At 68.0% G+C, this 54,943-nt stretch carries 57 protein-coding genes (1 of these 57 cut by a window edge); 27 read left to right on the top strand and 30 right to left on the bottom strand.

Annotated elements, in window-relative coordinates; translation table 11 throughout:
- Positions 1-121: 121 nt before the first annotated feature.
- Positions 122-1,168: a homoserine O-succinyltransferase gene (locus RMO01_RS15010; protein WP_309629870.1), complete on the top strand. Its 1,047-nt coding sequence runs from the start codon at positions 122-124 to the stop codon at positions 1,166-1,168.
- Positions 1,165-2,355 (top strand): cystathionine gamma-synthase, encoded by a 1,191-nt coding sequence (metB, locus tag RMO01_RS15015; protein WP_309629871.1) that lies wholly within the window; start codon positions 1,165-1,167, stop codon positions 2,353-2,355. The genes RMO01_RS15010 and metB overlap by 4 nt, the downstream gene beginning before the upstream one ends.
- A 246-nt stretch (positions 2,356-2,601) precedes the next feature.
- Here metB and RMO01_RS15020 read toward each other — a convergent pair whose 3' ends face one another.
- The 6 genes from RMO01_RS15020 to RMO01_RS15045 all read right to left on the bottom strand — a co-directional run bounded on the left by RMO01_RS15020 (position 2,602) and on the right by RMO01_RS15045 (position 8,845).
- Complete coding sequence (locus tag RMO01_RS15020) at positions 2,602-2,820, bottom strand: DUF5961 family protein (protein WP_309629872.1); 219 nt, start codon at positions 2,818-2,820, stop codon at positions 2,602-2,604.
- Positions 2,821-2,908: 88 nt separating this feature from the next.
- Positions 2,909-3,436 carry an SMI1/KNR4 family protein gene (locus RMO01_RS15025; RefSeq protein ID WP_309629873.1) on the bottom strand — a complete coding sequence of 176 codons (528 nt, stop codon included), beginning with the start codon at positions 3,434-3,436 and terminating at the stop codon, positions 2,909-2,911.
- 4 nt (positions 3,437-3,440) lie between these two features.
- Positions 3,441-4,442: a protein-L-isoaspartate O-methyltransferase gene (locus RMO01_RS15030; RefSeq protein WP_309629874.1), complete on the bottom strand. Its 1,002-nt coding sequence runs from the start codon at positions 4,440-4,442 to the stop codon at positions 3,441-3,443.
- Positions 4,439-7,027 (bottom strand): hypothetical protein, encoded by a 2,589-nt coding sequence (locus tag RMO01_RS15035; protein WP_309629875.1) that lies wholly within the window; start codon positions 7,025-7,027, stop codon positions 4,439-4,441. The genes RMO01_RS15030 and RMO01_RS15035 overlap by 4 nt, the downstream gene beginning before the upstream one ends.
- Positions 7,024-7,956, bottom strand: coding sequence for an alpha/beta hydrolase (locus tag RMO01_RS15040; RefSeq protein WP_309629876.1), 933 nt, complete (start codon positions 7,954-7,956; stop codon positions 7,024-7,026). The genes RMO01_RS15035 and RMO01_RS15040 overlap by 4 nt, the downstream gene beginning before the upstream one ends.
- Before the next feature lie 67 nt (positions 7,957-8,023).
- Complete coding sequence (locus tag RMO01_RS15045; protein ID WP_309629877.1) at positions 8,024-8,845, bottom strand: LD-carboxypeptidase; 822 nt, start codon at positions 8,843-8,845, stop codon at positions 8,024-8,026.
- Positions 8,846-8,888: 43 nt separating this feature from the next.
- Here RMO01_RS15045 and murC point away from each other — a divergent pair, with 43 nt between their 5' ends.
- Both murC and RMO01_RS15055 read left to right on the top strand, forming a co-directional pair.
- Complete coding sequence (murC, locus tag RMO01_RS15050; RefSeq protein WP_309629878.1) at positions 8,889-10,292, top strand: glutamate ligase domain-containing protein; 1,404 nt, start codon at positions 8,889-8,891, stop codon at positions 10,290-10,292.
- Positions 10,293-10,466: 174 nt separating this feature from the next.
- Complete coding sequence (locus RMO01_RS15055) at positions 10,467-12,500, top strand: TonB-dependent receptor domain-containing protein (protein ID WP_309629879.1); 2,034 nt, start codon at positions 10,467-10,469, stop codon at positions 12,498-12,500.
- A gap of 4 nt (positions 12,501-12,504) precedes the next feature.
- Here RMO01_RS15055 and RMO01_RS15060 read toward each other — a convergent pair whose 3' ends face one another.
- The 6 genes from RMO01_RS15060 to RMO01_RS15085 all read right to left on the bottom strand — a co-directional run bounded on the left by RMO01_RS15060 (position 12,505) and on the right by RMO01_RS15085 (position 19,840).
- Entirely contained in the window at positions 12,505-13,185 is a 681-nt protein-coding gene (locus RMO01_RS15060; RefSeq protein ID WP_309629880.1) for a Fe2+-dependent dioxygenase, read from the bottom strand.
- Between the two features lie 23 nt (positions 13,186-13,208).
- On the bottom strand, positions 13,209-15,539 hold the full coding sequence (locus tag RMO01_RS15065; protein ID WP_409013092.1) for a TonB-dependent receptor: 2,331 nt from the start codon (positions 15,537-15,539) through the stop codon (positions 13,209-13,211).
- A gap of 242 nt (positions 15,540-15,781) precedes the next feature.
- Entirely contained in the window at positions 15,782-16,558 is a 777-nt protein-coding gene (locus RMO01_RS15070) for a peptidase (protein ID WP_309629882.1), read from the bottom strand.
- An 88-nt stretch (positions 16,559-16,646) separates the two neighbouring features.
- Positions 16,647-17,489, bottom strand: a complete 843-nt coding sequence (locus tag RMO01_RS15075; protein ID WP_309629883.1) for a transglutaminase family protein — start codon at positions 17,487-17,489, stop codon at positions 16,647-16,649.
- On the bottom strand, positions 17,489-18,427 hold the full coding sequence (locus tag RMO01_RS15080) for an alpha-E domain-containing protein (protein ID WP_309629884.1): 939 nt from the start codon (positions 18,425-18,427) through the stop codon (positions 17,489-17,491). The genes RMO01_RS15075 and RMO01_RS15080 overlap by 1 nt, the downstream gene beginning before the upstream one ends.
- A gap of 6 nt (positions 18,428-18,433) precedes the next feature.
- The gene (locus RMO01_RS15085; protein WP_309629885.1) at positions 18,434-19,840 is read right to left on the bottom strand and encodes a circularly permuted type 2 ATP-grasp protein; all 1,407 of its coding nucleotides are present in this window, start codon (positions 19,838-19,840) and stop codon (positions 18,434-18,436) included.
- Positions 19,841-20,110: 270 nt separating this feature from the next.
- On the opposite strand from RMO01_RS15085, the gene RMO01_RS15090 reads away from it, so the two are divergent.
- The 13 genes from RMO01_RS15090 (at position 20,111) to RMO01_RS15150 (ending at position 32,474) form a co-directional block, all read left to right on the top strand.
- Positions 20,111-20,443, top strand: coding sequence for a YerC/YecD family TrpR-related protein (locus RMO01_RS15090; RefSeq protein ID WP_409013089.1), 333 nt, complete (start codon positions 20,111-20,113; stop codon positions 20,441-20,443).
- A gap of 7 nt (positions 20,444-20,450) precedes the next feature.
- Complete coding sequence (gene hisG / locus RMO01_RS15095) at positions 20,451-21,332, top strand: ATP phosphoribosyltransferase (protein WP_309629886.1); 882 nt, start codon at positions 20,451-20,453, stop codon at positions 21,330-21,332.
- The gene (hisD, locus tag RMO01_RS15100; protein ID WP_309629887.1) at positions 21,332-22,639 is read left to right on the top strand and encodes a histidinol dehydrogenase; all 1,308 of its coding nucleotides are present in this window, start codon (positions 21,332-21,334) and stop codon (positions 22,637-22,639) included. Before hisG ends, hisD begins: the two co-directional genes overlap by 1 nt.
- Entirely contained in the window at positions 22,636-24,063 is a 1,428-nt protein-coding gene (gene hisB / locus RMO01_RS15105) for an imidazoleglycerol-phosphate dehydratase HisB (protein ID WP_309629888.1), read from the top strand. Before hisD ends, hisB begins: the two co-directional genes overlap by 4 nt.
- Positions 24,060-24,659 carry an imidazole glycerol phosphate synthase subunit HisH gene (hisH, locus tag RMO01_RS15110; protein ID WP_309629889.1) on the top strand — a complete coding sequence of 200 codons (600 nt, stop codon included), beginning with the start codon at positions 24,060-24,062 and terminating at the stop codon, positions 24,657-24,659. Before hisB ends, hisH begins: the two co-directional genes overlap by 4 nt.
- Complete coding sequence (gene hisA, locus RMO01_RS15115; RefSeq protein ID WP_309629890.1) at positions 24,656-25,420, top strand: 1-(5-phosphoribosyl)-5-[(5-phosphoribosylamino)methylideneamino]imidazole-4-carboxamide isomerase; 765 nt, start codon at positions 24,656-24,658, stop codon at positions 25,418-25,420. The genes hisH and hisA overlap by 4 nt, the downstream gene beginning before the upstream one ends.
- On the top strand, positions 25,417-26,184 hold the full coding sequence (gene hisF / locus RMO01_RS15120; protein ID WP_309629891.1) for an imidazole glycerol phosphate synthase subunit HisF: 768 nt from the start codon (positions 25,417-25,419) through the stop codon (positions 26,182-26,184). Before hisA ends, hisF begins: the two co-directional genes overlap by 4 nt.
- Positions 26,181-26,807 carry a bifunctional phosphoribosyl-AMP cyclohydrolase/phosphoribosyl-ATP diphosphatase HisIE gene (gene hisIE / locus RMO01_RS15125; protein ID WP_309629892.1) on the top strand — a complete coding sequence of 209 codons (627 nt, stop codon included), beginning with the start codon at positions 26,181-26,183 and terminating at the stop codon, positions 26,805-26,807. The genes hisF and hisIE overlap by 4 nt, the downstream gene beginning before the upstream one ends.
- A gap of 38 nt (positions 26,808-26,845) precedes the next feature.
- Positions 26,846-28,303 (top strand): glucose-6-phosphate dehydrogenase, encoded by a 1,458-nt coding sequence (gene zwf, locus RMO01_RS15130; RefSeq protein WP_309629893.1) that lies wholly within the window; start codon positions 26,846-26,848, stop codon positions 28,301-28,303.
- 232 nt (positions 28,304-28,535) lie between these two features.
- A complete protein-coding gene (pgl, locus tag RMO01_RS15135) occupies positions 28,536-29,246 on the top strand; it encodes a 6-phosphogluconolactonase (protein WP_309629894.1) in 711 nt (236 codons plus the stop codon).
- Entirely contained in the window at positions 29,246-31,135 is a 1,890-nt protein-coding gene (edd, locus tag RMO01_RS15140; protein WP_309629895.1) for a phosphogluconate dehydratase, read from the top strand. Before pgl ends, edd begins: the two co-directional genes overlap by 1 nt.
- Positions 31,132-32,100: a glucokinase gene (gene glk / locus RMO01_RS15145; protein ID WP_309629896.1), complete on the top strand. Its 969-nt coding sequence runs from the start codon at positions 31,132-31,134 to the stop codon at positions 32,098-32,100. Before edd ends, glk begins: the two co-directional genes overlap by 4 nt.
- 83 nt (positions 32,101-32,183) lie before the next feature.
- Positions 32,184-32,474, top strand: coding sequence for a hypothetical protein (locus RMO01_RS15150; protein ID WP_309629897.1), 291 nt, complete (start codon positions 32,184-32,186; stop codon positions 32,472-32,474).
- Positions 32,475-32,590: 116 nt separating this feature from the next.
- Here RMO01_RS15150 and RMO01_RS15155 read toward each other — a convergent pair whose 3' ends face one another.
- The 4 genes from RMO01_RS15155 to hmgA all read right to left on the bottom strand — a co-directional run bounded on the left by RMO01_RS15155 (position 32,591) and on the right by hmgA (position 37,939).
- The gene (locus tag RMO01_RS15155) at positions 32,591-35,104 is read right to left on the bottom strand and encodes a TonB-dependent receptor domain-containing protein (RefSeq protein ID WP_309629898.1); all 2,514 of its coding nucleotides are present in this window, start codon (positions 35,102-35,104) and stop codon (positions 32,591-32,593) included.
- A gap of 313 nt (positions 35,105-35,417) precedes the next feature.
- Entirely contained in the window at positions 35,418-36,221 is an 804-nt protein-coding gene (locus RMO01_RS15160) for a DUF1295 domain-containing protein (protein WP_309629899.1), read from the bottom strand.
- A gap of 41 nt (positions 36,222-36,262) precedes the next feature.
- Positions 36,263-36,634, bottom strand: coding sequence for a hypothetical protein (locus tag RMO01_RS15165; RefSeq protein WP_309629900.1), 372 nt, complete (start codon positions 36,632-36,634; stop codon positions 36,263-36,265).
- A gap of 3 nt (positions 36,635-36,637) precedes the next feature.
- Positions 36,638-37,939 carry a homogentisate 1,2-dioxygenase gene (gene hmgA / locus RMO01_RS15170; RefSeq protein WP_309629901.1) on the bottom strand — a complete coding sequence of 434 codons (1,302 nt, stop codon included), beginning with the start codon at positions 37,937-37,939 and terminating at the stop codon, positions 36,638-36,640.
- Positions 37,940-38,128: 189 nt separating this feature from the next.
- Here hmgA and RMO01_RS15175 point away from each other — a divergent pair, with 189 nt between their 5' ends.
- Positions 38,129-38,443, top strand: a complete 315-nt coding sequence (locus RMO01_RS15175) for a hypothetical protein (protein ID WP_309629902.1) — start codon at positions 38,129-38,131, stop codon at positions 38,441-38,443.
- A gap of 55 nt (positions 38,444-38,498) precedes the next feature.
- Here the strand turns inward: RMO01_RS15175 and RMO01_RS15180 are convergent, their stop codons facing one another.
- From RMO01_RS15180 to RMO01_RS15195, 4 genes are all read right to left on the bottom strand, one after another.
- Positions 38,499-39,620: an acyl-CoA dehydrogenase family protein gene (locus tag RMO01_RS15180; RefSeq protein WP_309629903.1), complete on the bottom strand. Its 1,122-nt coding sequence runs from the start codon at positions 39,618-39,620 to the stop codon at positions 38,499-38,501.
- Complete coding sequence (locus RMO01_RS15185) at positions 39,620-39,907, bottom strand: hypothetical protein (RefSeq protein ID WP_309629904.1); 288 nt, start codon at positions 39,905-39,907, stop codon at positions 39,620-39,622. Before RMO01_RS15185 ends, RMO01_RS15180 begins: the two co-directional genes overlap by 1 nt.
- The gene (locus RMO01_RS15190) at positions 39,907-41,085 is read right to left on the bottom strand and encodes an acyl-CoA dehydrogenase family protein (RefSeq protein WP_309629905.1); all 1,179 of its coding nucleotides are present in this window, start codon (positions 41,083-41,085) and stop codon (positions 39,907-39,909) included. Before RMO01_RS15190 ends, RMO01_RS15185 begins: the two co-directional genes overlap by 1 nt.
- Before the next feature lie 95 nt (positions 41,086-41,180).
- Positions 41,181-41,435: an Lrp/AsnC family transcriptional regulator gene (locus tag RMO01_RS15195; protein ID WP_309629906.1), complete on the bottom strand. Its 255-nt coding sequence runs from the start codon at positions 41,433-41,435 to the stop codon at positions 41,181-41,183.
- A gap of 45 nt (positions 41,436-41,480) precedes the next feature.
- Between RMO01_RS15195 and RMO01_RS15200 the strand changes: the two genes are divergently transcribed.
- From RMO01_RS15200 to RMO01_RS15215, 4 genes are all read left to right on the top strand, one after another.
- Positions 41,481-42,302, top strand: coding sequence for an alpha/beta hydrolase (locus tag RMO01_RS15200; RefSeq protein WP_309629907.1), 822 nt, complete (start codon positions 41,481-41,483; stop codon positions 42,300-42,302).
- 4 nt (positions 42,303-42,306) lie between these two features.
- The gene (xth, locus tag RMO01_RS15205; RefSeq protein WP_309629908.1) at positions 42,307-43,080 is read left to right on the top strand and encodes an exodeoxyribonuclease III; all 774 of its coding nucleotides are present in this window, start codon (positions 42,307-42,309) and stop codon (positions 43,078-43,080) included.
- A gap of 67 nt (positions 43,081-43,147) precedes the next feature.
- Entirely contained in the window at positions 43,148-45,010 is a 1,863-nt protein-coding gene (locus RMO01_RS15210) for a monovalent cation:proton antiporter-2 (CPA2) family protein (RefSeq protein WP_309629909.1), read from the top strand.
- Between the two features lie 115 nt (positions 45,011-45,125).
- Positions 45,126-45,440, top strand: coding sequence for a hypothetical protein (locus RMO01_RS15215; protein WP_309629910.1), 315 nt, complete (start codon positions 45,126-45,128; stop codon positions 45,438-45,440).
- On the opposite strand, the gene RMO01_RS15220 is transcribed toward RMO01_RS15215, so the two are convergent.
- Entirely contained in the window at positions 45,412-46,077 is a 666-nt protein-coding gene (locus tag RMO01_RS15220; RefSeq protein ID WP_309629911.1) for a DUF4126 domain-containing protein, read from the bottom strand. The two genes, RMO01_RS15215 and RMO01_RS15220, sit on opposite strands and share 29 nt — an antisense overlap.
- Before the next feature lie 99 nt (positions 46,078-46,176).
- Between RMO01_RS15220 and RMO01_RS15225 the strand changes: the two genes are divergently transcribed.
- Positions 46,177-47,175: an SDR family oxidoreductase gene (locus RMO01_RS15225; protein WP_309629912.1), complete on the top strand. Its 999-nt coding sequence runs from the start codon at positions 46,177-46,179 to the stop codon at positions 47,173-47,175.
- Here the strand turns inward: RMO01_RS15225 and RMO01_RS15230 are convergent.
- The 9 genes from RMO01_RS15230 to RMO01_RS15270 form a co-directional block, all read right to left on the bottom strand.
- Complete coding sequence (locus RMO01_RS15230; RefSeq protein ID WP_309629913.1) at positions 47,172-47,459, bottom strand: GNAT family N-acetyltransferase; 288 nt, start codon at positions 47,457-47,459, stop codon at positions 47,172-47,174. The two genes, RMO01_RS15225 and RMO01_RS15230, sit on opposite strands and share 4 nt — an antisense overlap.
- 68 nt (positions 47,460-47,527) lie before the next feature.
- Positions 47,528-47,917 (bottom strand): hypothetical protein, encoded by a 390-nt coding sequence (locus RMO01_RS15235; RefSeq protein WP_309629914.1) that lies wholly within the window; start codon positions 47,915-47,917, stop codon positions 47,528-47,530.
- Positions 47,918-47,927: 10 nt separating this feature from the next.
- On the bottom strand, positions 47,928-48,611 hold the full coding sequence (locus RMO01_RS15240) for a hypothetical protein (RefSeq protein WP_309629915.1): 684 nt from the start codon (positions 48,609-48,611) through the stop codon (positions 47,928-47,930).
- 54 nt (positions 48,612-48,665) lie between these two features.
- A complete protein-coding gene (locus RMO01_RS15245) occupies positions 48,666-49,190 on the bottom strand; it encodes a 6-carboxytetrahydropterin synthase (protein WP_309629916.1) in 525 nt (174 codons plus the stop codon).
- A gap of 85 nt (positions 49,191-49,275) precedes the next feature.
- The gene (gene folB, locus RMO01_RS15250) at positions 49,276-49,650 is read right to left on the bottom strand and encodes a dihydroneopterin aldolase (RefSeq protein ID WP_309629917.1); all 375 of its coding nucleotides are present in this window, start codon (positions 49,648-49,650) and stop codon (positions 49,276-49,278) included.
- Positions 49,651-49,658: 8 nt separating this feature from the next.
- Entirely contained in the window at positions 49,659-50,411 is a 753-nt protein-coding gene (locus RMO01_RS15255) for an SDR family oxidoreductase (RefSeq protein ID WP_309629918.1), read from the bottom strand.
- A 149-nt stretch (positions 50,412-50,560) separates the two neighbouring features.
- Positions 50,561-51,667, bottom strand: coding sequence for an ACR3 family arsenite efflux transporter (gene arsB, locus RMO01_RS15260; RefSeq protein ID WP_309629919.1), 1,107 nt, complete (start codon positions 51,665-51,667; stop codon positions 50,561-50,563).
- A complete protein-coding gene (gene arsC, locus RMO01_RS15265) occupies positions 51,667-52,089 on the bottom strand; it encodes an arsenate reductase (glutaredoxin) (protein WP_309629920.1) in 423 nt (140 codons plus the stop codon). The genes arsB and arsC overlap by 1 nt, the downstream gene beginning before the upstream one ends.
- Before the next feature lie 6 nt (positions 52,090-52,095).
- Positions 52,096-52,431, bottom strand: coding sequence for a metalloregulator ArsR/SmtB family transcription factor (locus tag RMO01_RS15270; protein WP_309629921.1), 336 nt, complete (start codon positions 52,429-52,431; stop codon positions 52,096-52,098).
- 70 nt (positions 52,432-52,501) lie between these two features.
- On the opposite strand from RMO01_RS15270, the gene RMO01_RS15275 reads away from it, so the two are divergent.
- The 4 genes in view from RMO01_RS15275 to RMO01_RS15290 are tightly spaced (at most 13 nt apart) and all read left to right on the top strand, a layout consistent with a single transcriptional unit that may run on beyond the window.
- Positions 52,502-52,972 (top strand): NUDIX domain-containing protein, encoded by a 471-nt coding sequence (locus RMO01_RS15275; RefSeq protein ID WP_309629922.1) that lies wholly within the window; start codon positions 52,502-52,504, stop codon positions 52,970-52,972.
- A gap of 11 nt (positions 52,973-52,983) precedes the next feature.
- On the top strand, positions 52,984-53,445 hold the full coding sequence (locus RMO01_RS15280) for a DMT family transporter (protein ID WP_309629923.1): 462 nt from the start codon (positions 52,984-52,986) through the stop codon (positions 53,443-53,445).
- Position 53,446: 1 nt separating this feature from the next.
- Entirely contained in the window at positions 53,447-54,439 is a 993-nt protein-coding gene (locus RMO01_RS15285) for a UbiA family prenyltransferase (RefSeq protein ID WP_309629924.1), read from the top strand.
- A 13-nt stretch (positions 54,440-54,452) separates the two neighbouring features.
- Positions 54,453-54,943 carry the 5' portion of a DUF3298 domain-containing protein gene (locus tag RMO01_RS15290; protein WP_309629925.1) on the top strand. Its footprint extends 346 nt past the window's final position, so the window shows 491 of its 837 coding nt (coding positions 1-491); the start codon lies at positions 54,453-54,455; its stop codon lies beyond the right edge, outside the window.

Consider the following 54,943-nt stretch of genomic DNA (forward strand, 5'->3'; position numbering starts at 1 on the left):
CTCCTGCGAGGACGGTTTTCGGACCTTCCGCGAGAGATGAGTGGAGCGTCGACGAGGCGACGTCTCCACGATCTGTCATCGCATCCGGAGCCTTGCTGGGCGGGACGATGCAGACGACGCCATGGCCTTCGACACCCAGACCCTTTCAGCAGAACCTCTCTGTCCTCCGACGGCGCGTTCGGCTGCGATCCTCGCCCGCAAGGGCGGCGGCGCGGTCGATATCGCCGTCGATATCCCGGCCGACTTCCGCCTCCAGTCCGGCGAGCGGCTGGGCCAACGGAAGATCGTCGGGCGGCTGCACGGCCGGGCCGGGGCGCCGCTGGTAGTCGTGGCCGGCGGTATCTCTGCCGGGCGGTTCGTGCACCGGACCGAGACCAATGGCTTGGGCTGGTGGTCCGGCGCGGTGTCGATCCGGGGTCCGATCGACCTGAGCCGCTTCCAGGTCCTGGCCTTCGACTATGCCCCGGAGGCCGCCGACGGTTCGAAGCCGGTCACCATCACCACCCATGATCAGGCCCGGCTGCTGGGGCTGATCCTCGACGAGATCGGCGCTTCCGTAGTCTCGGCCTTCGTCGGCTGCTCCTATGGCGGGATGATCGCCCTGGCGTTCGGCGAGCTGTTCCCCGAGCGGGTCGAGCAGTTGATCGTCGTCTCCGCCGCCCATCGCGCCCATCCGCAGGCGACCGCCTGGCGCGGCATCCAGCGCCGCATCCTGCAATTGGCCGAGGCCGCAGGACGGCCCGAGGACGGCGTCGCCCTGGCCCGCGAACTGGCCATGACCACCTATCGGACGGCTGAGGAGTTCGCCGAGCGGTTCGAGACCGAGGCCCCCGCATCGGCGGGCCAGGCCTATCCCGTCTGCGAATACCTGACCGCGCGGGGCAAGGCCTACCGGACCCACACCACCCCGGCGCGGTGGCTGTCGTTGTCGGACTCGATCGACCGCCACGACGTCACGCCAGAGGCCATCAAGACGCCCGTGACCCTGGTCGGATTCACCTCCGACCGGCTGGTCCCGATCGACGACATCCGCGAACTGGCCGCCCGGCTGCCGACCCTGTGGCGGCTGGTCGAGGCTCCGTCCCTGTTCGGCCACGACGCCTTTCTGAAGGAGGACGAGGCGGTCGCCGGCATCCTCCGTTCCGCGCTCAAGGAGATCGACCAATGACTGGCTCGACCAAACGCCCGCACGACGTCCGCACCACCTGCGCCCGCTCCGGTGTCGATACGGACACGGCCCACGGTTCAGTCATGCCGCCGCTGTATCTGTCCTCGAACTATTCGTTCGCGGGTTTCGAGCAGAAGCGGAAATACGACTACTCCCGCTCGGGCAATCCGACGCGTGACGTCCTGGCCGAGACCCTGGCGGAGCTGGAAGGCGGCGCCGGCTGCGTGGTCACGGCGACGGGGATGGCGGCGGTCGATCTGCCGCTGTCTCTGCTGGAGCCCGGCGACCTGCTGATCGCGCCGCACGACTGTTACGGCGGGACCCACCGCCTGCTGTGCGCCCGGGCGAGGAAGGGGCATTTCGAGGTGCTGTGGGTGGACCAGGGCGATCCGGTCGCACTGGACGCCGCCCTGGCCCTGAACCCGAAACTGGTCCTGGTCGAGACGCCGTCGAACCCCCTGCTGCGCGTCGTCGACATCGCCGACATCTGCACTCGCGCCCACCGGGTCGGGGCCAAGGTGGTGGCGGACAACACCTTCCTGTCGCCCGCCCTGCAGCGGCCGATCGAGCTGGGCGCCGATATCGTCGTCCATTCGACGACGAAATACATCAACGGCCACTCCGACGTGGTCGGCGGGGCGGTGATCGCGGCCGATCCGGCGGATCATGCGGAGCTGGCCTGGTGGGCCAACTGTCTGGGCGTCACCGGCTCGCCATTCGACGCCTATCTGACCCTGCGCGGGGTTCGGACCCTCTTTGCGCGGATCGAGCGGCAACAGACGACGGCGGGCAAGCTCGCGGAGCTGCTGGAAGCCCACCCGGCGGTGTCCGTCGTCCACTATCCGGGTCTGAAGTCGCATCCGAACCACGCCCTGGCCGCGCGTCAGCAGCAGGGGCCGGGCGCCATGCTCAGCTTCGAACTGGCCGGCGGGGTCGAGGCCGTACGTCAGCTGGTCGAGACGCTGGAGACCTTCACCCTGGCCGAGTCGCTGGGCGGGGTCGAAAGCCTGATCGCCCACCCGGCGACCATGACCCACGCCGCCATGACGCCCGAGGCTCGCGTCGTCGCCGGCATCACCGACGGACTGCTGCGGCTGTCGGTCGGGCTGGAGCACGAGGACGACCTGACCGCGGATCTGGTGCAGGCGCTGGATGCGCTGGCGGAGGTGCGGGCGGAGGCGGCCTGAGCGGGTCTGGGCGCGACTCGAAAATAGAGTCTACAGAGTCGACAGAGTCGGGATCGACCTGAACGAAATCAGCGGGTTGGCAATTCGATCCGCGCCACTCTACCGGCTCCAAACAGGGTGGGGCGGCGCGATCTGACGGTTTCAAAGACCCGATCGGGACTTGGTGGCAGCATCGAGCCGACGCAAGACCGGTGTGGAGAATAAATTCTTCTCGGCCTAATCCCCTGCGCCCGGGCGAATGAGAGCCTAGGCGCAGGCCTCGACCGCCTCGGCATGGAGGTGGACGACGAAGCAGTGCTCGGGGCCGCCGTCCTCGGCCTGGACCATGACGCGAAGTTCGTCGTCCTCGGCCCACGGGGCATGGGCCTCCGCAAAATGGAGAGCCGCGTCCTCGAAGCTGCGGGCCTCAAGGATGTGGCAATGGCCGGAATCGGTGTGTGCGACGTAACGGGCGGCTTGGGGCATTTCGCGCTCCTGGCGTTGCTGTCCGACTCCTGAACGCCTCAACCGCGAAATGGATTCAATCGGCGTTACGCGGGCTGTGGACGACTCATCAGATCTGCACCGGTCGATCCTCGTTGCGCCGGACGAGTTCCGACCAGAAATCGATCTCGCGAACCGTTTCAGGCCACGGCCTGTCAGCCCAGCCATTCTCTTCCCGGTCAATGTAGTCATCGAGGTCCGCGCCGTAGTGGATCACGTCTGACTGGTAGACAGAGAAGACGGGATTTCCGGCCTCGCTTGGGGTGGCGGGCAAGCAGCGGTGGCGGAAGATTGGTATGAGGCGCGGCGCGCGGCCGACAACGCCTCTCAGAACTTCGGCGCGCTCTTCCGCCCGGTCAGGGCGCCCTCCCCACTCAAGCCACCAAAGCCCGTTCTCTTCGACGCCGAAGAGTAGGCCCTCGAATGGCCAGGCCAGCAGAGAGCGTATCGTGTTCTCGTCATTCCAATCCGGACCATCGACCGGACGACGATCACGCAAGAGGTCGATCAGGTCGGGAGGGAAGGTCAGCCCAAACAGTGCCTGCGCTCTCTCGAGCTCGGCCAGTGAGTAACCGCGCGTCCAAGTCAGCCCAGTCATGCAGTTACGCAGGCCGAGCCTGCGTCTGCATCGCGCCCGTCATGGGGATGAAGAAGACCCCCACGTCGCGGCGGCTGCGGACCCGGCCGTCGGCGTCCTTGGTGTAGACATAGAGGACCTGGCCGCGGCGGAAGGGTTGGCCGATCGGGATGATCAGCTTGCCGCCCGGCTTGAGCTGGCGGAACAGCTCGGGCGGGGCGTACTGGGCGACGCAGGTCAGCATGATGGTGTCGAAACCCTCGGTCACCTCGGGCCAGCCGAAATAGCCGTCGCCGACCCGGCCGTGGACGTTGTCGTAGCCGAGCGGGGCCCAGATCTTGCCGACCGCCTCGCCGATCGGCTGGATGATCTCGATCGTGTAGCTGTCGCGGACGACGCGGCTGAGGAGGGATGACTGGAAGCCCGATCCGGTGCCGATCTCCAGCGTCACATCGGTCGGTTTCGGGGCCGCCAGCTGGGTCATATAGGCCTGACCCAGATAGTCGGACAGGACCGAACCGTGGCCGATGGCCCAGGGCTTGGGGTTCTCTTCATAGGCCTGGTAGGCGGTCGAGGCGTCCGAAGCGTAGGCGTAGTGGAAATACTCGCGCGGCAGGCTTTCGAAGGCCTGGATCACGTTCGGATCGTGGGCCCCGAAACGGCCGTCGAGATAGGTCCTGATGCGTTCGATGGCGGCGGGCTTGCGGGCCTGGATCTCCGCGAACTGGGCCTCTGTGATCGCGTGGGGACGTCCGGACGCCGACATCGCGGCGTTGAAGCGGGCGAAGGTCCAGGGCTCCGTCGGCATACGGACGGTCGCGGAAACGGCCGAGGCTTCACCCGCGGCGGCCGCGGTCGGGGCCGCGGGCGCCGCGCCCCCTGCCCCGCCCGCCGCCTGGGTCGGATTGAGGCGGGCCTGGACGGACTTCATCGTGTTTTCGTCGCAGGCGGCGAGCCCGGTCAGGGTCGCGGCGCCGGCGGCGGTCAGCAGGGTGCGGCGGTCCAACATCATGCGATCAGGGGTCATGCGGGGCTCGTCTGGCTCTGGACAGGCTGGCCCGGGCCAGTCTGCTCCGGGAAGGGGTCAAGGCGGGCGGGCTCGGGTTCGGGCAGGTCGGCGAAGGGATTGGTCGGGACGGCGGGCTCGAACACCGGAACGGGCTTTCGCACCGCCGCCGCGACCGGCAGGACGAGGAAGGCCAGCGCATAGAGGCCGGCCGCGACGATCAGCAGGGACGAGAAGCCGACATCGCGGCTCATCAGATTGGCCAGCGGCGTGGCGACGACGGAGAATGCGCCGTTCAGCCCCCAGGCCCAGGGCAATGCCCGGCCGTCGCCGACCTGGATGAGGCCGAGCGGGAAGGGCAGGCCCAGCGCCAGCGACACGGGCGCCGCGGCGAGGACCACCAGTCCGGCCTTCACGGCCCAGGGCTGGTCGAGGGTGCGCATCATGAAGTCCTCGGCGCCGACCAGCATGGCGCCGATCCAGCCGAGGACCAGGATCAGACCGATCAGGGAGGCGACCTTGGGCAGGCGGGCGCACTGGCCGGCGATCATACTGCCGAGGCCCGAGAAGATCAGCATGGCCGTCAGGACCAGGGCGAAGGCCGACGAATAGTCGTTCAGATAGAAGGCCGCCTTGTCGATCAGGAAGATCTCGACCAGCAGGAAGCCGAGGCCCAGGGCCGGGAAATAGAGGGCGGGCCAGAGCTTCGTCTTCTCCTTCGCCCCGCCCGCGCGGCGGCGGAACAGGGCGGGGGCGGCCAGCACCAGAAGGGCGATGACAATGGCCTGGCCCAGGACGGCGATGTTCACCAGGGCGCCGATCTCGGCCTGGGGCAGGACCTCGAGGCGCTTGATCAAGGTGTCGAGGTGTTCGAGGCGCAGGGACGAATAGAAGGCGGGGCGATCCAGCGTCGCGGGGCGGACGTGGAAGGCTGTCGACGACGGGCTCGGACGGCCGGCGAGGACGGCGGCGACCTCGTTGGCGATGGCGTCGTCGGGACCGTTCGAGGTCATCTGGCCCGTCTCGAACGAGACGCTGGGCAGGTCGTTGAACAGGGTGGCGCGGGCGGCGACGACATCCATGCCCGGACGCCAGGAGACGTCGAACGACCGGGCGGCGCACCATGCCTGGAGCGCGGCCACGTCTGCGGCCGACCAGGCCGTCGGGCTGATCAGGATGCGGGCGTTCCAGGCGGAACGGTAGATCAGGACGTGGGCGGACGGATCGCCGATCCCCTGGGCCAACAGGGCCTCGCGAGCGGTCGAGAGGACGCGCAGGGCATAGACGGGGAAGTCGCGAATGGAGACGGAGATCGACACGGCGCCGCCGGGCTTGAGCGCGGCGAGATAGGCGGCCAGGGCCTCTTCGGTGACGCCCGTGACATTGGCGGGGGCGGCATCCACGAAGTCGGCGGAGACGTCGATGATGTCATAGGCGTTCGGACCCGCACGCCAGGCGGCGGCGATGGGGCCGCCGTCCAGCAGGGTCACCCGGGCGTCGTCGGCGAGTGCCGGCGACGGGCCCAGACCGGCGGCGAGGGCGTGTCGCAGGACAGGCTCGCCCTCGACACCATCGACCCGGGCGGCGCCGAGCGTCAGGGCCTCCGCCACCCGGTAGCCGCCGGACAGGCCGACGAGCAGGACGGTGGGCGACTGACGCAGCGCATAAGGACCCGCGCTGAGGGCGCTGGGGGCGTAGGCGGCGTCGAGGGGCCCGGCCTTCGGCAGGGAGGCGATGCGGTTGCCGTCGCGATACAGGCCATAGGTCGAGGGCGGACCGGCGATCCCCATCAGGCCGGCGTTGTTGGAGACGTCGGCGTCGACCCGCTCGGTGAAATTCTCGAGCAGAAGATAGTGGCCGCGCGGCTGGCGGATCTCGGCGACGACGGCGGAGCCCGGGGTGTTGAGCGGGGCGTAGATGGCCTTGAACTCGGAGAAGGCCGGAGGCGCGCCGAGGAACAGGATGGCCTCGCCCCCGATCAGCGCGGCCCCGGCGAGCCCGATGCCCAGCCCGCGGAAACGGCCCGGCTGGAACACCGGGGCAAGCGCCAGCGGGATCAGCAGGACGGGGGCCAGCAGGAAGGGGTGGACGACGAACATCAGCCCCAGGGCCAGGGCCGCGCCGAGCCCTGCGCCGATCAGGTCGTAGCCGTAGACCCGGCCGATCTCCCGGTGGTTCAGGACGAAGATCAGGCTGATGTAGAGGCCGGCGAGGAAGAAGAACGGCAGGAGGGCTGCGTAGTAGAGGCCGATGTTCTTCACCTGGTCGGGCCAGGTGGTCGGGTTCTGGAGCTGCAGCGGGTTGAACGGATTGGCCGTGACCTGCTGGTATCCGACCGCCGCGGCGATCACCATCGCCGCGGGCAGGATGGTCCGCAGGATGACCCCGTGCCGGGCGACACTGTCGCGGAACAGGGCCACCACGACGCCCGAGAGCGCGAACCCGGCCATGACGATGGAGATGATCCAGTAGCCGTACTCCGACCATTTCGCGACGGCGAAATAGCGGGTCAGGGCGTTCTCGATCCCGACCACCCCCATGGCGATCAGGAACAGCGGGATCAGGGCCGCGCGGGTCTTGCCCGCGAGATCGGGGGCGGCGGTCAATGGACCGTCCTCGCCACCCGGGTGTCGAGGAAGTCCAGCAACAGGGCGTTGAACCGCTCCGGCTCATCGACGAACAGGGCGTGGCCTGCGTCCTCGAAGACGGTCATGGAGGCGTCCGGATGGGTGCGGACGAGGTTTTCGCCCTGCTCGCGCCAGCGCGGCCGGACGACATAGAGGACCGGACGGTGGGTCGAGTGGACGGCGGCCCGCCAGTCTTCACGCGGCACGTCATAGGCCAGCAGGCGACGCTCGTCTTCGACGCTCATGCGCAGGGCCTGATCGGTCAGGCGCGTGCGATAGTCCGTGCCCGGATCATGGGCGAACATGGAGGCGACGAAGGCGGCCCGGCGCTCGCGGCGTTCCTGCGGCGTGGGCTCGGGCGGCGGGGCGGCCGAACGCGGTGGAGTCGATGCCGGACGGGGCGCCGGCGCCTCGCCGATGGAGTTGTCGATCAGGACCAGACCGGCAATCCGGTCGGCGCCGCCGTCGGCGACCCAGGCCAGGCTGTCGAGCACGCCGAGGGACCAGCCGACCAGCACGACCGGGCCCTCTGCGGCATGGTCGACGAGTTCGCCGATGTCGCGGCCGCGACGCTCGTGGGTATAGCCGAAACGGGTGACCTCGCTCTCGCCCTGGCCGCGCGGGTCGAGGGCGAGGACGTGATAGCGGTCGTCCAGGGCCTCGATCTGGGCCTCGAAGATCCAGGCGGGCATGGTCCAGCCGGGCACGAAGACCACGGTCCGGGCCCCGCTAGGACCCGCCTCCAGATAGTGGAGGCGGGCCCCGTCGGAAGTGATGAAGCTGCGGCTTTCCGCCTCGACCGTACCCCCCGATACGGTCGTCGCACTCGCGATAACGGCTCCGCCCAGCACGCCGACCATGGCCGCCCGTGTCCATGCCGGCAGGGTCAGAAGTCCGTTACGCCCCATCGGGCGGCATGTGACGCACACCAGAGTTCGTTGTCGACAGGGTTCGCCGGCAACGGGAGCGATAGGGTTAAGAGCGTGGCCCGAACGGCACGACCTTGTTGTCGCGGTCGTGGGCGATGTCGGCGGGGCCGAGATACGGAATGCCCGACCGCTCGCACCAGAACTGGACGATCTGTTCGCCGGTCAGGCCGAAGTCGGGCTCGTTGACCGTGACGTCGGTGAAACGGCCGGCGCGGATGCCGGCGACGCGGCGGATCGAGGGCTGGCTGGTCAGGTGGAACATCATCCGGTCGATCCGGTAGGCGGCCTCGGACACGTCTTCCAGCATCAGGACGTGGCCGGTCAGGTCGGGCTCCAGCGGCGTGCCAAGCAACTGGTCGAGGACGGTCAGGTTGAAGGCGACGGCCGGGCGGGGGTCGGTCGCCAGCGACGGCTCCAGCCCCTCGGTCTCGCCCTTGCGCAGCCAGTTCAGGGAGCGGAAGCCGGTCGGGTCGTTGCGCACGCCGTCGGAGGCCATCGGTCCGTGAGCGACCTGAAAGCCGTTCTTGTAGAGGATGGCCAGCAGTGAGCCGGCGTCGGAATAGCCGAGGTATCGCTTGGTCCGGGCCACGTCGGTCAGGCGGGGCACGACGGCCTCGGCGATACGGCAGGAGCCATAGCCGCCGCGGGCGAACCAGATGTGGTCGAGACGCGGGTCGTTGGCGAACTCCACGAAGGCGTCGGCGCGGGCGGCGTCGTCGCCGGCGAAATGGCCGGACTTGTCGAAGCTGTTGGGGTGGAAGGCGACGGTGACCTCGCCGCTCGGGAACTGCAGGTCGAACCAGGCCTGGATGGCTTCGCCGCGTTCGCGGGCGAAGCGTGACGAGACGGCGACGACCCCGATCTTCATTCTTGTGTTCCCTCCCCGGCTTCTCCTCTTTAGTCACCGGACCATGAGCGAACCATCCTATTTCTTCTGCGGCATCGGCGGGTCGGGCATGCTGCCCCTGGCCATGATCGTTCAGGCGCAGGGCGCGGCGATCGAGGGCTCGGACCGGGCGCTGGACCAGGGCCGGACGCCGGAGAAATTCGAATGGCTCACGCGCCACGGCGTCGTGCTGCATCCGCAGGATGGATCGGGCGTGCGGGCGGACCAGACGGTCGTCGCGACCGGCGCGGTCGAGGACACGGTGCCGGACATCGGGGCGGCCAGGCGCGTGGGTGCGGAGATCGTGACCCGGCCGCAGTTGCTGTCGCAGATCTTCAATGCGGCGCCGAAGTCGGTGGGCGTGGCGGGGACCAGCGGCAAGTCGACGATCACGGGCATGATCGCCTGGGTTCTGCATCAGGCGAAGCAGGAGCCGACCGTGATGAATGGGGCGGTGATGCGGAACTTCGCTGACGCGGATCATCCGTTCGCCAGCGCCCTCGTCGGGGGCGCGGACCTGTTCGTGGCGGAGGTGGACGAGTCGGACGGCTCCATCGCGCGGTACGATCCGACGGTGGCGGTGGTGTCGAACATCTCGCTGGACCACAAGTCGATGGAGGAACTGCGCGACCTGTTCGGCGGCTTTACGGGCCGGGCGCGGACGGCGGTGCTGAACCTCGACAACGTCGAGACGGCGGCGCTGGCGCAGACGATGGTGGACGACGGACGGGCGGATGCGGTCCTGACCTTCGCCCTGGGCAATGAGGCGGCGGACTATGCCGCACATGACCTCAAGTCCCTGCCCGCCGGCATGACCTTCGACCTGACGGAGCGGTCCAGCGGTACGCGGATCGCCGCGACCCTGAACGTGCCCGGCGCACACAATGTCGCCAACGCCCTGGCGGCCCTGGGCGCGGTGCGGGCGCTGGGCGTGCCGCTGGAGCAGGCGGTCAGGTCGCTCGAGACCTTCGCCGGGATCAAGAGGCGGATGGAAGTCGTGGGCGCGGCGAACGGGATCACGGTCCTGGATGACTTCGCCCACAACCCGGACAAGATCGCAGCCACGATGAAGACGCTGCACGCCTTCGACGGGCGTCTGTTGATCCTGTTCCAGCCGCACGGGTTCGGACCGTTGAAGCTGATGAAGCGCGAGTTCATCGAGACCTTCGCCGGATTGCTGAAACCCGACGACGTCCTGCTGATGCCGGAGCCCGTCTATTACGGCGGCACGACGGATCGCAGCGTGGGGTCGGAGGACATCGCTTCGGGCGTCCGGGCAGAGGGTCGGAACGCCGAGGCCCTGCACGACCGCGCGGCCTGCGGCGACCGGATCGTGGAACTGGCCAGGCCGGGCGACCGGATCATCGTCATGGGGGCGCGGGACGACACGCTTTCGAGCTTCGCAGTGGAATTGCTGGAACGGCTTTAGTCCTCCCCCATCGGGGAGGGGGACCGCGTCTTCGCGGTGGAGGGGGCTGACCTCAGACACCGTGCGCGCGGCTGCCCCCCTCCGTCATGTCGCGAAGCCGCGCCGCGCCACCTTCCCCGACGGGGGAGGATTTGACGCGGGTGAACCTCGGGCGAAGTGGAGTATTCGGTCAGCATGCTTCAAGACCTCCCCGCCGACCTTCCCGACATCGTCGTCACCGCCGCGCGGCTGCCGCCCGCCGCCGGGGACGCCGCCTTTTCCGTGATCCGGCTGGACGAGCGGGTGCTGGGCCGGGCGAGCCGGATCGACGAAGCCTTGCAGACCGTTCCGGCGGTCAGTCTGTTCCGGCGCACGTCAAGCCTGGCGGCTAATCCGACGACACAGGGAATCTCGCTGAGGGCCATTGCGCCGTCGGGGGCCGGGCGGACGCTGGTGACGCTGGACGGGGCGCCGCTGAACGATCCGTTCGGCGGCTGGGTGCTATGGTCCCAGGTGGCGCCGGAAAGCCTGTCGGGTCTGGATATCGTTCGGGGCGCCGGGGCCGGTCCCTATGGGGCGGGGGCCCTGACAGGGGTGATCCAGCTGCGCGAGCGGGACACGGACGGCGGGGCGCTGGACGTGTCGGGCGGGGAGTATGGCGGACGCAGGCTGGCCGCCGCGAGGACGCTGGGCGCCGGGCGGTTCGCGTTGACGGGGGCGGTGCAGCGGGAGCTGAGCGACGGATACGTGCCGGTGCGGGGCGCGGCGGCCGGGGCGGCCGATACGCCGCTGGATCTGGCGACGTTGAGCGGATCGGTGCGGGCCGATGTGGCGCTGGCCGATGCGACGGCCCTGTCGCTGCGGGCCTCTGCCTATGAGGAGGATCGCGGGTCGGGTCTGGCCGGGGCGCGATCTTCGGCGACGGGCCAGAGCTATGCGGCGACCCTGTCCCGCACGCCTTCGGCCGATCGGCCGGGCTGGCGGGCGCAGGTGTGGCGGCGGATGAGCGACTTCACCAACACCTCCGTGGCGGTGGCGGCGGGACGCGGATCGACGACGCCGGCCAACAACCAGTTCGCGACCCCGGCCGAGGGCTGGGGCGCCAATGTCGCCTTGCGACGGGTTGCGGTCGATCTGGGCGGCGGGCTGCTGGAGTGGGAGCTGGGCGCCGACGCGCGCTTCAACGAGGGCGAGACCCGCGAGCTGTTCCGCTACATGTCCGTCGCCGGGGCCGGCGCCTTCACCCGGGACCGGGTGGCGGGCGGCGAAACCTCGGTCATGGGCGCCTATGGCGAGGCGTCGTGGGCGGCCGGGCCGTGGCTGGTCGCGGGCGGTTTGCGGCTCGACGGCTGGGAGAATGCCAACGGGCGGCGGATCGAGCGCGATCTGGCGACCGGATTGCCGACGCTGGACGAGAGCGATCCGGATCGGTCGGGCGAGGTGGTCAGTGCGAGGCTGGCGGCACGACGCGATCTCGGCGGCGGTCTGGCGGCGCGCGCGGCGGCCTATTCGGGGTTCCGGCCGGCGACGCTGAACGAGTTGCACCGGCCGTTCCGGGTCGGCAACGACCTGACCGAGGCGAACGCCGCGCTCGTGCCCGAAGAGCTGCAGGGCGTCGAGGCGGGGCTGAACTGGGAAACCGATACAACGTCCGTGGGCGGAACGGTCTTCTGGAACCGGATCCAGGACGCCATCGTCAATGTCACCATCGGCTTCGGTCCGGGGACCTTCCCGAGGGCGGGTTTCGTCCCGGCGGGCGGGGTGTTGAGGCAGCGCCAGAACGCGGGGACGATCGCGGCGACCGGTGTCGAGCTGACGGCCAGACATCAGGTCGGGGAGCGGCTGACCTTTGATGGCGCCCTGTCCTGGACCGATGCGGAGGTCGACGGCGGGGCGTCGGCGCCGCAGCTGACAGGCCTGCGGCCGGCCCAGGCGCCGGAGTGGAGCGTGTCGGCGGGGGTGGACTGGCGAGCCGCGGATCGGCTGACACTGGTCGGACGGGTCCGGTACGAGGGCGCGCGGTTCGAGGACGACCTGAACAGCCGCGTTCTGGAGGCGGCGACGACGATGGATGCACGGGCCGAGTTCGAGGTGCGGACCGGGATGATCGCCTGGCTCGCTGCGGACAACCTGTTCGACGCCGAAGTCGAGGTCTCCGAGACCGGTGACGGGGTGGCGGGCTACGGGCCGCCCCGGACCGTGCGGGCGGGTCTGACGCTGAGCTGGTAGGCCGTCAGACCTCGGACCAGCGACGCAGAAGGTTGTGATAGACGCCGGTCAGTTCGAGGACGGCCTGGTCGGTCGGCCCCTTGTCAACCGCGACGCGCTGGGTCGCGATATCGAGCTGGAACAGGGTCTCGCGCGCGGCGTCGTCGCGGACCAGGCTCTGGAGCCAGAAGAAGGACGAGACGCGGGCGCCGCGGGTGACGGGCGTGACCCGGTGCAGGCTCTTCGACGGATAGAGGACCATGTCTCCGGCCGGCAGTTTGACTGTCTGAGGGCCGTAGGCGTCGTCGATGGTCAGTTCGCCGCCGTCATAGTCGGAGGGCTCCGACAGAAAGAGGGTCGCCGACAGGTCGGAGCGGATGCGCAGGCCCGACGGGTGGACGCGGATCGCATTGTCGACATGGGCCGCGAAGGCCTGGCCGCCCTCGTAGCGGTTGAACAACGGGGGGAAGACCGTGTGCGGAAGGGCCGCCGAAACGAACATCGGATTGGCGTTCAGCGCCTGTGCAATCAAGGCGCCGACCTCCCGCGCCTGGGGTGAATCCTCTGGCAGCTGGGCGTTGTTCTTGGCCCGGGCCGACTGGTGGCCCGAGGTGACGTTGCCGTCGGTCCAGGGACCGGCGTCGAGGATCGCACGCAGACGGGCGACCTCGTCCTTGCTGAAGACTTCAGGGATGTGCAGCAGCAAGGACGGGGTCTCCTGAGCGTCGTCTAGAAGCGGATGTTCAGCGCCAGGGTGGCCGAGCGGGCCGGCGCCGGGTCGGCGTGGTGAACTCCGTTGGTGCGGATGATATAGGCCTCATCGCCCGCATTCTGCACGTTCAGTTGCAGGGTCGCCCGATCGGTCAGGTCGTAGGAGGCGAACAGGTCCACGCGGGTGTAGGCCGGGGCGTAGATGCGGTTGGCGCCGCCGCCGGCGCCGCCCTGGTTGCCGCCCAGGCTGTCGGACACGTAGTAGACCCCGCCGCCGACGCTGAGCGGGGGCATGACCCGATAGGTGGTGAACAGGCTGGCGCTATGCTTCGGCGTATTGGCCAGTTCGTCACCTTCGAAAAGGCTGGGCACGGCCGGGCCGCCCGCGACGGGGAAGGTCACAGCCCCCTTCACCAGTTCGGAGTCCATGTAGGTATAGCCGCCGAACACCTGCCAGGCCCGGGTGATGTTGCCGGAGATGCCCAGTTCGACGCCCTGGACCTCGATCTCGCCGACCTGGGCGAAATCGGTAGGTCCGGGCCCGGCGAGGAGGGCGGCGTTCTTGCGGGTCAGGTGGAAGGCGGCGGCGCTCAGCGCCAGCCGATCGTCGAACAGATTGGCCTTGGCGCCGATCTCAAGGCTCTCGGTATCCTCGGGATCGAGGACGGTGGTCGACAGGCTGCCCGTGCCGGTGCCGCCCGCGCCGTTCTGGTCGCCGCTCGAAATGGTCGGCGGCGTCGAGGAGGTCGACCAGGAGGCGTAGATGCTGGTGTCTTCGGTCGGCTTGAACACGCCGCCGATCTGATAGTTGACGAAGTCCCAGGTCTGTTCCCGGAGAACCACGACGCCGGGAAGCACGGTGCTGCCGGGGGCGGGAAACTGCGGGTTGATCGTCCACACGCCCCGCGCCTGGGTCGCGTTCACCGTGACGCCCTCGGTCGTATGGCTGTCCCAGCGGACGCCCAGGTTGATGATGAACCGGTCGCTCAGGGCGATGCTGTCGAACGCGGAGACGGCGGCGGTCCGCGTCTCGGTCCGCGAGGTCGGGCTGCGGTTGATCACGCCGCTCCAGGGATCGCCCGGGTTCGGGTTGAACGTCGGGGTGCAGTCCCCCGCGCCGACCGAGGCGAGTGTCGCCGCTGAGATCACGAAGCCCGCCGGGCAGGCCGAGGTCGTCGTTCCGTAGACCGAATAGCTGGCGTTGCGGTTGATCTCCTGGGTGAACTCGGCGCCCAGGTTGAAGCTGTGCTTGACGCCTCCGGTCAGGAAGCTGCCGCTCAGGTCCGTCACGTTGGCCAGGGTGTCGGCCGGGTTCCAGCGCGACTTCGTGCCCCGCTTCATATAGGAGACGCCACCGATGGTCTGGGCCGCGCCGCCGTCACCCGGGTTGGTGACGATGTAGTCGTTCAGCGTCATGGCGTAGCGGGTCACGTTACGCAGCGACAGGGTGTCGCTGAACCGGTGTTCGAACGCCAGGGTGAAGCTGTCGACCTCGTTGGTCAGGTAATCCCGCGCCTCAAGGCCGTAGAAGGCGTCGAACGGAACATCCAGCACGCCGCTTTCGGTCGTGCGAACCCCGGTCTTGGTGAAGAGAGGAATCCCGTAGTCGGGCATCTGGTTCGACGTCAGATGGTAGTAGCTGGCGGTGGCGGTGGTGTTCGTACCGATCCCCGCGACCAGCGAGAGGCCCAGCCCCCATTTGTCGTAGTCGACCGCATCGCGCCCGGCCACGTCGCCCGATGCGCCCATCAGGTTGATGCGGAAGCCGGTGGTGTCGTCGATCCGCCAGTTCTGGTCGATCGTGCCGCGCAGATAGGCGTCGGTTCCGCCGCCCAGCGAGACATTGGTGAAATCGGTCAGCTTGGCCGACTTGGAGCCCAGGTTGATCGAACCGCCGCCCGAGCCGCGGCCGGAATAGACCGAGTCCGGCCCCCTGATGACCTCGACCTGCTCAAGGTTGAAGACCTCGCGCTGCTGGCCTCCGGTGTCCCGGATGCCGTCGACGAAGATGTTGTTGCCCGACGACTGACCGCGGATGAAGGGACGGTCGGCCAGGGGCTGGCCGCCCTCGCCCGCGCCGAAGGTGATGCCGGGCGAGGTGCGCAGGATGTCCTGGAGCGAGGTCGCGCCGGTCTGTTCAATGATCTGGCGGGGGATGATCGTGACGGCGCGCGGGGTATCGACCAGGGGGGCGACGAATTCCGTCGAAGCCGGTTCACGGCGGACGCGGCGGCCCTCGACGTCGACGGTTTCCAGTGTGGAGGTCTGGGCCTGCTGGGCGTCGGTCGCCGGATCAGCGGTGACGACGACCTCAGGCTCGGCGGCGAAGGCGGGCGCGGCGCACAGCATTCCGGCTGCGGTCGAGGCGCTGAGGAGGGCGCGGAGAGCGTTGGCGTTGGGGAGAGACAATGCGGCGATCCGGTGTTGAAACTGCGATGCGGTCGCAATAGCAGCTCAGCCGGAGCGAGCAAGCCAATTTGCGAATTGCTCGCAGTTTCATTCGCAAGCCACGCCCCTCACCCTTTCGGCCAAGACGCATCGCTATCGCTCCGCGGGCCTCAAGCCCTCTTCCTCCATGAAAGGGAAGTCGCTTACCCCACCACCGAGATACTGGGACGCGCGGCGGAAACCGGCTCCATCCACGGCGGATCCGGCATGTTGCGGTGAGCCTGGGCGAGGGCTTCGGACCAGCGGCGGCCGAGATCCCTGAAATAGGGGTCGTCGGCCTCGATGCGGCGCTGGTCGCCGTGCAGGGCGTTGCGCGGGATGACGATCATGTCGAACGGCGGGCCGACGGCGATGTTGGAGCGGATGGTCGAATCGAAGCTGATCAGCCCCAGCTTGACCGCCTCGGACATCGGGGTCTCGGGGCGGAGCGCCCGGTCCAGGATGGGCTTACCGTACTTCAGCTCGCCGATCTGGAGATAGGGGGTGTCGGTCCCGCACTCAATGAAATTGCCCTGGGCGTAGATCAAATAGAGACCCATCTTGCCGCCCTTGACCTGGCCGCCCAGCAGCATGGAAGCCGTGACCTTCAGGGCGTCGGCGGCCACCGTCGGCTGCAGGTCCTGGCGCACCTGGTTGAGGCAGTAGCCGACCAGCTGGGCCGCACGGAACAGGGTCGGCGCCGTTTCCAGGGTTTCCGGCACGTCGTGACCGGGCATGCGCACACCCTCGGCCAGCATGGCCAAGGCCGTCTGGGTCACCGACAGGTTGCCGGCGGTAGCGATGGAGATGACGCGGTCGCCGCTGATCTCGGTGACGTGCAGTTTCTTGTACGAGGAAATGTTGTCCACACCGGCGTTCGTGCGGGTGTCGGCGATCATCGCCAGACCCTCATCCACCATCATGCCGACGCAGTAAGTCATAGAGAAAGACCGGCCCCGCGCGGGGGCCTCCATCCGACTGGAACAGTCACGTTAACAGATTCAGCAATCAAGACGAGGTTAACAGCGTTCATGACCAGCCCTGCGACTGCTGTTGCTGCTGGGTCTGTTGCATCTGGCGCACACGCAGGGCCACCGTCATGGTCTCGCGCCCGCCGCCGTAGCTTGTGCCCCGGATCGGTGAGGCGCCCAGGGCGTCGAGACCGCAGGCGACACGGACATAGTGTTCGGTGGGGCTGATGCCGTTGGCGGCGTCGAAGCCGACCCAGCCCAGATCCTCGACCCAGGCCTCGGCCCAGGCGTGGGCGGCGTCCTGGTTCTCGATCCCGTCGGTGCGGTGGAGGTGGCCGGAAATGTAGCGGGCCGGGATGCCCATGCGGCGGGCCGCCGAGATGAAGATCTGGGCATGGTCCTGACAGACGCCCTGGCGCTGGGCCCAGGCGTCGGCGGCCGTATGGTCGGCGGTCGTCGAGCCGACCATGAAGGCGACCTGCTCATGGATCGCGGCCATCAGCCGATGCAGGCGGGCGAGCGTATCGCCCTCCTCCCCCACCTCGCCGGCGAGCTGGCGCAAGGCTCCGTCGGCATGGGTCAGGGTCGTGTCGCGCAGGAAGACCAGGGGCGACAGCCGCTCGGGCGAGCCGCGCAGGACGCCGCCAGTGTTGACCGTAGCCACCTCGCCCGTCACCCGCACCATCAGGCTCTCGGTCGGGCGCTCGGTATAGAGGGTGTGGACGATGTTGCCGAAGGCGTCCTCGGAGCGACGCAGGTGGGCGTCGACATCGGTCTCGATCCGCCAGTCGCGGACCTGCTGGCCCTCGGTCGATCGCGGCGTCAGGCGCAGGACCTGGACGATGAACCGGGCGGCGCGGTCATAGGCGTAGCGGGTTTCGTGATCGATCCGGATACGCATCAGACGAGGTACTGGTCTTGGATGGCGGCGGCCAGGGCGTTGTTCTCGCTCAGGAACGACAGGATGTATTCGTGCAGGCCCGACTGGAAAATCTCTTCGATATTGGTCTCGTTGAAGCGGGTCAGACGAGCCGAGGCGATGCGCTGGGCCGGACCACGACGGCCGTAGTCGGTGGCCAGCCGGTCGAGGTAGGAGACGATCATCCCCTGACAGCTGGCCAGGGACCGCGGCATCTGGCGGTTCAGGACCATCAGGTCGGCGACCAGCCACGGGCGCACAGACTCCCGATAGACCCAGCGGTAGGCGGTCAGGGCGGACACTTCGCGCAGCAGGGTGGTCCACTGGAAATAGTCGAGCTGGCCGCCGACGCGTTCGCCGGCCGGGAGCAGCAGGTGGTATTTGACGTCCAGCAGGCGGGCGGTGTTGTCGGCCCGCTCGATCGCCATGCCGAGCCGCAGGAACCAGTACGCATCATTACGCAACATGGTCCGCGACGAGGCGCCCTCGACGGCCAGGCTGACGTTCTTCACCCACTCCAGATAGCGGACGAAGTCGTCGCGCTTGCTGGGTTCGCCGAACTCGTTGAGCCCGTTCCAGGCGCCGTTGATGGCTTCCCAGAGCTCGATGGTCAGGGCGGTGCGCACCGAGCGGGCGTTGGTGCGGGCGGCCGTGATGCAGGCTCGGATGGAACTGGGGTTGTCGGGCGCGAAGGCGAGATATTCGCGGACCGACTTCTCGGACGGGGTGCGGGCGCTGGCCGCGAACTGGCGCGACACGCCGGCCGAGGCGATGGCGCTGGCCCAGGCGGTGGCGGCGGCGCCGTCGCGCGCGGGGAGCGCGGCCAGTCGCACGGCGGCCTCAAGGATGCGCGCGAGGAAGTCGGCGCGCTCCATATAGCGGCCGGTCCAGTACAGGCTTTCTGCGGTGCGGCTCAGCATGGGCGATCAGTCATCCAGCACCCAGGTGTCTTTCGTGCCGCCGCCCTGGCTGGAATTCACGACCAGCGAGCCCTGTTTCAGCGCGACGCGCGTCAGGCCGCCGGGTGCGACGCGGATGCCGGCCGGGCTGGACAGAACGAAGGGGCGCAGATCGACGTGGCGGGGCGACAGGCCGCCGCCGCTGTCCAGTGTCGGAGCGGTCGACAGGGCCAGGGTCGGCTGGGCGATGAAGTCGTCGGGGTCGGCGATCAGTTTCGCGCGAAAGGCCTCGATCTCGGCCTTTGTCGAGGCCGGGCCGACGAGCATGCCGTAGCCGCCGGAACCGCCGACTTCCTTGACGACCAGCTCGGGCAGCTTGTCGAGCACCTCCCTTAGCGCGTCCGGCTCCCGGCAGCGCCAGGTCGGGACATTGCCGAGGATCGGGTCGCCGCCGGAGAAGAACCGGATGATCTCGGGCATGTAGGTGTAGACGGCCTTGTCGTCCGCGACGCCGGTGCCCACCGCATTCGACAGGGTGACATTGCCGGCGGTGTAGGCCGCCATGAGGCCGGGCACGCCGACGGTCGAGTCCGGGCGGAAGGTCAGCGGATCAATCCAGTCGTCGTCGACGCGGCGATAGATGACGTCGACGCGCTTGGGGCCTTCGGTCGTGCGCATGAAGACGATGTCGTCGTTGACGAACAGGTCCCCGCCCTCGACCAGCTCGACCCCCAGCTTGTCGGCCAGGAAGCTGTGTTCGTAGTATGCCGAATTGAACGGGCCGGGCGTCAGGACGACGATGTTCGGATCGGCCCCGGCGCTCTCCGGGGCGCTGGCGCGCAGCGAGGCCAGCAGCATGTCCGTATAGGTCTCGACCGGGCGGATGCGGTGCTCGGCGAACAGGTCGGGGAACAACCGCATCATCATCTCGCGGTTCTCCAGCATGTAGGAGACTCCCGAGGGCGTGCGGCAGTTGTCCTCCAGCACCACGAACCCGTCCTCGCCCGTGCGGACGAGGTCGACGCCGCAGATGTGGGTCCAGATGTCGCCCGGTGGCCGGCGACCCTGCATCTCGGGACGGTAGTGGGGGTTGGTGAAGATCAGTTCGGCCGGGACGATGCCGGCCTTGATGCAGTCCTGGGGGCCGTAGATGTCCTTCAGGAAGGCGTTGATGGCGCTGACGCGCTGCTTCAGCCCCTTTTCGAGCTCGTCCCACTCGGACTTGCCGATGATCCGCGGCACGACGTCGAAGGGGATCAGGCGCTCGTTCGATTCCAGATCGCCGTAGACGGCGAAGGTCACGCCCATGCGGCGGAAGAACAGCTCCGCCTGACGCGACCGGGCCTGAAGCAGATCGGCCGGCGCGCTTTCGAGCCACCGGGCGAGCGTCCGGTAGCTTTTTCGGACCTCTGTCGATCCGGCGTGGCCTGACATTTCGTCGAACGTGACGGTCGCTCCCGCGCTTGTGGCCACTTTAGTGAATGGGCAGCGTGGACCGGGCGACAACCGATACGCAACAGTTTTGTTGCGGTGCAGAACAGGTTTTCTGGCTTTGCACCCCGTCGAGTCACGACATCCCGAATCATCTGGGCAAGTTTTGCCAGCAAGGCCTGGTCGAGATCGCACAGACGCGGGGATGCAGGGTGGCTATGGCCGAACACGCGCCTTGACCGTTCCACTGTTACAGCATAGTGGAACGCGCACATGTCCGAGATCGTCCCCATGAACCCCGCGCCGCTCGCGCCCGAACGCCAGGCGGCGGACCGGGTCGCGCTCTACGACGCCCTGCTGTCGCTGACGTCACGGGACGAGCTGGACGCGTTTCTGAACGACCTCTGCACGCCTGCGGAACTGCGGGCCTTCGCCGAGCGCTGGGCCGTGGCGCGGCTGCTGGACCAGAAGACCAAATCCTATCGTGAGATCGCCCACGAGGCCGGCGCCAGCCCGACCACCGTCGTGCGCGTCGCGCGGTTCCTGAAAGAAATGCCGCATCAGGGCTACCGCCTGGTGCTGGACCGAACGAACAAGAAAGCCTGACCCCAAGATGAGTACCGTACAGGGGCGACTTCGCATCGCCGTGCAAAAATCCGGCCGCCTGGCCGACCGCAGCCTCGACCTCGTGCGCGACGCAGGCCTGCGCGTCGTGAAGGGCGCCAACGACCTGCTCTACAGGGTCGAGAACTATCCGATCGACCTCTTGCGGGTGCGCGACGACGACATCCCGACCTTCGTGGCGGACGGGGTCTGCGACCTCGGCATTGTCGGCGAGAACGTGCTGGAAGAAGGCAAGAACGGCGGGGCCAATGCGTCGGTGATCATGCCTCTGGGCTTCGGCAAGTGCACGCTGAAGCTCGCCTGTCCGCCGACTCTCGACTACGCCGGGCCGGCCTCTCTGGAGGGGCTGCGGATCGCGACCTCCTACCCGAAAATCCTCAAGCGCTATCTGGATGAGCGCGGGATCAGCGCCGAAACCGTCGTCATGCGCGGCGCGGTCGAGGTGGCCCCCCGGCTCAAGCTGGCGGCGGCGATCTGTGATCTCGTGTCCACCGGCGCGACGCTGGAGGCCAATGGCCTGATCGCCAAGGAAACGGTGTTCGAGAGCCAGGCCGTGCTGATCCAGTCGCCGGTCGCGCCCGAGCCCGGCCTGCAGCACCTGCTGGATTCGATCATCGAGCGGATGGCGGGCGTGGTGTCCTCTCAAGGCGCCAAATACGTGATGCTGAACGCCCCGCGCTCCGCGCTCGACGAGATCACGGCCATCCTGCCGGGCGCGGGCGCGCCGACGGTCATGCCGCTGATGGGGCGCGACGATGCGGTGGCGGTTCACGCCGTCTGTCAGGAAGCAGTCTTCTGGGAGACGCTGGAGAAGCTCAAACGCGCGGGCGCCTCGGCCATCCTGGTCCTGCCCATCGAGAAGATGATGTGATGAGACGGATCGACTGGTCATCGCTGGATGCGGCGGGGCGAAAGGACGCCCTGGCCCGGCCGAAAAGGCGTTCGGAAACGAGCGTGGGCGACGTGGTGCGCGCGATCTTCGACGACGTGCAGGCGCGCGGCGGCGCGGCCGTGACCGAATGGGCGATCAAGCTGGACGGCGCCCCGCCCCGGCGCATCGCCATCACGGACGCGGTGGTGGCAGAGGCGCGCAACGCTCTTCCCCCGGCCGATACGCGAGCGCTGCGGGTCGCGGCGGAGAACGTACGGGTCTTCCACCAGGCGACGATTCCGGAAGACTCAAGGCTGATCGAGACGACGCCCGGCGTGACCTCGCGGATCGTGTGGCGGCCGATCGGCGCGGCGGGATTGTATGTGCCCGGCGGCACGGCGCCGCTGTTCTCGTCCCTGTTGATGCTGGCCATACCCGCAGGCGTCGCCGGCGTCACCACCCGCGTCGCCGTGACGCCGCCGTCGAAGGACGGAACGGCCCATCCTGCGATGATCCTCGCCGCCGCAGAGGCTGGGCTCGACGCCCTGTGGCTTCTGGGCGGGGCGCAGGCGATCGCGGCGATGACCTTCGGCGTGACGCTGGACGACGGCGAGATCCCGGCCTGCGACAAGCTGTTCGGACCGGGCAACGCCTATGTGGCTGAGGCCAAGCGCTATGCGTCGTCCCTGCCCGGCGGACCGAGCGCGGATATGCCTGCGGGGCCGTCGGAACTGCTCGTCATCGCGGATCGGGACTGCGATCCCGAACTGGTCGCCGCCGACCTGCTGAGCCAGGCCGAACACGATGCGGACGCCCAGGTCGTGCTGGTCGCTGACCGGGCCGCGGTGATCGACGCCGTGCTTGAGGCGGTCGAGGACCAGGTTTCGACCCTGCCCCGGGAAGCGATCGCGCGGGCGTCTCTGGCCGAGGCCCGGGCCGTTCTGGTGGCGGACATGGCCGAGGCCTGTGTGGTGTCCAATCTCTACGGACCCGAACACCTCGCGATCCAGACGGAGAACGCCGAGGCGCTGGTGGGGTCGATCCGCGCGGCGGGCGCGGTCTTCGTCGGGCGCTGGGCGGCCGAGACGCTGGGCGACTATGCAGCGGGGCCCAGCCACGTCCTGCCGACCGACGGCGGGGCGCGGACCCTGGGCGGCATCACCACCGCCAGTTTCATGACCTCGATGTCGGTCCAGACGGTGACCGAGGCCGGCGCCGAAAGGCTCGGCCCCATCGCGGCGCGGCTGGCGCGGCTGGAAGGGCTGGAGGCCCACGCCCGGGCGGCGGATCTGAGGAGTGTGGGATGACCCTGCCTGCCCCCTATCCTCCCCTCGCCGCCGGCGGCGACGGGCTGGAGAACTATCCCGGCGAGGCGTCGGCGCTGCAGGCGCGGATGGCGCAGATCTATGGCGTCGCGGCCGATCGGGTGCTGGCGGTGCGCGGCCTGACGCACGGGCTGGAGCTGGTGTGGCGCCTCGCGGCGCGCGACGGCCGGTCGGTCGAGGCTCCCGACGCCGAACCCTATGCGGGGTTGTCGCGAATCTACCGCGCCGGCGACGACGAGCGGGCGGCGGTGGTCATCCGGGCTCTGGGCTCGCCCGAGGCCGTGGCCGAGATGGCCGAACGGGTCGCGCCCGCCCTGCTGGTCGTGGACGAGGGACTGGTCGAGTTCGCCGATGCGCCGTCGGCGGCGACCCTGATCGCGGACCACGCCAATCTGGTCGTGCTGCGCAGCCTGTCGCTGGCCTATGGTCTGGCCGGGGCGCGGGTCGGGGCGGCGCTGGGTCAGGCGCAGACGCTGGCGAGGCTGGCCGAAGTGATCGAGCTGTATGCCCTGCCCGAGCCTCTGGTGCGGCTGGCGATGCAGGCGCTGGACCCGTCGCGGATGATCGAGACGGCCGAGCGGATCGCGGGCGTGCGGCGGGAGCGCGAGCGGCTGGTCCGCGAGATCGGCCGGATCATGGTGGTCGAGGCCGGCGTCGGGCCGATCCTGATGGTGCGGCCCTCGGAGATAGAAGCGACCCTGAGCGACCTCGCGAAATACGGCATTGCGGCCGACCGGTCCGGCGACCGCGTCCGCCTGCCGATCTCGATCAAGACCGAGGTCAATGATCGGCTGCTGACCGCCCTCGGGCTGGCGCCGTCCAGTGCGCGGGCTCACCGTACCGGGCAGGCCGTGCGCGACACGAAAGAGACGCGCATCGTCTGCGCCGTCGACCTCGACGCGACCGGGCCGATCAAGATCGAGACCGGCGTCGGCTTCTTCGACCATATGCTGGAGCAGGTGGCGGCCCACGGCGGGTTTTCCCTGCGGCTGCAATGCGAGGGCGACCTGCACACCGATCCGCACCACACGATCGAGGACAGCGCCATTGCGCTCGGACAGGCGCTGAAGCAGGCGCTGGGGGAACGGCGCGGCATCGCCCGCTACGGCTTCGTGCTGGCCATGGACGAGGCCCAGGCGAACGTCGCCATCGACCTGTCGGGCCGGCCCTATCCGCTGTTCGAGGGGACGTTCGCGACGCCCTTTATCGGCGAATACCGCACCGACCTGACGGCCCACGTCTTCCGTTCTCTGGCCGAGGCCATGGGGGCGGCGGTGCATATCTCGGTCACCGGCGACGACGATCACCACAAGACCGAGGCCGTCTACAAGGGCTTCGGCCGCGCGCTGCGACAGGCGATCCGCATCGAGGGCGATGCGGTGCCGAGCACCAAGGGGGTCCTGTGACCGTCGCCATCGTCCACCTCGGCGCCGGCAACACCGCCTCGGTCCAGTTCGCGCTGGAGCGGCTGGGCGCCGATGTCGTCGTGACCTCGGATGCCGCCGTGATCGCCGACGCCGAGCGAGTCGTCCTCCCGGGCGTCGGCGCGGCGGGTTACGCCATGGAGCGGATGGGGGCCCTGGGCCTGACCGGCATCATCAAGAGCTTCGAGCGGCCGTTGCTGGGGTTGTGTCTTGGCCAGCAGTTGCTGTTCGCCGAGAGCGAGGAGAACGGCGGCGCGATGATGCTCGGGTTCATTCCCGGGCGCGTGACCCGAATGCCGGTGCGAGATGATCTGCCGGTGCCGCACATGGGCTGGTCTCAGTTGAACGCCCTGGGCGACGACCCGCTGCTGGAAGGCGTGAACGACGGTGACTACGCCTACTTCGTGCACAGCTACGTCTGCCCCGACACCGACGCGACGATCGCCTGTGCGAACTACGGAGCGGCAGTGCCTGCGATGGTCAGGACGGGCAATCGCTGGGGCTGTCAGTTTCACCCTGAGCGTTCGGCCAAGGCCGGCGCGCGCATACTGAAGAACTTCCTGGAGCTCGACGCATGATCGTCTATCCCGCCATCGATCTGCGGAACGGCGTCTGCGTGCGGCTGATGCACGGCCGGTTCGATCAGGTGACCGAGTATGATCAGGTCCCGGCCGCGCGGCTGGCGGCCTTCGTCGCCGAGGGCGCGACCTGGGTCCATGTCGTCGATCTGGACGGAGCCGAAGCCGGCCGCGCCAGGCAGCATGAACTGATCGGCGAACTGGCCCGCAGCATCGACGTAAAGATCCAGTCAGGCGGCGGAATCCGCGACATCGACGATGTCGAGGCCCTGCTGGGGGGCGGGGTGTCACGGGTCGTGGTCGGTTCTCTGGCGGTCAGCAACCCCGTGGTCGTGGCGGGGTGGCTGGAGCATTTCAGCCCCGAGCGGATCACACTCGCGTTCGACGTGAAGGTCGGAGCGGACGGCGTTCCGGTGCCGGCGTTGAAGGGGTGGACCGAGGCTGCGGGCGTCGACCTGTGGGCGGCGCTGGATCGCTATCCGGTCGGCGCCCTGAAACATGTGCTCGTCACCGACGTGGGTCGGGACGGGGCGCTGACGGGACCGAACCTGGAACTGCTGGCCGAGGTGCTGCGACGCCGGCCGGAGCTGAAGGTGCAGGCGTCGGGCGGCGTCTCCTCGATCGAGGACATCCTGGCGGCCAGGGCTATCGGCTGCGACGGCGCCATCGTCGGGCGCGCGATCTACGAGGGCCGGTTCACGGCGCGACAGGCCATCGAGAGCGTTTCTCAAGCCAACCCCTCGACGGCGTTGGGCGCATGACGGCCCGACGCATCATCCCCTGCCTGGACGTGAAGGACGGCCGCGTCGTAAAGGGCGTCAGGTTCGAGGGCCATGTCGATATGGGCGACGCCTCGGAACTCGCCGCGCGCTATCGCGACGAGGGGGCGGACGAACTGGTCTTCTACGACATCACCGCCTCGCCTGAGGGGCGGACGCTGGACTACGGCTGGGTGCGGGATATCGCCCGACTGCTCGACATTCCGTTCTGCGTGGCGGGCGGGATCCGCAGCGTGGATCAGGCGGCGGCCTGTCTCGACAACGGGGCGGACAAGGTCTCGATCAACTCCCCGGCGCTGGAACGGCCCGAACTGATCTCCGAAATGGCTGAGCGGCTGGGGTCGCAATGCGTCGTCGTCGGGGTCGATAGCCGGCGCGACGACGACGACTACGTCGTGCACAAATACACGGGCGATCCCGATGCGCGGCGCCTCGCTGGACGCCGGACGATGGACTGGATCGTCGAGGCCCAGGAACGCGGCGCCGGCGAGATCGTGCTGAACTGCATCGATCAGGACGGGGTGCGCAAGGGCTATGACACGGCGCAACTGGCCGATGCGCGTTCGCGCCTGACCATCCCGCTGGTGGCGTCCGGCGGCGCAGGGGCGGCGTCGCATTTCCTGGATGTGTTCGACCGGGCGAACGTCTCCGGCGCCCTGGCGGCCAGCGTGTTCCACTCGGGCCAGATCGCGGTGCCGGACCTGAAAGCCTTTCTGGCGGCGTCCGGAGTGGAGGTGAGACAATGACTGTGAACCCGGATGAACTGGATTTCGCGAAGGGCGGCGGCCTGATCCCCGCTGTGGTGCAGGACGCCGACACCCTGCAGGTGCTGACGCTGGCCTATATGGACCGGGCGGCTCTGGAGGAGACCATCCAGAGCGGCGAGGCGACCTTCTTCTCGCGCTCGCGCGGCGGGCGGTGGCGGAAGGGCGAGACGAGCGGAAACCGGCTGACCGTCGTTTCGATCACGCCCGACTGCGACGGGGATGCCCTGGTGCTGGCGGTGCGGCCGATGGGGCCGGCCTGTCACTTGGGCACGACCAGCTGTTTCGGCGATGGCGACGCGCCGGGTCTGGGTCGGATCGCGCGTCTGGAGGCCACCATCGCCGAGCGGGCGAACGCCGATCCGGAGTCGAGCTGGACCGCCAAACTTCTGGCCCAGGGTCCGAAGCGGGCGGCGCAGAAGGTCGGCGAGGAGGGCGTGGAGACCGCTCTGGCCGGCGCGGCAGGTCCCGATGAGGAACTCGCATCCGAGGCCGCGGATTTGATCTATCATCTGCTGGTCCTGTTACGGTCGCGTCAAATGTCGTTTCAGGACGTTCTGGACGTGTTGGCGTCCCGGGCGCGACCGGCCACACACACGGACTGATCGAGGGCGTCCTGCCTTCGCGAACTTGAGGAGCGGGCATGACGGCTCTCGTGCTGTTCGGCGGCGGCGGCGATCTGGCGATGCGCATGCTGCTGCCCTCGCTCTATTTCCTCGAGCACGACGGCCTCTTGCCCGACGGACTGAAGATCATCGGGGCCGCCCGCTCCGAAGAGAGCCGCGAGGAATACGTCGAGAAGGTCCGCGCGGCCGTCGAGGGAAAGGCGACGGCCGACGACGCCTGGGATGACGCCAGCTGGAACCGGATTGAGGCCCGTCTCGACTATCTGGCCGTCGACGCCACCTCGGCCGAAAGCCTGAAGCCGCTGAAGGACAAGGTCGGGCCGGGCGCCTGCACCAGCTTCCTGGCGGTATCGCCGTCGCTTTACGCCAGGATCGTCACGGCGATGCGGGCGGCGGGACTGGCCGAACCCGAGGATCGCGTTGTGCTGGAAAAGCCGGTCGGACGCGACCTCGAGAGCTTCCGCGCCATCGACGACGCCGTGGCGGACGCCTTCTCGGAAAGCCAGGTGTTCCGGATCGACCACTATCTCGGCAAGGAGACGGTCCAGAACCTGATCGCCCTTCGGTTCGGCAACGTCATCTTCGAGCCGCTGTGGAACAACCTTTCGATCGACCACGTCCAGATCACCGTCGGTGAGACGGTCGGCGTCGGGGACCGCTGGCCCTATTACGACGAGTACGGCGCCCTGCGGGACATGCTTCAAAACCACATGCTTCAGTTGCTGTGCCTGGTGGCGATGGAGCCGCCGAGCGACCTCGATCCGGACTCGGTGCGGAACGAGAAGGTCAAGGTGATCCGCTCGCTTCGCCCGATCACCGACGAGGACGCCGAGCGCACCACCGTGCGGGGCCAGTATGTTTCCGGCACCGTCGATGGCAAGCGCGTCCCCGGCTATGACGAGGAACGCGGATCGGACTCCGACACAGAGACCTTCGTCGCCATCCGCGTCGACATCGACAACTGGCGCTGGGCCGGTGTGCCGTTCTTCCTGCGCACCGGGAAGCGGCTGCCGGAGAAGCGGACCGAGATCGTGATCCAGTTCAAACCGGTGCCGCACTCGATCTTCGGCCAGGACGCGCGCGACGAGGACACCGCCAACCGGATGATCATCGAGCTGCAGCCCGAGGAGGACATCTCCCTGACGGTGATGAACAAGAAGCCGGGCCTGGATCAGCGGATGCAGCTTCAGCCGATCCAGATGTCCCTGTCCTGGGGCGTCGGAGGCAAGGACGCCAAGCCGCCGCGTCGGCGGATCGCCTATGAGCGGTTGCTGCTCGATGCGCTGAACGGGGACTCGACCCTGTTCGTGCGCCGCGACGAGGCGGAGAAGGCCTGGGAATGGGTCGACGGGGTGTCGCAGGCCTGGGCCGACGGCAATGTGAAGCCGCAACCCTATCGCGCCGGGACCTGGGGTCCGGACGCGGCCGACATGCTGGTGGTGCGGACCGGCCGGGACTGGAACACCCAGGGATGACGTCTTTTCTTTCGTCATCCTCCGGCGAGCCCCCGGGTCCGAGCTACGCTCGGCCCGAGGACAGGCTAAGCGAGACCGGGGGACGCAGCGGCGCGCGAGAGCGCGAACCTGCAGCGCAGTGCGATGCTTCCTACATGGTGCCTGATCAGATCGCCTTCGGCGCCGCTGTGTCCCCCGGTCTGCGCCGCGAAGGCGCGGCTTGCCGGAGGATGACGAAAGTGAGTGTGAGCGCATGACCGTCGAGATCGAGACCTTCCCCTCCCTCGAGACCTGGGCTCAAACCATCGCCGGGCGGCTGGAGGAAACCCTCGCCGCCGCAGTGATCCGGAACGGCAAGGCCCTGTTCGCAGGGCCGGGCGGCTCGACGCCGTCGCCGGTCTATGCGCGGCTGGCGCAGGCGGACATCGGCTGGGACAGGGTTTCGGTCACCCTGGTCGACGAGCGCTATGTGCCGGAGAGCGATCCGGAATCGAACGCCCGGCTGATCAGGGACGTCCTGCTGCAAGGCCCCGCCGCGAGGGCGACCTTCATTCCGCTCTACCATTCCGAGGTCACGGTCGACCGGGCGGCGGCGGTGGCGGCGCGCAGCCTGGCCGAGGCCGGCGGACGGTTCGATGCGGTCCTGCTCGGCATGGGCGAGGACGGGCATATCTGTTCGATGTTCCCCGGCAGCCCGACGCTGAAGACCCTGCTGACGCCGACGCTGAAGCCCAGTGTCCTCGGCGTGCCCCACGGCCGCGACGGGGCCGCCCCCAGTCTGGAGCGGATCTCGATCACCCTGCCCTATCTGATGTCGGCGGGGCGGGTCATCCTCGGCCTGAAAGGCGCGGCCAAGCGTTCGGTGTTCGAGCTCGATGCGGACGGCGACCCGGCCGTGCAGCCGATCGCGGCGATGATCGCAGCGAAAGTTCCCCTTGAAGTCGTCTGGACGGAGGCTTCCTGATGGCCCTGCACACCCCCAAGCTTCACCCGGTGGTGGCCGAGGTCACGGCCCGCATCGTGGAACGGTCGCGCGAGACCCGCGCCGACTACCTGCGCCGCATGGATGCGGCCCGGGATTCCGGTATCGGCCGGGCCAAACTGTCCTGTGCCAACTGGGCCCACGCCTTCGCGGGCCAGACCATCGCCGACAAGCTGAAGGTCATGGACGGCAAGACGCCGAACCTCGGCATCGTCACCGCCTACAACGACATGCTGTCGGCGCATCAGCCGTTCGAACGCTTCCCGGAGGTGATCCGCGCCGCCGTGCGGGAGGTGGGGGCGACGGCCCAGGTCGCGGGGGGCACGCCCGCCAGGTGCGACGGCGTCACCCAGGGGCGGCCGGGCATGGAGCTGAGCCTGTTCAGCCGCGACGTCATCGCCATGTCGGTCGGGATCGCCCTGACCCACGACGCCTTCGACGCGGCGATGATGCTGGGCGTGTGCGACAAGATCGTCCCGGGGCTGTTCATGGGGGCTCTGGCATTCGGCCATCTGCCCGTCGTCTTCGCACCCGCCGGCCCCATGCCCTCGGGCATCCCCAACGCCGAGAAGGCGCGGGTGCGGGCCGAGTATGCGCAAGGCAAGGTGGATCGCCAGACCCTGCTGGAAAGCGAGATCGGGTCCTACCATTCGCCGGGCACCTGCACCTTCTATGGCACGGCCAACTCCAACCAGATGATGATGGAGCTGGGCGGACTGCATATGCCGTCGACCGCCTTCGTCCATCCCGAGACCGGATTGCGCGACGCCCTGACGGCGGCGGCGGCGAAGCGGGCGGTCGAACTGGCCGTCAGCGGCGAATGCCGGATGGCCGATGTGGTCGACGAGAAGTCGATCGTGAACATGATCGTGGCCCTGCTGGCCACCGGCGGATCGACCAACCACGCCATCCATCTGGTCGCCATGGCGCGGGCGGCCGGGGTGCTGATCGACTGGACCGACATGGACCAGCTGTCGTCCGTGACGCCCTTGCTGACCCGGGTCTATCCGAACGGGTCGGCGGACGTAAACGCCTTCCAGGCCGCCGGCGGCGTGGCCTTTGTGGCGCGTGAACTGGCCCAGGCCGGCCATATCCATTCCGATGTGACCACCATCATGGGGCAGGGCATCGAGGCCTACTTCAAGGAGCCGGCGATGATCGACGGCCAGCTGATCTGGAAGGACGGGGTCGCTGAAAGCCTCGACCGCGACATTCTGAGGCCGGCCTCCGACCCCTTCGACACCGAGGGCGGCCTGCGTCTGGTGAAGGGAAATCTGGGTCGCGCCGTGATCAAGATCTCTGCGGTCAAGCCCCAGCACCGCGCCGTCGAAGGCCCCGCGCGGGTGTTCGACGCCCAGGAGGACGTGCTGACGGCCTTCCAGGCGGGTCAATTGGATGCCGGCGGGATCATCGTCCTGCGCTTCCAGGGGCCCAGGGCCAACGGCATGCCGGAGCTGCACTCCCTGTCGCCGCTGATGAGCGTGCTGCAAGATCGGGGCGTGCCCATCGCCCTGGTCACCGACGGCCGCATGTCCGGGGCCTCGGGCAAGACGCCCGCCGCCATCCATGTGACGCCCGAGGCGCTCGAAGGCGGTCCGCTCGCCTATGTGCTGGACGGCGACATGGTGCGGCTGGACGCCGAGGCCGGCGTCCTGACCATCGATGCGGACCTGACGACGCGTCAGCGGGCGCGGCCGAACTCGGTGCAGAGCTGGGGCTATGGCCGCGAACTGTTCGGGGTGTTCCGAAATGCGGTGTCATCGGCAGAACGCGGCGCCTCGGTGTGTTTCGTCGCCGAGCCGACGCAGCAGCAACCCGAGATCCGCGACGTCGCCGATCCCAATGTGCAGAACCGCGAGATCGACGCATGAGCGACAGAACCCTTCTCGTCGGCGATGTCGGCGGCACCAACGCCCGCTTCGCCATCGCCCGCATGGTCGACGGCCGGATCGCATTGGATCACCACGAGAGCTTCCCGGCCGAGCAGTATCCGACCTTCCTGAAAGGGGTCGCGGCCTTCGTCGAGGGCTGCGAGGTCAAACCCTCGGGCGGCATCATCGCCGTGGCAGGACCGGTGACGGACGGCGCCATCGACCTGACCAACAGCCCATGGGCGGTGTCGGAAGCCGCGTTGCAGACACTGGGCCTCAATCCCGTGCGACTGATCAACGACTTCGAGGCCCTGGCCTGGGGCGCGCCGGTCGTGCCGGCGGCGGATCTGGCGCATCTGGGCGGGCCGACCGAAGGCGACCCGCATTCGGCCATTGCGGTACTGGGCCCGGGCACCGGCTTCGGCGTCTCGGCCCTGGCGCGCGACGTTCACGGCGTCGAGGTGGCCATGCCCAGCGAAGGCGGCCACGCCTGTTTCGCGCCCGGCGATCCGATCGAGGACGAGATCCTGCGCATCCTGCGCAAACGCTACGACCGGGTGTCGATCGAGCGGCTGATCTGCGGCCCGGGCCTGCTGAACATGCACAGGGTCCTGGCTCAGATCGATGGTCGCGAGACGCATATCGACGACCCGGCCCAGATCACGGAAGAGGCCTTGGCCGATCCCCGGAGCCATTGCGGCGCGACCCTTGCCCGGTTCTGCGCCATTCTCGGGGCGGTGGCCGGCGACGTGGCTCTGACGATGGGTTCACGCGGCGGGGTCTATATCGCGGGCGGGATCGCTCCCCGCATCCTGCCGTTCCTCAAGGCGAGTCCGTTCCGTGAGCGGTTCGAACGCAAGGGCCGGTTCCAGGACTATATGGCGGACATCCCCACCTGGGTGATCACCCACAAGCATGCAGCCCTGCTTGGCGCCGCACGGGTCGCTTTTGCCGAAGTCGAGTAACGGCGTTCGCATTTTTCGTCACGGACGCGTGAACCTTCCGTGAGGTGCCGCATTTTTCTGGCTTCACAGGAAGGGACTTCCCCATGCGTAAACTGATCATCGCCTCTGCCGCCATCGCCCTGGCCGGCTCGCTCGCCGCCTGCGGTGAATCGGCTGCCGACAAGCAAGCCGAAGTCCAGGCGGACGCTCTGGAGCAGCAAGCCGCCGCCGCTCCGACCGAACAGCAGGAAACGGCCCTCAATGCCGAGGCCGACCGCATCGAGCAACAGGCCGGCAATGCCGACGGTGGCATGACCACGGCCAACACGCCGAACACCTCGCCGTCGGCTCCGGAAGGCGCCATGGCTCCGGTCACCACGCCCCCGGCCAACTAGGGCGACCTGGTCCAGAGACCGATCAGCCCCCGTCGCGCACGCGGCGGGGGCTTTTCTTTGTCTTGCTCCCACGGCAGTCCGAAGTTCGGGATGTCCTCCCGCCGCCTCGCGGACGATCAGAAGTCGAAGCGGGCCGACAGCGAGATGGTCCGACCATTGGCGGCTCTGCCCAGACCGATCCCGTTGGCCGGCACGGACGGGGTCGTGATCTCGATGAAGGCCACCTCGTCGAACAGGTTGTTGGCGTTCAGCATGAACTGGACCCGGTCCATCGGCCGGAACTGGACGAAGGCGTTGACGAGGGTAAAGCCGGGCATCTTCATCAGATTGACGTCCTGGACCCAGCTGCTGGTCGAGCCGATGATGTTGGCTCCCACCGTGAATAGCCGGGTCTCGTACTGGGGCGTCGCCTGGAAGATAAAGTCGGGCTGGCGGCGCGGGACCATGCCGGCCACAGCGGCGTTGAACTTGTCGCTGACGATCTCGGCCTGGGTCCAGGTCACGCCGCCGGTCAGGCTGAACGCCCCCCGACGCCAGGCGGCCTCGGCTTCCACGCCGTAGGCCGTGTATTCGCGGTCGGTCGTGATGGCCCCCGCCTGGACGTTGGTGTCCTCTGTATCGGCGGAGAAGCCGGTCACATTCACCGTCAGCACCGGCGTGCGGTATTTGAACCCGCCCTCCAGTTGTTCGACGATGTCATAGCCGTCTTCCGGATCCGGCATGCTGCCGTCGATCATGCTGACCTTGTTCGAGAACAGGACCTTGTCAGCGGCCGCCCGTGCGCCCCGGCTGTAGCGTGCGAACAGGGCGAACGGCTCCGACACCCGGTAGTTGATCCCGGTCGAATAGGAGATGTAGTCGTAGGCGTAATCGACCGGGGCCGGACGATCCAGCGGGGTGAAGGCGGTGCGCGATTCCGCTGCGGAGATGATCCCGTTTCCGTTGAAGTCGAACGGGCGGATGCCGACCCGGCCTCCGCCGAGATCGGCCCCGTACAGGTTGCCGTTCACCTGACCCAGGTCGTAGCGGACACTGGCCCCGATCGCGACCTTTCCGAAGCGGTAGTTGATTGAGCCGTAGGGCGCGGTGATGTCGTACTGGACGTCGTATTTCCGCCGGAAGAAGGCGGTGCTGCCCGACCGGTTGAAGCCCAGATAACCGTCCTGCGACTGGGGCACACCGGCGGCGTTGGTGTAGTTGATCAGGGCCGACTGCCCGTCAGCGGCCACATCCTGAAGGTGGTTTCCATACAGCCAGTCGCTCTCATAGTTCTGGGTCGAGTTGTACAGACCGCCCGTCAGGGTCAGTTCCCCGCCGGGCAGGGTGAAGGCCCGGGTGGCGCGCAGGTCGCTGATGAGATTGCCCAGATCACTGGAATCGATCCGGTTCAGGGCCGAGGCCACGACCAGGCCGTTGCCGTTCATGGTTCCGAGGTTGGAAATGACCTGCCCGGCACGCGGGCCGGTGGCATAGCTGAACGTGCCCGTACCGCCGCCGAGTGAGGCCGGCAGGGCGCTGCCCGAATGGATAGCAGCGACCAGATTTCGGGTCGTTCCGCCAGCGACTTCCGAGTAACGGGCGCGATGGGTGATGGTCCAGTCGCGCACGTCGAACTGGGATTCCACACCGATCGACCGCACCTGGGCGTCCTGGCCCTGGCTGATGGGAAGCCGGACCGGATTGTTGCCGGCGTCCAGGTTGATGAGATCTCCCAGATAGCCTGACAGCATGGAAGCGCGCCGGACATCATAGCCGTTGAAGCTCCCGAACACCGGCTGATCGTTGGTCCCGGTGATCCGCACCGGACCGGGGAGATAGTGGGGCGACCGGTCGTCCAGATATTTGCCCGACAGCCGGACGTAGCCATTGGCGAACTGTTTGGTGACGTTGAACCTGAACTGACCGCCCTCATAGGCATCGAAGCCGACCTGACGCTGGCCTTCGCCCAAGCGGTAAAAGCCCCCCATATGGAAGCGCAGGGTATCGGTGATCGGCGCACCATAGTGGAAGTCCACCCGGTCGCTGTCGTAGTCGAGCCCGGTCGTCAGCTGGACCGCGCCGCCTTCCACGTCACCCGTCCGCGAGATCAGATTGATCAGACCGCCCGGCGAGTTCGAGGCGAAGGTCGAGGCCGAACCGCCCCGGATTGCTTCCACCGCCGACAGGTTGAAGTCGGCCCGGATGAAGATGTCCGTCGCGCCATTGAAAAAGTCGCCGAACTCGAGAACGGGCAGACCGTCCTCCTGGATCTGCATGTATTTCGACCCGCCGGACGCCAGGGGCAAACCGCGGATGGTGTAGGCGGAACTGCCGTCACCGGTCGACGACTCGGTCCGGATGCCCGGAATGTTGCGCAGGATGTCGCCCAGGTTGCGGGCCCCCAGCACCTGGATCTCGCTCTGGCGCAAGGCGCTGGTCGAGGTCGCGCTGTCGAGCGGGTCGCGGCCCCGGGCAACGCCGGTCGAGAACACCTGCTGGGCGCCGGCAATGCTGGCCGGAGCGCGGGCCGGCTGGGCCTGGGTGACCACGACGTCTTCAGACCCGCTGCCGTGTTCAGCCGCGAGGGCGGGTGTGAAGGCGGTTACTAGGACGACTGGCGCGAAGGCAAGAAACACCAATTTCTTTGTCACGGAATTTCCTCGTTTCCAATAGCTTTGTCCCGATGTGTCAACCGATGAAGTTAACGCCTGACTAAAGGAGCCATCTCGACGCGATCTTATATGCACCTGATACGTATGAATACTTATTAGACAAATCATGTACCCATTACATCTTGGGCAGGAAGTAAAAATTGCTGAACACTCGGCCTGCTGCGCTTCAGCCGCCCATCAAGCATGTACAGGAACGGTATCCAGCGGCTCGCCCAGCGGAACCTGTGCCGGCCCTCCGCCGCAGCCGGTGCTTCACAACGGATAGGTTAACCGTCCCCGGTGACCGGCGAGACTATGTCTTCGGCGGCATCGGGATGAAGGCGCTCGTTCGGCGGATGTAGTCGGCATATTTCGGCTTGGTCTTGCCGATGGCCTTTTCGGTGATGCCGATGCCCGACCACTTCGTCAGGGTGAAGGTCAGGAAGATCGGGCCGACGATCGAGGCGATCCCCACCCAGCCCGTCTCGGCCGCGATCAGCCAAAGCCCCCACCAGACGCAGGCGTCGCCGAAATAGTTGGGGTGGCGGGTGTAGCGCCACAGGCCTGTGTCCAGCACCTTGCCCTTGTTCGCGGGGTCCTTGCGGAAGGCCGCCAGCTGGGCGTCGCCTATGCTCTCGAAGGCGATACCGACCACGACGACAGCCGCTCCGATCCAGCCGATCCAGCCGATGGAGGGGCTGTGCTGGACCTGGCCCAGTTGCACCGGCAGAGAGGTCAGCCACCCCAGAAACGCCTGGGGCAGGAAGACGAAGAGCAGGGCCGTCTTGCCGAAGCTCCAGCCGTGTTCGCGTTCCTGGGTCTCGACGATCTCGGCGTAGCGGCCGTCGACGCCCTTCTCGCGCCAGCGATGGAGCAGGTGCCAGCCGAGGCGGATGGCCCAGACCGCGCAGAGCCAGAGCAGGAGGAATTTTCGGGTCTGATCGCCGTCGGTGCGCGGGAAGGTGATCAGGGCGAGCAGCAGCATCCCCAGCGGCCAGACACCGTCGATGAAGCTGACGTCCTTCAGCCGCAACGCCAGTCCCCACAGGGCCAGCATCACGACGACGAGGACGGCCAGGTTCAGGCCCAGCAGGGCGGCGAGTTCAGTCAGGGTCATGCAGCAGCAACGCTAGCATGGCCTGCACGGATGCGCAGAGATCAGTCGACGCAAAGCGTCGGGCCGGGGCGGCCGTTCTCGATCGGCGTATTGCAGCCGAACGGCAGGTCATTGGGGGCGCAAACGCCGGTGGTGGTTTGGGCGTTGGGTCCGGCCGAGGCGGCCCGGCAGTCGCCCAGGCAGTCGTCGCCGTCGCGACAGACCTTGCCGGCGTCCGAGAAGGGCACGACGCACCGTTCGGTCTGCAGCCGGCCGACGCGCATGAGTTCGCCACCGTCCTCCTCGCAGACCTGGGCCAGATCGTGGTCGGCGCGGGCCATCGGCGGCAGGTCGGCCTCGTTGGGAACGGACGGAGCGCAGCTGCCCGACAACAGGGCGGCGACGGCCAGCGTGGCGGTGATCAGAAGGCGCATGGTCTATCCTTTTTGAGAGACGTCGCCTTTGGCGAAGCCGGTCCAGACGTCGTCGTAGTCGAGTTGCATCGTCGGTGAGGTTTGCGCCCAATCCGTGGTGCGGATCGGGGCCCGGGTCTCGAACATGAAGGCCAGGGTGTTCTCGATCTTGACCGGCTTGAGCTCGGCGGCCACCGCCTTGTCATAGCTGGCCTGGTCCGGCCCGTGCCCGCTCATACAGTTGTGCAGGCTCGCCCCGCCGGGCGCGAACCCGCCTTCCTTCGCGTCATATTCGCCGGTCACCAGACCCATGAACTCGCTCATGACGTTGCGGTGGAACCACGGCGGACGGAAGGTGTCCTCGCCTACCATCCAGCGCGGCGGGAAGATGACGAAGTCGCAGTTGGCGGTGCCCACGGTGTCCGACGGCGAGGTCAGGACGGTGAAGATCGACGGGTCAGGGTGGTCGAAGCTGACCGTGCCGATCGTATTGAACCGGGCCGTATCCCAACGATACGGGGCGAGGTTGCCGTGCCAGGCGACGACGTCGAGCGGCGAATGATCGAAGGTCGTGGCCCACAGGCGGCCAGCGTATTTCTGGACGCATTCGATCGGGCGGGAGACGTCCTCGAAGGCCGCGACCGGAGCCTCGAAATCGCGGGGATTGGCCAGGCCGTTGGAGCCGATGGGGCCGAGGTCTGGCAGGCGGAAGGCTGCGCCATAGTTTTCGCAGACATAGCCGCGGACAGGCCCGTCGCACTCGACGCGGAAGCGGACACCGCGCGGGATGACGACGATGTGCCCGGGGGCGGCCTCGATCCGTCCGAACTCGGTGACGAATACGTGGTCGCCCTGCTGCGGCACGATCAGCAGTTCGCCGTCGGCGTCATAGAAGACGCGGGCAATCATCGACCGGTTGGCGGCGTAGAGGTGGATGCCGACGCCGATCTGGGCCTCTACATCACCGTTGCCGCCGTAGGTCACCAGACCCTCGACCCAGTCGGTCGGGACAGTCGGGATCGGCAGAGGGTCCCACCGCATGCGGTTGGGGCTGGGCGGGGCGTCGTGGAACGGGCCGGACCGGACGTGACCCTGCGCGAAGGGCTGATAGGCGGGATGCTGGGCCGAGGGGCGCAGGCGGTAGAGCCAGCTGCGGCGGTTCTCGGCGCGCGGAGACGTGAACGCCGTCCCCGACAGCTGTTCGGCATAGAGGCCCATCGGCGTCCTCTGCGGCGAGTTGCGGCCGACCGGCAGGGCGCCGGGGACGGCCTCGGTGGCGAAATGATTGCCGAAGCCGGTCAGATAGGTCGCGCTGTTCAGCGTCATGCGTGTCGTCTCCCTGGGCGGCGACTTACCTCGTCTGCCGATGCGGGAGAAGAGGAATGCCACTCCGGGGACCGAGCCGACAGACGTCCCTCGTTTTCAGGACGACCGGCGCTTGTCAGATCAGGACCTGTCAGATTTGAACGGGAACCGACACAGGAACCACTGTTCCATTGGGGATTAAGGTAAATCATGCGGCGAAAGTCGCTGCGACCGGACGGTACAGGCGACATCCAAAGTGCAGTCGATGCCGATCCGGTCGCTCCTGTTCTTCTCAAGGAGATCGTGGTGGCGACGAACGAAACTGTCCTGCAATACGCGGCGGGGGCGGTCCTGACGAAAGTCGAGACGCTCAGCGATAGCGGCGGGATCACCCGTACTCACTACGTGATTCAATCCGGGCACGGCGGGCGGCCAAGGATCACAACCGACCTGGCGCTCGCAGAATCCGCATTCGAGGTGGCGGCCGGCGGGTTGCGTGACGCCCAGGAACAGTCCAGCGGTTGATTCCACGGGCAGGTCAGGGGTGTAGACACCTCTCTTCTTGACCGTGAGGAGGGGGTCAGTACCCCCCTGCCCGCGCCAGCTTCTCGGCATGGAAGCCGGCGTCGCCGAGAAGTTCGTTCAGCACCCGGACCCGCTTCATGAACAGGCCAACGTCGTATTCGTCGGTCATGCCGACGCCGCCGTACATCTGGACCGCCTCCTGGACGGCCAGTTCGGCGACGCGGCCGGCCTTGGCCTTGGCGACCGATACGGCGAGGTCGGCCCTTTGCGCGCCGGCGTCGAGGCGTTGCAGGGCGCCCAGCACCGCCGCCTTGGCCAGTTCCAGCTCGGTGAACAGGTGGGCGGCCCGGTGCTGGAGAGCCTGGAATTCGCCGATCAGCTTGCCGAACTGTTTGCGGGTCTTGAGATAGTCGACCGTGGTCAGGAAGGCCTGGTCGCCCGCGCCGGTCAGGCTGGCGGCGGCGCAGGCGCGGCCGAGGTTCAACGCGCCCTCCAGGGCCGCTTCTCCCGCGTCAACGTCGCCGATGACCGCGTCTGAATCGACCTGGACGTCGGTCAGGGTGATGCGGGCGGCGTTGTGAGCGTCGACCATCACGGTGCGCTCGATCTCGACGCCCGAAGCCTTCGGGTCGACGAGGAACAGGGTCACGCCGCCGTCGGTCTTCGCCGCGACGATCAGGGCGTCGGCGATGTGGCCGTCAAGGACGAAACCCTTGGCGCCGTTCAGCTTGAAGCCGTTGCCGCTGCGCTCCGCCGTGGTGGCGATGCGCGAGGGCTGGTGCTTTGGACCTTCGTCCAGCGCGAGGGACAGGATGGCCTCGCCCGCCGCGATCCTGGGCAGCCAGGCGGCCTGCTGGTCGGCCGAGGCGGCGTCGATCAGGATGCGAGCGGCCAAAATCGACGAGCCGAAGAAGGGCGACGGGGTCAGGGTGCGGCCCAGACCCTCGGCCACGATGCCCGCCTCAACGGCGCCGAGGCCGGAGCCGCCGTGTTCCTCGGGGATGATGACGCCGGCGAAGCCCATGTCGCCGAATGCCTTCCACAGGTCGCGCGACACGCCGTCGGCGTCCTTCGCGTCACGCAGCTTGCGGAAGTGGGAAATGGGCGCGTTCTCGCTGAGGAAGCCGTCGGCGGCGTCCTTCAGCATGGTCTGTTCTTCGGTCAGGATGAGGGGCATCAGGCGAGCGCTCCGGTACGCACGAAGGAGAAAAAGACGACAGCCTGACACAGCAGGGGCAGTCCGGTTACGATGAGAATGAGTCGAGGCGACACGCGTTTCAAAGCCGCTGCGCCGACCAGCGCCAAGCCGAGAAGCGGCGCCAGAAGGACGACCAGCATCGCGGGATGAAGCGCGCTGTACCCACCGGTCGGCCCGCCGAACATCTCCAGCGCGACGAGGACGAAGCAGGCGACGATTCCGCTCAGTAGGAGCGCCGTGCCGCCGACAATACGGGCGGCCGCCATCAAGCGCCCGGCAGCTGAAGCAGGTGTTTGGCGATGATGTTCAGCTGGACCTCGGAGGTGCCGCCTTCGATCGAATTGGCCTTGGTGCGCAGCCAGTCGCGAGCGGGCGTGCCCTTGTGCGAGCGCTCGCTTTCCCACTCCAGGGCGTCCGACCCCCCGGCGGCCATAGCCAGTTCGTGGCGGCGCTTGTTCAGCTCCGAGCCGTAGTATTTCAGCATCGAGGCGATGGCCGGCGAGACCTGTTTCGCCTTCACCTGATCGCCGACCCGCTCCATCGACAGGCGGAAGGCGGCGGCGTCGATTTCCAGCTCGGCGATCTTCGCCCGCAGCATCGGCTCGTCGAGACGACCCGTGTCATCGAGGCCGACGGAGTCGACCGCGACCTGGCTGATCGGGCGGCCCATGTCGCCGACCGCGCCGATCATGGTGCGTTCGTGCGCCAGCAGGGCCTTGGCCACGTCCCATCCCCGGTTGAGCGTCCCGACCAGGTTCGCCTTCTCCACCCGGACGTCGTCGAGGAAGGTCTCGCAGAAGGGCGACTTGCCGCTGATCAGGGCGATCGGCTTGGTCGTCACCCCGGGGGTGGCCATGTCGAACAGGACGAAACTGATGCCCAGGTGCTTGGGGGCCTCCGGGTCGGTGCGGACCAGGCAGAAGATCCAGTCGGCCTGGTCGGCATAGGAGGTCCAGACCTTCTGGCCATTGACGATCCAGTGGTCGCCGCGATCCTCCGCGCGGGTCTGGATGCCCGCCAGATCGGAGCCCGCGCCGGGCTCGGAGTAGCCCTGGCACCAGCGGATTTCGCCGCGCACGATCTCAGGCAGGAAGCGCTTTTTCTGTTCCTCGGTGCCGAACTGCAGCAGGGCCGGGCCCAGCATCCAGACGCCGAAGGACGACAGGGGCATCTGGGCGTCGATTCGGCCCATCTCCGACGCCAGCACCTTGGCCTGTTCGCGATCCAGCCCGCCGCCGCCGTATTCCGTGGGCCACTGGGGCGCGGTCCAGCCGCGCGCGGCCATGACGTCCATCCAGCGCTTGTGGGCGGGGGTCTTGAAGTTCGGGTTACGACCGCCCCAGACGCGATCCTCGTCATTGTCGAGCGGACCCCGGCACTCGGCCGGGCAGTTCGCCTCAAGCCAGGCGCGCGTCTCGGCGCGGAAGGTTTCCAGATCGGCCATGGTTCACTCCCTGACGCCTGTGCCGCGTCTCAGGAGGAAAGGTTAGCAGCGTTCAGTCTGATGACGCCACCGTGACGCCGCGTCAGCTTGTGCGGCTATTTCGTCGGCAGGAACGGCGAGAAGGTGATGACGGTGAAGGTGTCGCGGATGTGGGGCCGGGTCTGGACCGACTTCGTGACGAAGGTGCCGATGTCCATCTCCTTCGGCAGCTGGAACTTTGCCAGCAGGTCGTACTGGCCCGAGGTGGAATAGACCTCGGAGACGTATTCGACATTGTCGACCATGTCGGCGGCGACGTCGTTGGCATGACCCAGCTCGCATTTGATGAAGACGAAGATGGCGGTCATCATGGTCGTGGGCTCCGGTGTTCGCGGGCTTGAGTAGCGGATGCGGACGTGAGCGATAAGCCCCCCAAGTCAGACGTCGATCTGGAAGCAGAATACAACAACCGCGCCGCCGTGCCCGACCACCCCCTCGTCATGGCGCGCTGGAGGGCGGACGCGGAGGCTGCAAGGGCGGCCCATCCGCCGACCACCCTGCCCTACGGGTCCGGCGAGCGGGAGGCGATGGACCTGTTTGAGGCGGGGCCGGACGCCCCGGTCGTGGTCTTCATGCACGGCGGATACTGGCAGGCGCTCGACAAGTCCTGGTTCAGCTGGGTCGCGCCGGCCTTGCTGAAGCACGGGGTCAGCCTGGCCGTGCCGTCCTACGACCTGTGCCCGAATGTGCGGCTGGGACGAATCGTCAGTCAGACGCGTGACGCGGTCGAGCTGATCCGCGCGCGGACCAGCAGGCGGCCCGTGGTGTTCGGCCATTCGGCGGGCGGGCATCTCGCGGCCTGCATGCTCAGCGAAGGGCGGGCGTCGGCCGCGGTGGCGATCTCGGGCCTGTTCGATCTGGCGCCTCTGATCCCGACATCGCTGAACGATGCGCTGAGGCTGGACGCGCGCGAGGCGGCGGCGCTGTCGCCGGTGCACTGGCCCGTGCCGAACGGATCGACGCCGGGCGGGACGGTGCTGGACTGCGTGGTCGGCGCGGATGAGACGCGCGAATTCGTGCGCCAGTCGCGGGATATGGCGAACTTCTGGGGCGGCAAGGGTGTGGAGACGCGCTTCGAGGCCCTGCCCGGCCTGAACCATTTCACCGTACTGGACCCTCTGGCCGATCCGGACAGCGCGCTGGTGAAGCGGATCGCGGAGCTGGCGCGAGCGTTCTAGGCCAGTGCGGATCGCGACCTACAACATCAACGGCGTCAACACGCGGCTGCCCAACCTGCTTCAGTGGCTTGAGGAGACGAAGCCGGACGTCGCCTGTCTGCAGGAGCTGAAGGCGCCGCAGGACAGGTTCCCGGAGGCTGCGATCCGGGAGGCGGGCTATCATCCCGCCTGGGTCGGAGAAGCGCGCTGGAACGGCGTGGCGATCCTGAGCCGCGACGCCCCGCCGGTGGTCACGCGCCGCGCCCTGCCGGGCGATCCGAACGACGCACAGAGCCGCTATCTCGAGGCGGCGGTCAAAGGGGTGCTGGTCGGGTGTCTGTACCTGCCCAACGGCAATCCGCAGCCGGGACCGAAGTTTGACTACAAGCTGGCCTGGTTCGAGCGGCTGATCACCCACGCGCGCGACCTGTTCGAGACAGAGGCGCCGGTGGTTCTGGCGGGCGACTACAATGTCGTGCCGACCGAGGCGGATATCTACAACAGCCGCTCGTGGATGAAGAACGCCCTGCTGCAGCCGGAGAGCCGCGCGGCCTATGCCCGGATGCTGGAAGCCGGCTGGACCGACGCCCTGCGCGAGCGATTCCCGGATGAGGCGGTCTATACTTTCTGGGACTATTTCCGTGATGCATGGGGCCGGAACGCGGGCCTGCGGATCGATCACCTGCTGCTGAACCCGCAGGCGGCGGAGCGGCTGGTCGATGCGGGCGTGGATGCGGAGGTGCGGGGTCGTGAGAAAGCCAGCGACCATGCGCCGGCGTGGATCGAACTGCGCGACTGAGGTCGTTCGCCTCTCGCAATCGCGAACAAGCGTCGCCACAATAGACGCTCGCGACACGGGACGGATCATGGCGGAACCGACGGGAATGGGTCTGGGCCACGCAGTGGCGCTGCTGGCGGCGGCGGTCGTCGCCGTGCCCCTGTTCAAGCGGTTCGGCCTCGGCGCCGTGCTGGGCTATCTGGCCGCCGGCCTGATCCTGGGCCCATCGGCCCTGGGCGTGGTGCGCGAGCCCGAAACCATGCTGCATGTCGCCGAGATCGGCATCGTGCTGTTCCTGTTTATCATCGGACTTGAGATGCGGCCCGCTCGGTTGTGGAGTCTGCGCAAGGAAATCTTTGGTCTGGGCGCGGTGCAGGTGATGACCTGCGCCGTCCTGTTGACCGGAGCGGCCTTGCTGGCGGGTCTGTCGTGGTATGCAGCGGTGATCGCCGGCTTCGGCTTCGCCCTGTCGTCGACCGCAATCGTCATGCAGTTGCTGGACGAGCGGAACGAGCAGTCCGAGCCCGCCGGCCAGCGGGTCGTGTCGGTGCTGCTGTTCGAGGACATCTCCATCGTGCCGCTGCTGGCGTTGGTCGCCGCCCTGGCTGCGACCTACGGGACGGCCGTGGAGGCGGCGAAGCCGGTCTGGATCACCATCGGCTCGGCGGTCGCGGCCGTGGCCGGGGTCTATGTCGCCGGGCGCTGGCTGGTGAACCCGCTGTTCCGCCTGCTGGCCCGCTATGGCGGGCGCGAGGTGATGACCATGGGCGCCCTTGTCGTGGTTCTGGGGTCCGCCTTCGCGGTTGGCCTCGGCGGGCTGTCGATGGCGATGGGCGCCTTCCTCGCGGGCGTACTGCTGTCGGAATCGACCTTCCGGCACCAGTTGGAGGCCGATGTGGAGCCGTTCCGCGGCATATTGCTGGGTCTGTTCTTCCTGGCCATCGGCATGTCGCTGGACCTCGCCGTGGTCGTGCGCGACTGGGCCTGGGTGCTGGGCGGAGTCGTCGCCTTCTCGGCGCTGAAGATGATCGGCGTCTATGCCGTCGCCCGACTGAAACAGAGCCACGGCGAGGGCCTGCTGCGCGCCGCCCTGATGGGCGAGGGGGGGGAGTTCGCCTTCGTCCTCTACGCCACAGCGGGGGCGGCGGGCCTGTTCGATCCGCGCACGGCCGCAATCCTGTCGGCCATCGTGATCCTGTCGATGGCTCTGACGCCGCTGCGCCTGTTCGTCGCCGACAGGCTGCGACCTGACGAGACGCTGGATCCCGACCGGACGGACGGCGTGGACCGGGCCGAGAATCTGCGTGAGCGGGTGCTGGTCATCGGTTTCGGCAGGTTCGCGCAGGTCGTCTGTCAGCCCTTGCTGGCCCGCGACGTCGACGTGTCGATCATCGACATGGACGTGGAGATGATCCAGGCGGCCGGCAACTTCGGCTTCAAGGTCTATTACGGCGACGGCTCCCGCCTGGACGTGCTGAGGGCCTCGGGCGCGGGGACGGCGGAGACCATCCTGGTCTGCGTCGACAAACCGGAGGCGGCGGACCGGATCGTGGAACTGGTCAAGGCCGAGTTCCCCCTGACCAAGCTGTTCGTGCGCGCCTACGACCGCGGCCATTCGATCCGGCTGATCAACGCGGGAGTCGAGTTCCATATCCGCGAGACCTTCGAGAGCGCCCTGGCGTTCGGCGAGCATGTGCTGAAGGACCTCGGCTTCTCCGAGGACGAGGCGCGCGAGACGGTGGAGGACGTGCGACGCCGCGACGAGGAGCGGCTGACCCTTCAGGTCACCGGCGGGCTGCAGGCCGGCCGCAGCCTGTGGCGCAACAATACGACGACGCCGCAGCCCGAACCCTATGTGAAGCCGCGCCGCGAGGCCCAGGCCCTGAACGAGGACGCGGCCGAGGTCATGACAGCGGAAGAGACCCAAGAGCGGCAGCCGGAAGAGGCCTGATCTCGCCGAACCGGGTGATGCGTGGCGGCCACAGGCCGGGCCGGATCGCGCGCGAGGTCGCCAGATCGGGGAAACTTCACCGTGGGCAGACGTTTCCAGTGGTCAGGAGAACCTCATGCCAAAATCCACCGGAAGCCTTTCGAAGCCTGACCTGCACCTCGTCGCCGCGTCCGAGGTCTATGATCTGATGCGTGGTCCGCAGACGACCGCCGACCGGGTGAAGCGCTTGCAGGCCGAGGCCAGGGCGCTGGCCATCGAGCAGGTCGAGGAGCTGGAGCGCCAGCTGAACGAGGCGGCGGCTCTGGCCAGGGAAATCTCGGCCGGCGGCGACGCCTATCCGGTCGGGGCGCGCGAGCTCGCGTCGCGTCTCGCCGAGGACCTGCCGGCCAAGGCCGAGACCATCAAGGCGATCGTGTCGCGTCTGCCGTAAGCCCTTCGCGGGCGTAGAGTTTCTCTCGCAAGCGCTTCGCCAGACGGAATACCAACACCGCCAGGACGACCAGCATCACGGGCACGAGGATCGGGGCCAGGAAGGCCAGGATCACCGCGAAGAAGGCCAGCACGTCCTCGATCAGGGACAGGACCGGGTTGCCGACGCCGCCCGTAGTGGCTGTGGACGTCAGGCGAGCTCCCCCCTGCGCCGCGTTGAAGGCGAAGGCCGCGGGCGCGCCCACGATGACCCCGGCGATGGCGGCCGCGGTCGGGTCCAGACCGACGAAAACGCTGCCCGCCGCGACTGCGCCGGCCACCGGCCGGGTGAAGGCGCCCAGCACGTTCAGGCCGTGATCGACCACGGGGATCTTGTCGCCCGCGAACTCCACGACCGCCGCGACGCCGAGCGCGGCGATAGCGGGCCAGTCCGCGAGCCAGCTCATCTGGTCGTTCAGTTCGATGCCGAACAGGCCGAACCGGGCGGCGAGCGCCAGCATCAGGAGGGGCAGGAAGGTCCGCAGCCCCGTCGCGGACGCGAGACCCAGACCCAGAAGGGCGGGTAGAACCCAGGTCTGCAATGGGCCAGCGGCGGCCCCCAGACCGTTTTGAACCCCTTGAAGGTCGATACCGTCCATTCGGCGCTCCCCGCCCGGCCCGATGCCGTCGAACGACATAATGCTCCGGAACCGGCTCGGGGTCCGCCGGTTTTCGTCGGGAGTGCAAGGAGAGCCCCAATGGACGACCGCTTCACCCCCGCCGCCGAGAAAACCGCCGACGACGAACGCAGGATCCAGGCGGAGATCGACGCCAGGGCCGGGGCTGGCGGCGGCGGCGGCGGCGGCGGGAAGGACGAGGGCGCGGTGCAGGCCGGGGCGAGAAAATATCCCGAGCCACCCTTCCCGCGACAACACCAGACCAAACCCGGCAACGAAGCCGCACTGGACCCGGCCCCGATGTACGACGCGCCCTTCTGGAAGGGCTCGGGCAAGCTGGAAGGGTTCGCAGCCCTGATCACGGGCGCGGACTCCGGTATCGGTCGCTCCGTAGCGGTGCTGTTCGCGCGGGAGGGTTGCGACGTCGCCATCTGTCACCTCGACGAAGACGCGGACGCCGAGGAGACCAGAAGGGCCGTCGAGGCCGAAGGTCGCAAGGCCATCGTGATGAAGGGCGACGTCGCCGACCCTGCCTTCTCGAAGATGGCGGTGGCCGAGACGCTGAAGGCCTTCGGACGCATCGATGTCGTCGTGCCCAACGCCGCCTTCCAGGAACATGTCGAGGCGTTCGAGGATCTGACCTTCGAGCATTTCGATCGGACACTGAAGACCAACCTCTACGGCTATTTCAACCTGACCAAGGCCGCCGTGCCGCACATGAAGTCGGGCGGGTCGATCGTCATGACCGGCTCAGTCACAGGGATCATGGGGAACAAGGACCTGCTCGACTATTCCATGACCAAGGGCGGCATCCACGCCTTTGCCCGGTCATTGGGGACGCATCTGGCGCCGCGCGGCATCCGCGTGAACGTCGTGGCGCCCGGTCCGGTCTGGACGCCGCTGAACCCCGCCGACAAACAGGCCGAGGACGTCGCTCACTTCGGTCAGAAGACGGTGATGAAACGCCCGGCCCAGCCGGAAGAGATCGCGCCGGCCTACGTCTTCCTGGCGTCGCCGCAGATGTCGAGCTTCATCACCGGAGAAGTCCTGCCGATCATCGGCGGGTATTCGGGGGGTTAGCCGACCACGTCGGCCTGATCCTTGTGTCGCCGGAACCAGGCGACGGCGTAGCCGCACACGGGGGTCAACTTGTGCCCCTCGGCGCGGGCGTGGTCGGCGAGGCTCTGCATGAACTGGCCGGCCGCACCGGAGCCGCGCAGCTCGTCCTCGGCCTCGACATGCAGGATGGCGCGGCGATCGCCCTGAACCGAATAGTCGGCCCAGACACGGCGGGTCTCGCCGTCTGCGTGGGTGAAACCCTGTTCGTAGCGCTGCTCGCCTGTGACGTCGCGAAAGTCGGTCATGGAAGTCCCCTCGGTGCTGAGGGCAAAACCCCTTGCGGCGGCGGACCGTTCCTTACGTTGGGGTGACGTCAGGCAGGCTTGTCGGCAATCAGGTTCAAGACGCCGAGGATGCTCTTCACCGTGAACCAGACGCTGAGCAGGAACCACAGGGCGCCGAACAGCAACAGGAACGGGATGCCGATCAGGATGATCGAGGCCGCCATGCTGATGGCGATCAGAACCCAGAGGGCGATCGTCCACCAGAAGACCGACCAGAACAGCGAGATCTGGGCCTCGATATGCTGGCGCGGAAGACCGGTGGCGGAACCGCGCGCCGCATAGGCGACGACCAGTCCGACCAGAACCAGCACATTGGCCGACGGAATCGACAGGATGTAGAGGCCCCAGGCGATCAGGGCTGCGGGCTTGCCCTCGGCCTCATGGCCGGCCTCGAGGCGGGGTTGGGGTGCGTCGGACATCGCGTATCTCCTAGAACAGCCAGGCGCGGGGGCGCTCGATCGGTCGGCCCGCCTTCAACTTCAGAACGCCGCCGGCCCCGCGAAGGATCAGCCACACCGCAAGGACGAACAGGACGAAGACGCCCAGCCCAACGGCGATCAGAATACCGCCGAGCAGGGCGGCGACGGCGCCGGCCCACAGGGTGCGCTGCTGGAAGATGAAGTGGCTGGCGGCCACATCGCCTTGCGGACCCGCCCGTCCGGTCACGGCGACGAGGGCGATCAGCGCCGAAACGCCCAGGGTCGGCACGGCGAAAAGGATCAGGGCATAGACGGCATAGATGCCCATGGCGCCGTCGACCGCAGCCGGCTGCTCGCCGCGACGGGCGAAACTGCCGGCAGGCTGCTCGGAGATGGGGGTCTCGCGCGCCCACCGGGGGATGGGCTCCGGGGTCGGCGTCGGCGCGACGATCTCGGCGACCGGGGCGACACCTCGGTCGGGCTCCGGGCTGAACAGCTCTGGCTCAGGGTCGGGCGCCGGGGGCGATTCGGCTTCCGGTTTGCCAGGCCCAGGCTCACGCGTCTGGCCCCGCAACGCGGCGGGCGAGGCGAAGCCGATCAGGTCATCGTGGTCGATTTCATGGAGCGGTTCAGACCCGGAAGTCTGGGGCGCATTGGGATCGCCGGGCTCGGCCATCGGGGTCCTCGCGTTCATGGTTGGGACAATGGCGGGGCCGCAGGTCAGAGGCAAGCCGAACCGCGCGTAACCTTACGCCGTCAGGTCGTTGATCGACAGATCGGGCCGGTCCATCCAGCTTCCGGCGGCCCAGGCGCGTTCGGCGGCGCTCAGGCGCTCGCCGATGATGATGGCGTTGGTCGGGGTCTCTTCCAGGGTCAGCTCGACGCAGCGATAGGGCGAGCCGTCGTCGGCCAGGATGGCGTCCAGCTTGCGACGCAGGGCGATTGCGAAGGCCTCGGTCGTCGGATCGCCGTCGAACACCATCAGGCGGGCGACCCGCTCAGGCTCGTTCGCCTGGAACCAGGCCAGCATGGGATCCGCGCCGTTCAGCTGGAAGGCGTGATCCACCGCCTTGTCGATGAAGCCGTGCCAGCGGCCCTTCAGGGTTTCGAACGAGGCGACATAGTTCGAGGCGCCGAAATCCATCTCCGCCTCCGTGGCCAGGACAACGTGGACGAACTCATTGTGGCCATGCGGCACCGCGCACCGCGACGCGGGGTCGGAGAGCAGGCGGTGGGCCATCGAGAAACGGCGGGTGAAGCGAACCTGGGGCATTGCGCGGCGACATGTCGTGCCGAAAGCCGGCAAAGGCAAGGCTGGAGCCGAATCAGCAGCCCCCTCGTCCTTCGGACGAGACCCTTCAGCGCCTGTATGTCAGTTCGCACCCGGCCCCGTCGGCGGCCTCGAGCGCGTCCGGCTTGTCGATCCGCACGGTCACGCCGAGCACCCGGGCATCCTCCAGACAGTGCAGAGCCAGCCGCTCGGCGAAGGTCTCGACGAGGCCGACGTGGCCCTCGGCGATGATGCGGCGGGCGGAGGCGGCGACGGTCTCGTAGTTAATGGTGTCCGAGAGGCCGTGGACCTCGGCCGGGCCGAGATCGAGGGTCACATCGATGACCAGGGTCTGCAGCCGGCCATGCTCGTGATCATAGACGCCGATGCCGGCCTCGACCCGCAGGCCCTTGACGAAGACGGTCAGGTTGGCGCGCCGGGCGGCCGAAAGGTGTTGAATCACGGCGGGGTTCACTCGGCGATGTCAGGGGTCTGCCAGGCCAGGTGCTGGCCGCCGTCCACGGCGATCATCTGGCCGGTGACCGACCGGGCGTCAACGAGATAGACGACGGCGCCGGCGATGTCCTCAGGGCTCGGCCCGTGACCGAGCGGCATGGCGGCCTGCTCGGCGGCGAACTGCCCCTCTGACTGATGGATGGAAGCAAGCGTCGGGCCGGGGCCGACGCCGTTGACCCGGATGCGGGGCGCGAGCGCCTGGGCCAGGGTCCGCGTCGCCCACCACAGACCATTGCGCGACAGGGCGTAGGAGAAGAAGCGCGGATCAGGCTTCAGCACCCGCTGGTCCAGCAGGTTGACGATCGAGGCGCCGTCCGGGGCCTGGGCCGCGAAGGCCTCGGCCAGCACGACGGGCGCGCGCAGATTAGTCTCGAGATGCATGTCCCAGGTCTCGCGCGACAGGCCTCCGACGCGGTCGTCCTCGAACACCGAGGCGTTGTTGACCAGGATCGAGAGTGATCCGAGCGCGTCCACAGCCGCCGGAATGAGGGCGCGGGTCTCGGCCTCGTCGGTCAGGTCGGCGGACAGGACGGCGGCGCGCACGCCCAGCGCGCGCACCTCTCCAGCCAGATGCTCCGCGTCCGCGACTGAATCCCGATTATGGATGGCGACGTCATGGCCGCGCGCGGCCAGGGCCAGCACGATGGCGCGGCCGATCCGGCGCGCACCGCCCGTGACGAGCGCCGCGCCGCGCTGGGGTTCAGTCAACCCGGCCGAACTCGAACAGGTTAATGGCGCCGAGAACGGCGACGAAGCCGAGGATGATATAGAGGGCCAGCATGGGAAGCTCCTGATTATGACGCCGGAATAGAGCGGGACAGGTGACGGTTCAAGGCGCGTGTAGGCAGGTTCGCGCGTCAGCCTCTAATGTCTTCCGGAACTGTGGCGCTATCGGGGGCGGTCGCCGGGAAATAGCGTCGCCCCAGCCACAGGGCGACCCACACCAGCAGGATCAGCACCGGCACCTCCACCAGCGGCCCGATGACGGCGGCGAAGGCGACGGGGCTGGCCAGGCCGAAGGCGGCGATGGCGACGGCGATGGCCAGTTCGAAGTTGTTGGAGGCGGCGGTGAAGGCCAGGGCCGTGGTGCGCGAATAGTCCGCCTCGATCAACCGGCCCATCAGGAAGCTGACCACGAACATGACCAGAAAATAGATCGTCACGGGAACGGCGATGCGCAGCGCATCCAGCGGCAGGGCGACCACCTCCCCGCCCTTCAGGCTGAACATGGCGACGATGGTGAACAGCAGGGCAATGAGGGTGACCGGCCCGATGCGCGGCAGGAATCGGGTCTCGTACCAGTCGGCCCCCTTGCGGGCGATCAGGGTCCGTCGAGTCAGGTAGCCGGCGAGGAAGGGCAGGCCCAGATAGACCAGCACCGCCATGGCGATGGTCCAGACGCTGATGTCCACCACCCTGCTTTCAAGGCCCAGCAGCGGAGGCAGGAAGGCGAGGAAGAACCAGGCGTAGGCGCTGAAGAAGACGATCTGGAAGATCGAGTTGAAGGCCACCAGTCCGGCCACATACTGGTTGTCGCCCCGAGCCAGCTGGTTCCAGACCAGGACCATGGCGATGCAGCGGGCCAGGCCGATCAGGATGACCCCGGTCATGTACTCCGGCTGGTCGCGCAGGAAGACCACCGCCAGAATGAACATCAGAACCGGCCCCAGCACCCAGTTCTGGAACAGCGAGAGGGCCAGCACCCGTTTGTCGGAGAAGACGCGGGGCAGTTCCTCGTACTTCACCCGGGCCAGGGGCGGGAACATCATCAGGATCAGGCCGATGGCGATGGGAATATTGGTGGTCCCAACCGACACGCTGTCCAGCCAGGCCGGAAGGCCGGGCACGACGCTGCCCAGTAACACCCCCACCGCCATGGCTGCGAAAATCCACAGCGTCAGCCACCGGTCCAGAAAGGACAGACGCCGGGGCGGGGCGGGGCTGGTCACAGGGGTGTGGACCATCAGCGGACCCGACGTCCGGTCTCGTCGATGACGACCTCGCCGTCCTCCTTGACGAAGGGCTTCAGACCGTCCTCGGGCAGCAGGTCCAGAACGACCTCCGACGGGCGGCACAGTTTCACCCCGCGCGGGGTGGCCACGATCGGGCGATTCAGCAGGATCGGATGCGCCTCGATGGCGTCCAGCAACTCGTCGTCCGTGAGATCGGGGTTGTCCAGCCCCAGCTCGCCGAAGGGCGCGCCCTTCTCTCGCAGCAGCGCCCGCAGGGGCTGGCCGGTGCGGGCCGCCAACTGCGCGACAAGGGTGCGGCTGGGCGGCGTCTTCAGATATTCGACGACGTGCGGCTCCAGTCCGAGATGGCGGATCAGGGCCAGGGTGTTGCGCGACGTCCCGCAGCCGGGGTTGTGATAGATGACGACGTCCATGGGGCCTCAGGCGCGGCAGACGGCCAGTTCGGCCAGGAGGGGGTCGCACAGGTCGCTTCGACCCGCGCAGCAGTCTTCGAGCAGGAACAGGATCAGGCCGCGCAGCCGGTCCAGCGACGCGCGGTAGACGATCGAGCGTCCGGTTCGCTCGGACCGGACCAGACCCGCGTGGGCCAGAATATTCAGGTGGGACGACAGGGTGTTGGCCGGCACGGCCAGTCGCTCGGCCAGGGCCCCGGCGGCGATCCCGTCCGGCGCGCTACGCACCAGGCAGCGGACGACATCCAGCCGGGTCGCCTGTGCCAGGGCCGCGAGAGCGAGCAGAGCCTCTTCGGATTCCATAATTCCAGCATAATCGAACTGTTATTGAGATCAAGTTGGGAACCGGCCGGAAGTCTGGCAGCGTGCGGCCATGTCCTGGCGCGTCCGAATCGAGCCCTTCACCCGGCCGCTCTTCTTTACCTGGTCACGGCTGCAGCGCGGCATGACGCTCGGCGTGCGGTCGGTTGCGGTCGATGCCGAGGGTCGGGTGATGCTGGTCAAGCACACGTATCTGGCCGGCTGGTGGCTGCCGGGCGGCGGGGTGGATCGCGGCGAGACCACCGTCGACGCCGCCGCGCGGGAGTTGTTCGAGGAGACGGGGCTGAGGGCCACCTCGCCCGGCCGGCTGGTTTCGGTTCATTCCAACGAGCGGTTCTTCAAGGGCGACCATGTGCTGGTCTATCGCTTCGACGCCTTCGAGGCCGGCGAGCTGACTCATCACGGCGAGATCGCCGAGACGAGCTGGTTCGATCCCGCCGCCCTGCCCGAGGACTCGCACCGGTCGACGCGGTCGCGGCTCGCAGAAATGTTCGGCGGTGCGCCGGTCGATCCGCGCTGGTAGAGGCTGGGCGTATGAACTTCGCACCCGGGATCGCCCCCCTCCTGGCCATGCTGGCCGTCGTCCTCGCCGGCGGGGCCACGGCCCTGCAGGCGCCGACGAACGCCCGGCTGGCGACGGCCGTGGCCGGCCCGGTTAACGCCGCCTTCGTATCGTTCGCCGTGGGTACGGCGGCGCTGGGCATTCTCGCGGCCGTCCTGCACGCGCGGCCGGATATCACGGCGGCCAAGGGGCTGCCCTGGTACGCCTGGGTCGGAGGGCTCTACGGCGCGATCTTCGTCGTCGCGGCGACCTGGGCCGTGCCCCGGCTGGGCGTGGCCATGACCATCACCCTGATGGTGGCGGGTCAGCTGATCATCAGCCTGCTGCTCGACCATTTCGGCGCGTTCGGCGTGCCCCGCGCGCCGGTCAATCTGGGCCGCATAGTGGGCGTGGCCCTGGTCATCGCCGGCGTCATCCTCGTGCGCCGGAGCTGAGGTGTCGGCGCCGCTTCCCGACGCCGGCCGCAACTGGGTCGACGCCCGCGCGCCCGAAGGCCTGAAGCCCTGGCTCAAACTGGGTCGGTTCGACCGGCCCATCGGAATCTGGCTGCTGCTCCTTCCGGGCTGGCAGGGGATCACCCTGGCCCTTGCGCAGTCCCGGACAACGCCGGACCTCCATGACCTGTGGCTGTTCGTCGGCTTCGCCATGGGGGCGTGCCTGATGCGGGCGGCCGGCTGCGCGTTCAACGACATCATCGACCGGGACATCGACGCGAAGGTGGCGCGGACGGCCGCACGGCCGATACCCTCCGGCCGGATCAGCGTGAAACAGGCCTGGGCCTTCGTCGTTGGATGCAGCCTTGTCAGCCTGACGATCCTGCTGACGTTGAACCTGACCGCAATTCTTCTGGGTGTGGGGTCGCTGGCGCTGGTCGCGGCCTATCCCTTCATGAAGCGGATCACGTGGTGGCCGCAGGCGTGGCTGGGTCTGACGTTCAACTGGGGAGCTCTGATGGGCTATGCAGCCGCGACGACGACCCTGCTGGCTTGGGGTCAGTATCCCACGATCGGCATGGTCGATTTCGGCCTGCCAATCGGCCGTCTGACCATCGCAGCCGTCCTTCTCTACCTCGGCGGCGTATTCTGGACCCTCGGCTACGACACCATCTACGCGCTGCAGGACATCGAGGACGACGCCATGGTCGGGGTGAAGTCCTCGGCGCGGCGGTTGGGCCAGGGCGTCAAACGCGGCGTCGGGGCCTTCTATGGAGCTGCGGTCATCTCGGCGGGACTGGCGGGGACCATGGCGGGCCTCGGCGCGATCTTCTACGTCGGACTGGGCGCCTCCGCCGCGCATCTCGCCTGGCAGGTGCGCGCCCTGAAGCCCGCCGACGGAGCCCTGGCGCTGAAACTGTTCAAATCGAACCGGGAAGCGGGGCTGATCCTGCTGGCGGCCATCGCCCTCGGCGCTGTATCACTGCCGTTCTAGTCCGGAGATCGCCATGACTATGCCGTTTCGCCTCACTGTCCTGAGCCTTGCCGTCGCCGCGACCCTGGCGGGCTGCAACCGCGACAAGGCGGACGAGACGACCCCGCCCCCGGCCGCGTCCGCCGGAACCGGCGCAGTGGTCACCCCCGCCGACGCCGCCGCCCCCATGGCCTTCGAGTCCAAGACGGCCTTCGCCGAGGTCAGCCTGACCCTTCCGGTCGCGATCAAGGCCCAGCCGGACCTTCACGCCCGCCTCTACGCGGCCGCCGTCCGCGACCTGCGCGAGTTCTCGGAAGGAGCCCAGGCCGACCGCACCGAGGCCGGCGGCGACGAGGGCCTGGGCGCTTACGACAAATCGATCGAGATCACGCCCGGCGCCGAGACCGGAAAGCTGTTCAGCCTGGTCCGCACGGATTCCGAATACACCGGAGGGGCGCACCCCAACTCCTCCTTCGCCGCGATCCTGTGGGACAAGGCGCTGAAGCGCGAAGTGGCGGCGGCGGA

Source organism: Brevundimonas sp., from assembly GCF_031412435.1.
Taxonomy (GTDB): domain Bacteria; phylum Pseudomonadota; class Alphaproteobacteria; order Caulobacterales; family Caulobacteraceae; genus Brevundimonas.

Coding starts and splice junctions, on each gene's coding strand:
- RMO01_RS15010 (WP_309629870.1), top strand. CDS start 122: ATGGCCTTCGACACCCAGACCCTTTCAGCAGAACCTCTCTGTCCTCCG.
- metB (WP_309629871.1), top strand. CDS start 1,165: ATGACTGGCTCGACCAAACGCCCGCACGACGTCCGCACCACCTGCGCC.
- RMO01_RS15020 (WP_309629872.1), bottom strand. CDS start 2,820: ATGCCCCAAGCCGCCCGTTACGTCGCACACACCGATTCCGGCCATTGC.
- RMO01_RS15025 (WP_309629873.1), bottom strand. CDS start 3,436: ATGACTGGGCTGACTTGGACGCGCGGTTACTCACTGGCCGAGCTCGAG.
- RMO01_RS15030 (WP_309629874.1), bottom strand. CDS start 4,442: ATGACCCCTGATCGCATGATGTTGGACCGCCGCACCCTGCTGACCGCC.
- RMO01_RS15040 (WP_309629876.1), bottom strand. CDS start 7,956: ATGGGGCGTAACGGACTTCTGACCCTGCCGGCATGGACACGGGCGGCC.
- RMO01_RS15045 (WP_309629877.1), bottom strand. CDS start 8,845: ATGAAGATCGGGGTCGTCGCCGTCTCGTCACGCTTCGCCCGCGAACGC.
- murC (WP_309629878.1), top strand. CDS start 8,889: ATGAGCGAACCATCCTATTTCTTCTGCGGCATCGGCGGGTCGGGCATG.
- RMO01_RS15055 (WP_309629879.1), top strand. CDS start 10,467: ATGCTTCAAGACCTCCCCGCCGACCTTCCCGACATCGTCGTCACCGCC.
- RMO01_RS15065 (WP_409013092.1), bottom strand. CDS start 15,539: ATGCTGTGCGCCGCGCCCGCCTTCGCCGCCGAGCCTGAGGTCGTCGTC.
- RMO01_RS15070 (WP_309629882.1), bottom strand. CDS start 16,558: ATGACTTACTGCGTCGGCATGATGGTGGATGAGGGTCTGGCGATGATC.
- RMO01_RS15075 (WP_309629883.1), bottom strand. CDS start 17,489: ATGCGTATCCGGATCGATCACGAAACCCGCTACGCCTATGACCGCGCC.
- RMO01_RS15080 (WP_309629884.1), bottom strand. CDS start 18,427: ATGCTGAGCCGCACCGCAGAAAGCCTGTACTGGACCGGCCGCTATATG.
- RMO01_RS15085 (WP_309629885.1), bottom strand. CDS start 19,840: ATGTCAGGCCACGCCGGATCGACAGAGGTCCGAAAAAGCTACCGGACG.
- RMO01_RS15090 (WP_409013089.1), top strand. CDS start 20,111: ATGTCCGAGATCGTCCCCATGAACCCCGCGCCGCTCGCGCCCGAACGC.
- hisG (WP_309629886.1), top strand. CDS start 20,451: ATGAGTACCGTACAGGGGCGACTTCGCATCGCCGTGCAAAAATCCGGC.
- hisD (WP_309629887.1), top strand. CDS start 21,332: ATGAGACGGATCGACTGGTCATCGCTGGATGCGGCGGGGCGAAAGGAC.
- hisB (WP_309629888.1), top strand. CDS start 22,636: ATGACCCTGCCTGCCCCCTATCCTCCCCTCGCCGCCGGCGGCGACGGG.
- hisA (WP_309629890.1), top strand. CDS start 24,656: ATGATCGTCTATCCCGCCATCGATCTGCGGAACGGCGTCTGCGTGCGG.
- hisF (WP_309629891.1), top strand. CDS start 25,417: ATGACGGCCCGACGCATCATCCCCTGCCTGGACGTGAAGGACGGCCGC.
- hisIE (WP_309629892.1), top strand. CDS start 26,181: ATGACTGTGAACCCGGATGAACTGGATTTCGCGAAGGGCGGCGGCCTG.
- zwf (WP_309629893.1), top strand. CDS start 26,846: ATGACGGCTCTCGTGCTGTTCGGCGGCGGCGGCGATCTGGCGATGCGC.
- pgl (WP_309629894.1), top strand. CDS start 28,536: ATGACCGTCGAGATCGAGACCTTCCCCTCCCTCGAGACCTGGGCTCAA.
- edd (WP_309629895.1), top strand. CDS start 29,246: ATGGCCCTGCACACCCCCAAGCTTCACCCGGTGGTGGCCGAGGTCACG.
- glk (WP_309629896.1), top strand. CDS start 31,132: ATGAGCGACAGAACCCTTCTCGTCGGCGATGTCGGCGGCACCAACGCC.
- RMO01_RS15150 (WP_309629897.1), top strand. CDS start 32,184: ATGCGTAAACTGATCATCGCCTCTGCCGCCATCGCCCTGGCCGGCTCG.
- RMO01_RS15160 (WP_309629899.1), bottom strand. CDS start 36,221: ATGACCCTGACTGAACTCGCCGCCCTGCTGGGCCTGAACCTGGCCGTC.
- RMO01_RS15165 (WP_309629900.1), bottom strand. CDS start 36,634: ATGCGCCTTCTGATCACCGCCACGCTGGCCGTCGCCGCCCTGTTGTCG.
- hmgA (WP_309629901.1), bottom strand. CDS start 37,939: ATGACGCTGAACAGCGCGACCTATCTGACCGGCTTCGGCAATCATTTC.
- RMO01_RS15175 (WP_309629902.1), top strand. CDS start 38,129: ATGCGGCGAAAGTCGCTGCGACCGGACGGTACAGGCGACATCCAAAGT.
- RMO01_RS15180 (WP_309629903.1), bottom strand. CDS start 39,620: ATGCCCCTCATCCTGACCGAAGAACAGACCATGCTGAAGGACGCCGCC.
- RMO01_RS15185 (WP_309629904.1), bottom strand. CDS start 39,907: ATGGCGGCCGCCCGTATTGTCGGCGGCACGGCGCTCCTACTGAGCGGA.
- RMO01_RS15190 (WP_309629905.1), bottom strand. CDS start 41,085: ATGGCCGATCTGGAAACCTTCCGCGCCGAGACGCGCGCCTGGCTTGAG.
- RMO01_RS15195 (WP_309629906.1), bottom strand. CDS start 41,435: ATGATGACCGCCATCTTCGTCTTCATCAAATGCGAGCTGGGTCATGCC.
- RMO01_RS15210 (WP_309629909.1), top strand. CDS start 43,148: ATGGCGGAACCGACGGGAATGGGTCTGGGCCACGCAGTGGCGCTGCTG.
- RMO01_RS15215 (WP_309629910.1), top strand. CDS start 45,126: ATGCCAAAATCCACCGGAAGCCTTTCGAAGCCTGACCTGCACCTCGTC.
- RMO01_RS15220 (WP_309629911.1), bottom strand. CDS start 46,077: ATGGACGGTATCGACCTTCAAGGGGTTCAAAACGGTCTGGGGGCCGCC.
- RMO01_RS15225 (WP_309629912.1), top strand. CDS start 46,177: ATGGACGACCGCTTCACCCCCGCCGCCGAGAAAACCGCCGACGACGAA.
- RMO01_RS15230 (WP_309629913.1), bottom strand. CDS start 47,459: ATGACCGACTTTCGCGACGTCACAGGCGAGCAGCGCTACGAACAGGGT.
- RMO01_RS15235 (WP_309629914.1), bottom strand. CDS start 47,917: ATGTCCGACGCACCCCAACCCCGCCTCGAGGCCGGCCATGAGGCCGAG.
- RMO01_RS15240 (WP_309629915.1), bottom strand. CDS start 48,611: ATGAACGCGAGGACCCCGATGGCCGAGCCCGGCGATCCCAATGCGCCC.
- RMO01_RS15245 (WP_309629916.1), bottom strand. CDS start 49,190: ATGCCCCAGGTTCGCTTCACCCGCCGTTTCTCGATGGCCCACCGCCTG.
- arsB (WP_309629919.1), bottom strand. CDS start 51,667: ATGGTCCACACCCCTGTGACCAGCCCCGCCCCGCCCCGGCGTCTGTCC.
- arsC (WP_309629920.1), bottom strand. CDS start 52,089: ATGGACGTCGTCATCTATCACAACCCCGGCTGCGGGACGTCGCGCAAC.
- RMO01_RS15270 (WP_309629921.1), bottom strand. CDS start 52,431: ATGGAATCCGAAGAGGCTCTGCTCGCTCTCGCGGCCCTGGCACAGGCG.
- RMO01_RS15275 (WP_309629922.1), top strand. CDS start 52,502: ATGTCCTGGCGCGTCCGAATCGAGCCCTTCACCCGGCCGCTCTTCTTT.
- RMO01_RS15280 (WP_309629923.1), top strand. CDS start 52,984: ATGAACTTCGCACCCGGGATCGCCCCCCTCCTGGCCATGCTGGCCGTC.